We start from the raw sequence: 55,860 nt of genomic DNA, 5'->3' as shown, positions 1-55,860 counted from the left end.
CGAGCCGTTCAGCGTCGGGAGCGGCGCAGTCGGCGAGCCAGCCGCTCGTCGGCGACGTCGTTCTCCGCGGTCTTCTCCAGGCGAGTGGTGTCGCGCAGCGACACCTGCAGCTCGCGCTCGGCGGGCACCCCGCGGCGCAGCTCGCGAACGCGCTCGAGCTCGGCGTCGAACAGGGCGCCGACGAGCAGCGCGATGTTGCCGATCCACAGCCAGAGCAGGAAGATCACGATCCCCGCGAACGATCCGTAGATCCGGTCGTAGTCGGCGAGGTGGCTCACGTAGAACCCGAAGCCGACCGACGCCAGGGCGAAGGCGGCGATCGCGACCAGCGCCCCCACGCTCATCAGCCGGAACCTCGGGTGCTCGACGTTCGGCGCGAAGTAGTACAGGATCGCCACGATCAGGCACACGACGACAGCGACGGCGGGCCAGCGGGCGATGCGCCAGATCGTCAGGGCGACATCGCCGGCACCCAGGAACCGACCGAGCGTCTGCGCGAGAGGCCAGCTGAGAGCCGCGAGGGCGCAGGCGATCGTGACGAGCACGAACACCGCCAGCGTGACGATCAGATGCGTCGGCTTCGCCTTCCAGAACATCCGCCCCTCGGGCACGCCGTAGATCCTGTTCATCGCACGACCGAGCGCGGTGACGTACCTGGCGACCGACCACAGCGCGAACACGAGCGCCAGGACGATCAGCCAGCCCGCGCCCGCCGTCGATGCGACCTGCTCCAGGGGTCGCCGCAGCGCCTGCTCGATGTCGTTCGGGGCGACCTCGCGCAGCACGTCGAGCACGGCTTCAGCCGCACCGCGCTTCTCGCCGAACACCCCGATGACCGAGAACGCCGCGATCAGGGCGGGGAACATCGCGAGGACCGCGTAGAACGTCAGGCCCGCCGCGGCATCCGGACAGTAGGTGCGGAAGAAGCCGCGTGCCACCCGCCGTACGATGAGCACCGTCGCCTCCCGTCGCTCACCGTCGCGGTGGGCATCGGTCGGGGAAGCATCTGTGGCCATGAGTTCAGGATGCCGCATCCGCGGGTGCGGGGCACCCGCCTTGCATCCGGTCGGAGCGCGATGCTACCCGTCGGCGTCCGCCGGTCAACCCCGTTGTCCTGGCATCCCGCCCGCGCCACGGTGGAAGCGGAAAGGAGCAGACATGTCGAACATCCACGAGCAGCCCGACGAGGAGCCCTCCACGGAGGAGCTCGACGAGCCGAGCACGGAGAAGGAGCCCGGCGAGGAGCCCAAGGTCGAGCACCCTGCGGACCCCGAGCCCGACCACGCCGCGGTGGGCATCGGCGTCATCGGCGGGCCGCAGAGCGACACCGCCGATGACGGGTCCGCACCGGCGTCCGAGGACGCTCAGGCAGACTGACGCTCGTCTCGCAGAGAGCTGCGGCCCGCCTCCCACGCGTGCAGGATGTGCTCGCTCGCCCATCCGTCGACGGTGAGGCAGGCCGCAGCGCCGAACAGGATGTCGTCGAGAAGCTCGGGCGCATCCTCGGCCTGCGACCCCGCCAGGTCACGCGCCGCGATCTGCTCGTGCACCGCATCGGCCTCGACGTGCTCGTCGTAGTACGCCGCGACGTCATCGCCGAACCCGAGCCGTCTGAGCCCTTCGGCGATCGCTCGACTCGGCAGCGAGGAGGTCATCTCGAACGCTGCCAGGTGCCCCACCACCGCTCCCTGCAGTCGGCGGTTCAGCGCGAACATCGTCATCAGGTTGAACGAGGCGAACGTGATCGCCGGGACGACGTCGACATACGCGCCGTAGGTGTTGTCGAGTCCGGCACCGCGCATCGCGTCGGCGAACATCACCTGGTGCATCCGCTCGACCCGTCCACCGCCGTACTCGTCGGCCTGGATCTCGATCAGCGCGGCCTTCGCACGGCCGGTCAGGCGCGGGATGGCCCACGAATGCGCATCGGCCTCGCGCAGCGTGTAGATGCTGCGCTGCATGAGCAGCTCGCGCGCCTGATCGACGTCGGCCTTCCGGCTCACGAAATGCGACAGGCTCGGTCCCGGCTGCGGGGCGGCGAGGGCGAACAGCGCCGCGGCGACGTCCTCCCGCGTGGGCTGCGGCGCCTCCGGCAGCGGCACCGCTGCGCGCACGGCATCCTCGAAGGCGCGCTCGAGGACAGCACGAGTGGCGAGCAGAGACACATCCCACTCCCAGTGCGCCCCGAACTGCGGCAGGGAGCCGTAGGCGACGGAGTACAGCAGGAAGAGCGAGAGCTGCACGTCGTCGTCGGTGATCGGGTCCTCGACCAGGACGGCGTCGCGGGCCAGCTGCGGCAGGTTCTCCGCCCTCTCGGGTCTGCGATCGGCGAGCACGTCGAGCAGTTCGGCGCTGAGCGGACCGCGCGGGGCGATGGCGACGGCCGCCGCTTCGGTGGAGAGGCTGAGCGTCATGGGGCTCCTTCGTTTGGCGGCGACCGGGTCGGATCATCCGCGTGCGACAACCCTAGGGCGCGCCCCGGGCGTGCTCACAGGCCTTGACACGGGGCGCGACCGTCCGTCAAGTCCCTGCCGTGCGCAGCGGACGGACGCGAGACTCGGATCCCACCGCGACGAGGAGTTCAGATGACCGACAGAGCCGAGGCACCGACCATCACCGCGTGCACCGACGGGCCGTTGCTGGTGCGCGGAGACGTCGATCTGCAGTCCGCCGCAGGGAGGCCCATCGAACGCCACCGACGCACGATCGCGCTGTGCCGATGCGGGCTGTCGTCGATCAAGCCGTTCTGCGACGGCGCCCACAAGACGTCCGGATTCCGCAGCGACGACTGAGCGGGTGAGCTCGAAGGAGTAGGGCGGGTCGGACTTGAACCGACGATCGTTGGGTTATGAGCCCACTGCCTTAACCAGCTTGGCCACCGCCCCGTAGAGCACCAGCCTACCGTCCGCGCAGCGCCCTACCGCGTCTGCGCGGCCGCGTGCGTGCGGGTGTGGTCGAGGTAGATCTCGGCGTTCGCGACGAGTCCGCGGCGCTCCTCGGCGGTGAGCGCGCGGCGCACCTTCGCGGGCACGCCCGCCATCAGGCATCCGTCCGGCACCTCCGTGCCGCCCAGCACCACCGCGCCGCCGGCGATCAGGCATCCGGATCCGATGACCGCGCCGCTGAGCACGACGGCTCCCATCCCGACGAGCGAGCCGTCGCCGATCGTGCAGCCGTGCACGACCGCGTTGTGGCCGATCGAGACGTCCTCCCCGATGACGACGGGATGCTCACGGTCGACGTGCACCGAGACGTTGTCCTGCACGTTGCTGCGCGCGCCGATCGTGATGGATGCCGAATCCGCGCGCAGCACCGCGTTGTACCAGACGCTCGCGGAATCGCCCAGCGCGACCTCGCCGACGATGCGTGCGCCGTCGGCGACGAAGGCGTCGGCGGCGATGCGGGGCACCCGCGTTCCCAGGGCGATGACGGAGGCGTTCCCGGCGATGGTCATGAAGGTGAGACTACCCTCACTCCCGCGTGATTCCGCCGAAGAACGGGCCGGTAAGCGTTGCCTACGCTTGCTTGCGGAATGGGTCGTGCCGAGTAGCGTTGTACTCACCAGACGCGCAAGCAGACATCCCGGAGGTTCACATGAGCAAGGCCCAGACCGTCCCCAGCATCGCCGTCGACCCGACCGTCGCCGCTGCCGCCGCGCAGTTCCTCTCCCCCGTCGTGCACGGCCTGCAGGCTCTCACCGTCAACGGCAAGCAGGCGCACTGGCACGTGCGCGGCGCGAACTTCGTCGGTGTCCACGAGCTGCTCGACACGATCGTCGCGCACGCCGGCGACTTCGCCGACACCGCCGCGGAGCGCATCGTCGCTCTCGGCCTGCCGATCGACGCGCGCGTGCAGACCGTGGCCGAGAAGGCCGGCCGCACCGCCGTTCCCGCCGGCTTCGAGCAGTCCGACGAGCTCATCCGCGCCGTGATCGGCGACATCGACGCGATCCTCGTCGACGTGAAGGCCGCCGTCGACGGTCTCGACGAGGTCGACCTGACCAGCCAGGACGTGGCGATCGAGATCCAGCGCGGGCTCGAGAAGGACCGCTGGTTCCTCATCTCCCACATCGCGGCCTGACGTCCTGCCACGCAGAAGGGCGCCGCAGCATAGCTGCGGCGCCCTTCTCGTCTGCTCGTCGAGCCGGCCTCAGGCCAGGTGGGTGAGCGTTCCGCCGAGCAGGGTGGCCGAGACGGGCATCCGGTGCAGCTCGGTGCGATCAGCGGTGAGCGGGTCACTGCCGCACAGCACGAGATCCGCGAGCCCGCCGATCTCGATATCCGTCTCGCCGTGGCGGCTGCTCGCCCGCAGCGCGGACGTGACGCCGACCCGCTCGTTCGGCTGCCACGGCTCGCGATCGTCTGCGGTGCGGTGCACCGCGGCGGCGATCGTCAGCCACGGATCGAGCGGCGCGACCGGGGCATCCGATCCGAAACGCACCGGGATGCCCGCCTCGAGCAGCGACGCCAGCGGGTGACTCAGCGCCCGCTGATGCTGCCACAGCATGCCGACCATGTCGCGGTCGTCGACCGCGTGCTCGGGCTGCACGCTGGCCACCACACCCAGGCGTGCGAACCGGGCGAGGTCGGTGTGGCGCACCAGCTGCGCGTGCTCGATCGTGCCCCGCGCCTGGGTGTACGTGAATGCGTCGAGAGCGGATGCCACGGCGCGGTCGCCGATGGCGTGCACCGCCACCTCGATCCCCGACGCGGTGGCCTCGGTGAGCAGGTCACGCAGGCGATCGGGTTCGATCGTGAGCACGCCGAAGTTGGCCGGGTCGTCGTCGTAGGCGTGCGAGCACGCGGCGGTGCGGGTGCCGAGCGAGCCGTCGGTGATGAGCTTGAGCGGGCCGACGTGCACGAGCCCGCCGGTGCCGGGGAGGGCATCCCCGGTGCGCAGTCCGTGGGAGATCGCGCGCGACAGGTCCGCGGCGTAGAAGGCGAACTCCACGCGGTGCGCAGCGAACCCGGCATCCGCCCGGCGCAGCCAGGCCTCCGCGTTCCACGCCATGTCGAAGTCGACCGCGCCGGTGATACCGCGGGCAGCGGCCCGGTCGGCGGCGCGTCGCACCGCGGCGTCCGCCGTGAGGTCGTCAGCGGCGTTCAGCCGCCGGGAGATCTCGAAGGCGTCCTCCTCCCTGAGCATCCCGTCGTCGGTGGGGAGGAAGCCCTCACGCCGGAACGCGGCGCTGTTCAGCCACACGCTGTGCACGTCGGCGTTGATGAGGTAGGTCGGCTCGGTGCCCGTCCGCTCGTCGAGCAGGGCGAGGGACGGGGTGTCCGGCCACAGGGCATCCCGCATCCCGGCACCGACCCGTCGCCCGTCGGCGAGGGCCTCGGCATCGCCCATCACCCTGGCCGCCTCGGCGGCGCTGCGCACGTCGCCGAGCGGTACGCGCTCGGCGTTCAGCGCCCACTGCACGGTGTGCACATGGTGATCCCAGAGCCCCGCCACCACCCGGTGCCCCTCCCCGTCGAGGACGAGTCCCCTGGCCGGCAGCGCCCCGGTCGGTGCGACGTCGGCGATGCGTCCGTTCCGGAGGATCAGATCGACGGGCTCGTCTCCGAAGGTGAGCGCCAGCGGCCCGCTGAGCCGGACCGCACGCAGGACATCGATGCGATCACCGCGCGAGATCACGAGCGGCTCCCCCGTCGCTCGTCGCGGGCGCGGCGCATCTCGGCCGCGAGGGCGGGGTCGGCGTGGGCTGCATCGCCCTCGAGCGCGGCGATCACCTCGTCGACGATCTCGGCGGGCTTGTTCTGGCTGAGCTTGCGCTTGGCGACGATCCGCGCGGGTGTCAGGCGGAAGCCGACGGTCCCTGCCGCGAGGCGGTGCACGAACGCCTCATCGTTGGGCAGCTGCCACATGCCGCGCGGGCTCGGCATGCGATTCTCGAAGACGTCGACCATCCGCTCGAGCACCCGCAGGTTCTCGGCGTCGGAGAGGATCTCCGGCACCCCGCTGAGGTGGACCGACACGTGGTTCCAGGTGGGCACGGCCTGCACGTCGCCGTACCACCCCGGCGAGATGTACCCGTGCGGGCCCTGGAAGGCGATCAGGATCTCGCGCTCGCCCAGCCCGTGGATGAGGTCGTCCGGTCGGCCGACGTGGCCGACCACGGTGAGGTCGTCGCGCCCGTCATCGAGCAGCACGACGTAGTGCGACGCGACGAGCCCGTCCTCCGCGTCGCTGACGAGGGTAGCCCACGGGTTGAGCTCGATGATCCGGCGCAGTTCGGCCGGGTCGGTCATGGCGAAGCTGGGGTTCTGACGCACCCTGCAAGCCTAGGACCGACCCGGCCCGAGAGTCGCTCACCGCCTGGTCTTGACCACCGGGATCGCCTGGGTCTTCCAGTCCTCGAACGCCTGATCGCCCGCCATGAACGCGTTCACCTCTTCCGGGGTCGCCGTCAGCTTGGGGTCGTTGTCGAGGTACTTCTTCGTCTCGCGTGCGACGAGGCCGGAGAGGATGAGCAGACCGATGAGGTTCGGCAGCGCCATGAGGCCGTTCATCACGTCCGAGAACGCCCACACGACGCCGAGCTGCACCGTGCAGCCGATGAAGACGACGAGCGAGAACACGATGCGGAACGGCATGACCGCCTTGCGGCCGATGAGACGCTCGATGCTGCGCTCGCCGTAGTACGACCAGCCGAGGATGGTGGAACCGGCGAACAGCACGAGGCCGATCGTCACGATGTAGTGCCCCCATTCGCCCGGCAGGCCGTGCGAGAACGCCTCGCCCGTCATCACGGCGGGGTCGATCTGCTCCCCGGTCGCGGGGTCTGTCATGTTCCACACGCCGGTGGTGATGATCACCAGGCCGGTGCAGGTGACGACGATGATCGTGTCGATGAACGTCTGCGTCATCGACACGAGCCCCTGGCGCACGGGGTGACTGGTCTTCGCGGCGGCGGCGGCGATGGCGGCCGAGCCCATGCCCGACTCGTTCGAGAAGATGCCGCGCGCGACGCCGTACTGCACGGCGATGATGATCGCAGAACCCGCGAACCCGCCGACCGCGCTCGTGCCGGTGAACGCGTCGGTGAAGATCTGCGCGAAGGCCGCCGGCACGCCGCCGATGTTTGCGATGAGGATGTAGACGGCGCCCAGCACGTAGAAGATGATCATCACCGGCACGAGACCGGCGGTGACGCGCCCGATCGACTTGATCCCGCCGACGAGGACCAGCAGGGCGAACACGGTGAGCACGATGCCGGTGACCCATGTTGGCACGTCGAAGCTGTTCTCGAGGTTCGCCGAGATCGAATTGCCCTGGGTCATGTTGCCGATGCCGAAGCAGGCGATGACCGCGGCGACGGCGAAGAAGATCGCGAGGAACTTGCCGAACCTGTTCGGGATGCCGCGCTCGAGGTAGTACTGCGGTCCGCCGTTCTTCTCGCCGGCGGAGTCGGTGGTGCGAAAGCGCACGCCGAGGAACGCCTCGGAGTACTTCGACGCCATGCCGAGCAGACCGGTCACCCACATCCAGAACAGCGCGCCGGGGCCGCCGATGCCGATGGCGGTCGCGACGCCGACGATGTTTCCGGTGCCCACCGTGGCGGCGAGAGCGGTGGTCAGGGCCTGGAACTGCGAGATGTCACCGTCGGAGCCGGGGTCCTTGCGGGTGAACAGGCCCAGGCGCAGCGCTGCGCCGAGCCGGATGAACTGCAGCCCGCCCAGGCGGATGGTGAGGTAGAGGCCGGTGCCGAGCAGCAGCGGGATGAGGAGCCACGGCCCCCAGATCCATGAGCTGATGTTCTCGAGCACGCTCTGCAGCGCGGAAAGGTCCATGAGGTCTCCTGTCGTGCGACGTTGCGAACGGACTCAGCCATCCTATTCACAGCGCGCACTCAGGTTCGATCATCGCCCGCGGGTCGTGATCAGCGCTGGCAGGACGGGCACCAGTACAGCTTGCGAGCGCCGATCTCCTCGAGGGCGATCTCGGTGCCGCACACCCGGCACGGGAGCCCGGCACGGTGGTACACCCAGTGCCGGTCGTCGCGGCTGGCCATCGCCGCGCGGTACGCCGCGCCGGTGAGGCCGTCCATGGTCATCATCTGGCCTGTCTCGACCCCGATCGAGAGCAGCTCCACCCAGTCGCGCCACAGCGCGCGCACGACCTCCTCCGGCACGTCGCGTCCCGGCGTGTGCGGCTCGAGTCGGGCGCGGAACAGCATCTCGGCCCGGTACACGTTGCCGATGCCGCTGACCACGGACTGGTCCATCAGCAGCAGCGCGATCGGGGTCGGCTTGCGCCGCACGGTACGCACGAAGCGCTCCTCGCCCTCGTCGAGATCGCCGACCAGCGGGTCGGGTCCGAGCTTGGCGACCGTGGCGAGCATCTCGTCCGGCGTCTGCAGCGCGCACGCGGTCGGTCCACGCAGATCCGCGCAGGTGGTCTCGTTCAGCAGCCGCAGCCGCACCTGGCCGACCACCCGCGGTGGCCACTCGTCGCCCTCGTCGGCGAGTCCGCTGGTCTGCTCCGACATCCGCACGTGCACCCGCGACCTGCGAGGCGCGCCGATCGACGTCAGGGAGTTCTCACCCGCGTCGTCGTAGATCGCGTCCTCGAGGTCGGTGCCGCGCTGGTTGGTCTGCCCCATGCGTCCGTTGGCGGAGGCGATGGTCGCGTCCGCGACGATCTCGCCCGCGAAGTCCCATGCGCCGTACAGGCCGAGGTGCACGCGCAGCCAGACGGCATCCTCGAACTCGAGGAACATCTGCTTGCCGACCGCCATCGCCTGCAGCATCTCGCGCCCGTCGAGCACCGCCGCACCCTCGGCGAAGCGCCCCTGCGGGCTGGACGCCTGCACGGGCCGACCGGTGAAATTGCGCGCGAACTGCCGGGCGATGCGGTGGACGGAATGACCCTCGGGCATGTCAGGCCCGCGGGTCGGGCAGCAGGGTCCCGTCCTTCTCGAAGTCGGCGATCTGGCCGATGCGCCGCACATGGCGCTCGTCACCGGAGAACGGCGTCGCGATGAAGCGGTCGATGAACGAGATCACCTCGTCGACGTCGTGCTGACGGGCGCCGATCGAGATCACGTTCGCGTCGTTGTGCTCTCTCGCCAGCTCCGCCGTGGAGAGGTTCCACACGAGAGCCGCACGGATGCCGTCGACCTTGTTCGCGGCGATCTGCTCACCGTTGCCCGATCCGCCGAAGACCACACCGAGTGCCTCGACGCCGGCGCGCTGGTCGGCGACCACGGCCTGCGCCGCACGGATGCAGAACGCGGGATAGTCATCGAGCGCGTCGTACTCGACGGGGCCGTGATCGACGACCTCGTGGCCGGCCTCGCGCAGATGCTGCTGCAGGCGGGTCGAGAAGTCGAGTCCAGCGTGGTCGGTGGCGATGTGGATGCGCATAGACGACATCCTATTTGGGAGAGGTCAGGGGGCGATGCCCGCGGCCGCCGGCTTGAAACCGGCGCGGATGTTCTCGCAGCATCCGGGACGGCACACGTCGAACCACGGCCCGAGGTCGGTGGTGTGCGCGCGATCGGCGGCAGGACGACCCTCGAGGCGCTCCTGGATGAGGTCGACGATGCCGGCCACGAAGGCCGGTGACACACCGGGGGTCGGTGTGCGGGTGAACGCGAGCCCCGCCTCCTCTGCGGCCTCCTTCGCCTCGGTGTCGAGATCCCAGAGCACCTCCATGTGATCGCTCATGAAGCCGACCGGCACGACGATCACCGCGCGGCGGCCCCGTGCGGGCAGCTCGGCGATCACATCGCAGACATCGGGCTCGAGCCACGGCTGCGACGCGGGGCCGGAGCGCGACTGGTAGACGAGCTCCCACGGCACGTCGGCCGCCGCGGGGGCGAGCTCGGCCACGCGGTGCATCACCCACGCTGCGACCGCCTCATGCTGAGCGGCGTACGCGCCGCCCTCGCCGAGGTCCATGTCGCGCGGGCCGGAGCGCTTGGCGTCGTCCATCGGAATGCTGTGGGTCGAGAAGAGCACCTGCACGGCGTCCGGAGCCAGGCCCTCGTCCAGTCGAGCACGCACCGCGTCGTGCACGCCCTCGACGAACGCCTGCACGAAGCCGGGGTGGTCGAAGAACGGACGGATCTTGTCGATGGTGACGACGCCGTCGTACTCCGTGCCGTCGAGCACCCTCGCGAAGTCCTCGCGGTACTGCCTACAGCTCGAGAACGAGCTGTAGGCGCTCGTCGCGAACGCCAGCAGCGTGGTGTGCTCATCCGCGACCGCCTCGGCCACCGCGTCCTCGAGGTACGGCGCCCAGTTGCGGTTGCCCCAGTACACGGGCAGCTGGATCGACCGGGCCGCGAGCTCGGCCTCGAGCGCCGCCTTCAGCGCACGATTCTGCGCGTTGATCGGGCTGACCCCGCCGAAGTGACGGTAGTGGTGCGAGACGTCCTCGAGGCGCTCATCGGGGATCCCGCGGCCGCGGGTGACGTTGCGCAGGAACGGGATCACGTCGTCCTGGCCCTCCGGGCCGCCGAATCCGGCGAGCAGGATGCCGTCGTAGGCGACGGGGACCTCGACGTGTGCGGAGCCGGTCGATGCGGCCGGCGAGGCGTGCGGTACGACGATCTTCTCTGATGAGCTCACGGGTACATCCTGACACCGACTCTCTATGAGCCAGCATCGAGATCTGCACCCGCATGCGGGGCTGGCGTAGGCTGTCATGGTTGCCGTCGGCGCCAGCAGCGTCGATGCACCTCGACATCCCCTCCACCAATGGGAGAAATCAGCTGTGCCTGGAGAAAACCTCACACGTATCGAAGCGCAGGAGCGCCGCGCCGTCATCGACACGCAGTCGTACGAGATCTCACTCGATCTGACCAAGGGCGCGGAGGTGTTCGGATCGCGCAGCGTGGTCCGCTTCACGGCGACGCCCGGCGCGTCGACCTTCATCGACCTCATCGCACGGGATGTCCGGGAGATCACGCTCAACGGCGAGCAGATCGATCCGAGCGCCGCCTTCGGCGACTCGCGCATCTCACTCGACGACCTGCAGGCCGAGAACGTCCTCATCGTCGACGCCGACTGCCTGTACACCAACACCGGCGAGGGCCTGCACCGCTTCGTCGACCCCGTCGACGGCGAGGTGTACCTGTACTCGCAGTTCGAGGTGCCCGACTCCCGCCGCGTGTTCGCGGTGTTCGAGCAGCCCGATCTCAAGGCGACGTTCCAGTTCACCGTGACCGCGCCCTCGGCGTGGAAGGTCGTCTCCAACTCCCCCACCCCCGAGCCGATCGTGCACGACGCGTCCTCGGGCTCCGAGGGCGTGGCGACCTGGGGATTCGCCCCGACCCCGCGCATCTCGTCGTACATCACCGCGCTCGTCGCGGGTCCCTACGAGGCCACCTTCTCCGAGCTCACCAGCGCGTCCGGTCGGGTCGTGCCGCTCGGCGTCTACGGCCGCAAGAGCCTCTGGCAGCACCTCGACGCCGACTACATCTTCGACAAGACCCGCCAGGGCTTCGAGTACTTCGAGGCGAAGTTCGGCGTGCCCTACCCGTTCGAGAAGTACGACCAGCTGTTCGTGCCCGAGTTCAACGCGGGCGCCATGGAGAACGCCGGTGCGGTGACGTTCACCGAGTCGTACGTGTTCCGCAGCAAGGTGACCGACGCCGTCAAGGAGCGTCGCGTCGTCACGATCCTGCACGAGCTGGCGCACATGTGGTTCGGCGACCTCGTCACCATGAAGTGGTGGAACGACCTGTGGTTGAACGAGTCGTTCGCCGAGTGGGCGTCGACCATCGCCACGGCGGAGGCCACCGAGTGGAAGGCCGCCTGGACGACCTTCAACGCGATGGAGAAGACCTGGGCGTACCGCCAGGACCAGCTGCCCTCGACCCACCCGATCGTCGCCGAGATCAACGACCTCGAAGACGTGATGGTCAACTTCGACGGCATCACCTACGCCAAGGGCGGCTCGGTGCTCAAGCAGCTGACCGCATGGGTCGGCATCGACGCGTTCTTCGCCGGCGTCGGCCAGTACTTCCAGAAGCACGCGTGGGGCAACACCGAGCTGGGCGACCTGCTCGCCGAGCTCGAGGCCACCAGCGGGCGCGACCTGACCACCTGGGCGAAGAAGTGGCTCGAGACGGCGGGCGTCAACACGCTCGCGCCGGTCATCGTCGATGACGCCGCGGGTGTCATCACCCGCTTCGCGGTGACCCAGACGGCTCCCGCCGACTACCCGACCATCCGTCCGCACCGCCTCGGCATCGGGTTCTACACCCTCGATGACGCCGCGGGGCGGTCGGAGCTGGTGCGCACCCACTACGTGGAGGTCGACGTCGACGGCGATCGCACCGAGATCCCCGAGCTGCAGGGCCTCGAGCGTCCCGACATGGTGCTGCTCAACGACAACGACCTCGCCTACGCGAAGATCCGCCTCGACGAGCGCTCGCTCGCGACCGCCATCGAGCACCTGTCCGACATCTCCGACCCCCTCGCGCGCTCGCTCGTGTGGGGTGCGGCGTGGGACCAGACCCGGGATGCCGAGACCGCCGCCTCCGATTACATCGACCTGGTACTCGGCAACATCGGTCGCGAGACCGAGTCGACGACGGTGCGCACGACGCTCTCGCAGCTGCAGCTCGCGGCGAACATCTACGTCGCGCCCGAGACCCGCGCGGCCGCCCGGGAGAAGGTCGCCGACGGACTGTGGGCGCTCGCCCACCAGGCCGAGCCAGGCAGCGACAGCCAGCTGCAGCTCGTGACCGCGTTCGCCAACTCGATCGCGACCCCCGAACAGGCCGGCATCGTCGGCCGGCTGCGCGCGGGCGAGGAGACCCTGCCGGGGCTGGAGATCGACGCCGACCTGTCGTGGCTGCTGCTCACCGGCCTCGCCGCGGCAGGCGCCACCGACGCCGCAGCCATCGACGCCGCGCTCGCGGCCGACAACACCTCCAAGGGCGCCGAGTTCGCGGCCCAGGCGCGCGCCGCGCTGCCGACGGCCGAGGCGAAGCACGCCGCGTGGTCGTCGCTGATCGACAACAGCGACCTGCCGAACACCATCGTGCGCGCCGCCGCCCTCGGCTTCGTGCACCCGGCGGGCGTCGAGGTGCTCGGCGCCTTCATCCCGAAGTACTTCGAGATGCTGCTGCCGATCTGGGAGGAGCGCACCTACCAGATCGCCGACTACCTCATCGTCGGCCTCTACCCGCGGTCGCTCGCGAGCGTCGAGCTGCGTGACGCGACACGCGCGTGGCTCGCCGAGAACCAGGACGCGGCCCCGGCGCTGCGCCGTCTCGTCCACGAGAACCTCGCCGACGTCGAGCGCGCGCTCGCCGCGCAGTCCCGCGACGCCGAGGACTGATCCGCACGGCACCGTCAGCCGATCAGGCCTCAGCGCACGCAGAATGCGCTGAGGCCCGATCGCTAACATCGACGTGATGGACATCCGCTTCGCCGCCGAGACTCCCGCCCCCGACCCCACCGATCCGGGGTGGTGGGGCGGCGTGCTGGAGATCCTGCTGAAGATCGGCGGCAGAGCGCTCACCGTCGCCGTGATCATCGCGAGCTGCGTGGCCATCGCGTTCATCCTGCGCCTGGTCATCCGCCGCGTCGTGCAGCGCATCGTCAACAGCGCGAAGACGAAGGCGCGGGTCGACGACACGCAGGCTCTCGAGCGCTCCCCGCTCGCCGACATGCGTCTCGTCCAGCGCACCCGCACGCTCGGCTCGATCCTGCAGAACATCGTCAACGTGATGCTCGTGGTCATCGCGCTCGTCCTCACCGTGAACGCAGTCGATTCCAGCCTGCTCGGCTCGCTCACGCTGCTGACCGCCGCGGTCGGCGCCGGTCTCGGCTTCGGCGCGCAGAACATCGTGAAGGATGTGCTCAACGGCATCTTCCTCGTCGCCGAGGATCAGATCGGCATCGGCGACGTCGTCGATCTCGGCCTGGCATCCGGTGTCGTCGAGTACGTCAGCGTGCGGATCACGCAGGTGCGCGACGTGAACGGCACCCTCTGGTACGTCCGCAACGGCGAGGTCACCCGCATCGGCAACATGTCGCAGGGCTGGGCACGCGCCATCGTCGACCTCGGCGTCGCGCCTGACGCCGACCTGGAGCTGGTCGAGAAGTCGATGATGGACACCGCGCAGAGCCTGGCGAAGGACCCGAAGTGGCGCACGCGCATCATCGCGAAGCCGGAGATCTGGGGACTGGAGAGCGTCGACGGCGATGCCCTCGTGGTGCGCGTGGTCATGAAGACCCGCGCCAACGCGATGGAGGACGTCTCGCAGGAGCTGCGTCGTCGGCTGCGGGCCGCGCTGGCCGAGCAGGGCATCGGCGTGCCGCGCCTGGCCGCGGTGACGCTGACCGGCCTGGAGGGCGCCCGCCGGGTGCGCGGAGCCAACCCGCCGGTCACGAAGCCGAACCCGGTCACCGGCGTGCCGCGCATCGTGGATCGCGGCATCTGGCGACGCAAGAAGACGACTGACGAGGAAGGCGGCGCACAGTGACGTTCTACGACGAGGTCGGCGGCCGGCCCACCTTCGAGCGCCTCGTGGCGGTGTTCTACCGCGAGGTCGCGCTCGACCCCGTTCTGAAGCCGATGTACCCCGAGGAGGATCTCGGGCCCGCCGCCGAGCGCCTGACCTGGTTCCTCGTCCAGTACTGGGGCGGGCCGACGACGTACGGCGAGCAGCGCGGTCATCCGCGGCTGCGGATGCGGCATGTGCCGTTCCACATCGATCCGGATGCCAGGGACCGCTGGCTGCGTCACATGCGCACCGCGCTCGACGAGGTGCAGCTCTCGCCGTTGCACGAGGCGACGCTGTGGGACTACCTGGAGCGGGCGGCGTATGCGATGGTGAACACATTCGAGCCCTCGGGCATCGGTGCCCGCCCCCAGGGCCGCCCGACGCTCGAGCACCGCGCCGCCCCGGAGTCGACGGAGACCACATGACCACCCCGCCCCGCATGCCCGCCACCGACGTCCTCGTGATCGGCTGGGGGCTGGCGGGGCTGGTGGCCGCCACCGAGGCGCTCGCCGCCGGTCGACGGGTCACGATCATCGACCAGGAGCCCCGCCAGAACCTCGGCGGGCAGGCGTGGTGGTCGTTCGGGGGCCTGTTCCTGATCGACTCCCCCGAGCAGCGTCGGATGGGCATCCGGGACTCGCTCGATCTCGCGCGGCAGGACTGGTTCGGCGGCGCCGGCTTCGACCGACCCGAGGACGCCTGGCCGCGGCTGTGGGCGCAGGAGTACCTGCAGTTCGCCGCCGGAGAGAAGCGCGCCTGGCTGCGCGAGCGCGGGGTCGGGTTCTTCCCGGTGGTCGGCTGGGCCGAGCGAGGAGGCGGGAGCGCGATCGGACCGGGCAACTCGGTGCCTCGCTTCCACATCACGTGGGGCACGGGTCCGGGCATCGTCGCCCCGTTCGCCGCCGCCGTCGAGCAGGCGGAGGCCGAGGGACGGGCCCGGGTGCTGCCCCGCCACCGGGTATCGGATCTCCTCGTCGACTCCGGCAGCGTCGTCGGGGCACGCGGCACGGTGCTCGCCGATGCCTTCGCCCCGAGGGGCGTGCCGACGTCGCGCGAGCCGGTGGCCGACTTCGAGATCAGGGCGGATGCCGTGATCGTCGCCTCCGGCGGCATCGGCGGGGATCACGATCTCGTCCGAGCGGTCTGGCCCGAGCGTCTCGGCACGGCGCCCGAGCACATGCTCACGGGAGTCCCCGCGTACGTCGACGGCTCCATGCAGGCGGTGGCGCGGGCGGCGGGCGCCGACCTGATCAACGCCGACCGCATGTGGCACTACGTGGAGGGGATCGAGAACGTGGATCCGGTGTGGCCGGGGCACGGCATCCGGATCCTCCCCGGCCCGTCGTCGCTGTGGCTGGACGCGACCGGCAGCCGCCTTCCGGCGCCGCTGTATCCCGGCTTCGACACGCTCGGCACGCTGGCGCACCTGCGCGGCACCGGTCACGACCACTCGTGGTTCGTGACCACGCGGAGGATCGTCGAGAAGGAGTTCGCGCTGTCGGGCAGCGAGCAGAACCCCGATCTCACCGGGCGGGACGTCGGGCTCCTGCTGCGCTCACGCCTCGCGAAGGGGCCGACGGAGCCTGTGCGCGCGTTCCTGGAGGGAGGCGCGGACTTCATCGTGGAGGACGATCTGGAAGCGCTCCTCGCCGGCATGCGCGCCCTGCCCGGCGGCGAGGTCCTCGACGTCGACCGCGCACGCGAAGAGGTGCTCGCGCGTGATCGCGAGATCGACAACGACTTCACGAAGGATGCGCAGATCGCCATGCTGCGCTCGATGCGGGGCTATCGCGGTGACCGGCTGATCCGCACCGCGGCGCCGCATCGTCTGCAGGATCCCCCAGCCGGCCCCCTGATCGCCGTGAAGCTGCACGTGCTCACCCGCAAGTCGCTCGGCGGCATCCACACCGACCTCGACGCTCGCGCGCTGGACGCCGCGGGCGATGCCATCCCCGGGCTGTTCGCCGCCGGTGAGGCGAGCGGCTTCGGCGGTGGCGGGATGCACGGCTACCGAGCGCTGGAGGGGACCTTCCTCGGCGGGTGTCTGTTCTCCGGTCGCAGGGCGGGACGAGCCGCGGCGCGCTGAGCGCGGGTCCGGCGCGCCGGCTACGGGGTCTCCGAGCCTGCCGAGGAGGCCGTGCTGCGCACGGCGGTGAGGCCGGTCACGGCCGGGCCGCGACTGAGCACGTGCCCACGGGCGAACGCGAGTCGCGTCCAGCGGCCCGACCGGGTGATGCGCACCTGCTCGGCGCCGTTGATGAAGCCGAACGCGTGAGCGGCGAACGCCACACCGCGCGGCAGTCCTGACAGGGCGTCGTCCGGTTCGCCCCAGATGCGGGCGCGCAGCGCACGCACGGCCTCCTCGCCGGATCCGGGTGCGGTGCCGTGCGCGACGGCCGAGATGCCCCACTGGGCGCGCTCGGCGACCGTCTGCGCGGTCAGATGGCCCACGTGCTCCCACTGCGCGCGCGGCGGCGCGACGCCCGCCCACGCAGGCGCGCGACCGGTGTCGGGAAGGGTGAGCTCGTGCGGGTTCTCGCCCTCGGCGAGCTCGTCGACGACGATGTCGCAGTGCAGTTCGGGATCGGCGCGCACGATCCGCATCGCGAGCACCGTGGGCGTCTGATCGAACAGGCTCTGCGGCGCCAGCGCCGCCGAGGTCAGAGCGAGCACGCCGTCGGCCGCCTGCAGCCGCACCCCGTCCGCTCCGGCCTGGGCCGCTCGCCCGGCGAAGGTCAACACGTCACGGGCGGTCTGGGCGTCGGCGAGCACGAGCGGTCTGGTCACCCCTCTAAGTTAGCCGGATGACCGCCGGCCCGGAGGCCGGTGATCCGTCGACCTAGACTGGTCGGATGACCGCTGAGCAGGATGCCCGCCGATCCGTCGACGCCCTTCTCGACGTCCTCGATCTGGCGGAGTCGGAGGCGAGGACCACCGAGGACATCTTCACCGGCCGCTCGCATTTCATGCCCACCGGGCGGGTGTACGGCGGTCAGGTGCTGGCTCAGTCCCTCGTCGCCGCGGAGCGCACGCTGCCCGAGGACCGTGTGGTGCACTCGATGCACGGCTACTTCCTGCGACCGGGAGACACGACGAGCAGGATCACCTTCTCCGTCGACCGCATCCACGATGGGCGCTCGTTCTCCACGCGCCGCTGCCAGGCGTTCCAGGGCGGCGTGCCGATCTTCTCGATGATCGCGTCGTTCCAGGACGAGGATCCGGGTGTCGAGCACGCCGAGCCGATGCCGGTCGGCATTCCCGACCCCGAGCAGCTGCGTCCCGACGAGGAGCTCGTCGGCGAGGTGCACCCGCTGACGCGGAAGATGCTCGCCGAGCGCCCCGCCGATGTGCGCCACGTCGAAGGTCCGCTCTTCGTCGACGTCGCCGGGGAGACGGTCGCCCATCAGGCGGTGTGGATGCGGATGCGCGCGGCGATGCCCGACGATCCGCGCCTGCACCGGGCGGCGCTCGCGTATCTGAGCGACATGACCATCCAGGAGCCGATCCTGCGCCGCCACGGGGTGACCTGGAGCACCCGGGGGCTGAAGGTCGCGAGCCTCGATCACGCCATGTGGTGGCACCGCTTCGGCCGCGCCGACGAATGGGTGCTGTACGTGCAGGAGTCGCCCAACGCACGCGGTGGACGCGGGCTCTCCACGGGTCGGATCTACGACCGTGAGGGGACTCTGCTGGCCAGCGTGGCGCAGGAGGTCATGGTGCGGGTACCTGAGGCCGGCGCGTGAGCGTCAACGACGCGCGTAGCTGATCGGCTCCCCGACGTACGGCTGCCACGCCTCACGCATCTCCGGGCTGATCCGCACCGGGCGGCCGGTGACGGCATCGACGAGCACGATGACGGCGGTCGAGCGCGCGTACAGCACGCGTGCGGAGCTCGCCGGATCGTTGTGGACCTCGTAGCAGACCTCGAGACTCGAGCCGCCCAGCTTGCCGAACCACATCTGCACCTCGAGCGGACGGCGCTGATACGGCACGGGCGCCAGATACTCGATCTCCTGACGGGCGATCAGGGTCAGCACTCCCTGATCGATTCCGGAGGCGAGGATCGCCGTCTCCGGAGCCTGCTCCCCCGGCTCCGGCTTCCAGAAGGCGCGCACCCGCGCCTCCTCGAGCAGCTTGAGCATCGAGGTGTTGTTGACGTGGTTGAACGCGTCGAGGTCGCCCCATCGCAGGTGGATGGGGATGTGCAGACGCCGGAATGTCACGGTCACAGCTCCCGTCAGGTTCGATCGGCGTGGGAACCCCGCGCCCCGGCTGCTCCGGACAGCGCCGGGCGCCGTCCGGAGTGGGGCCCTGGGATCAGTCGCGGGTCAGCTTGCGGTGGGTCGTGCGGTGCGGGCGCGCCGCCTCCGGGCCCATGCGCTCGATCTTGTTCTTCTCGTACGCCTCGAAGTTGCCCTCGAACCAGTGCCACTGCGCCGGGTTCTCGTCCGTGCCCTCGTAGGCGAGGATGTGCGTGGCGATGCGGTCGAGGAACCACCGGTCGTGCGTGATGACCACCGCGCAGCCGGGGAACTCGAGCAGCGCGTTCTCGAGCGAGCTCAGGGTCTCGACGTCGAGGTCGTTCGTCGGCTCATCGAGAAGCAGCAGGTTGCCGCCCTCCTTGAGCGTCAGTGCGAGGTTGAGGCGGTTGCGCTCACCACCGGAGAGCACGCCGGCCTTCTTCTGCTGGTCAGGGCCCTTGAAGCCGAACTTCGAGACGTATGCGCGCGAGGGGATCTCCGTCTTGCCGACCGTGATGAAGTCGAGCCCGTCCGAGACGACCTCCCACAGCGTCTTGTTCGGATCGATGTTCGCGCGGGACTGGTCGACGTAGCTGATCTTCACGGTCTCGCCGATCTTCAGCTCGCCGCCGTCGAGGGGCTCGAGCCCGACGATGGTCTTGAACAGCGTGGTCTTTCCGACACCGTTCGGACCGATGACGCCGACGATGCCGTTCGGCGGCAGGCTGAAGCTCAGACCGTCGATCAGCACCCGATCCCCGAACGCCTTGCGCAGCTTCTTCGCCTCGATGACGACGCTGCCGAGGCGCGGACCGGCGGGGATCTGGATCTCCTCGAAGTCGAGCTTGCGGGTGCGCTCAGCCTCGGCGGCCATCTCCTCGTAACGGGCCAGACGCGCCTTCGACTTGGTCTGCCGACCCTTGGCGCTGGAGCGCACCCAGTCGAGCTCATCCTTCAGCCGCTTGGCGAGCTTGGCGTCCTTCTTGCCCTGGATGTCGAGGCGCTCGGCCTTCTTCTCGAGGTAGGTCGAGTAGTTGCCCTCGTAGCCGATCAGGCGACCGCGGTCGACCTCGGCGATCCATTCCGCGACGTTGTCGAGGAAGTACCGGTCGTGCGTGATCGCGATGACCGCGCCCTTGTAGTCCTTGAGGTGCTGCTCGAGCCAGAGCACGCTCTCCGCGTCGAGGTGGTTGGTGGGCTCGTCCAGCAGCAGCAGGTCGGGCTTCTGCAGCAGCAGCTTCGCCAGTGCCACGCGACGCTTCTCACCGCCCGAGAGCGGGCCGATCTCCGCGTCGGCCGGCGGCGTGCGCAGGGCGTCCATCGCCTGCTCGAGCTGGGAGTCGAGGTCCCAGCCGTCGGCTGCGTCGATCTCCTCCTGCAGCACGCCCATCTCGGCGAGCAGCGAGTCGAAGTCGGCGTCGGGGTCGGCCATCAGCGCCGAGATCTCGTTGAACCGATCCAGCTTCGGCTTGATCGCCACACCGTCCTGGATGTTCTCCAGCACGGTCTTGGTCTCGTCGAGCTCGGGCTCCTGCATGAGGATGCCGACGCTGAAGCCGGGGGTGAGCTTCGCCTCGCCGTTGGACGGAGTGTCGAGGCCGGCCATGATCTTCAGGATCGTCGACTTTCCGGCACCGTTCGGGCCGACCATGCCGATCTTGGCGCCGGGCAGGAATGCCATCGTCACGTCGTCGAGGATGAGCTTGTCACCGACCGCCTTGCGCGCTCGCACCATGGAATAGATGTACTCAGCCATACCTTCACCGCTCCTCTGGAGGATCTGTCTCAGCGCCCGTGATCGGCGCAGCGCATGCCGGGTCCGGATGCGCGAAGTGTGTGCGGCCGAACACGGGGGCTGCCCCTCTGGTCGGCTCGGCTTCCCAGCCTACCGGTCGACGCGCGCGGCAGCGCTCAGGCGCCGTGCGGTCGACTCCGACGACGGGTCACCAGTCGATGGGCCTGGTGCCGCCCACGAGACAGACTCCGTCAGCCAGTCGAGGAAGCACCGCCGTGACGGGCTCGCCGGTCGACGGGCCGACCTGACCGACGAGGCACTGCGTGTCGCTCCACGCGACCGAGAACTGCAGGCTCTCCGCGGGGTTGCCGACCGTGCTCCGATCGGCGGTCACCTGCATCGCGTCCTTCGCGAAGCCGGCCTGCTCGAGGGCGTCGACGTAGGCACGGCCCTGCAGCCGCGAGTCCGATGCCCACACGCGGGCGGTGACCTCCGTGAAGGCGGCGAGAGCGGCATCCGCACCCGTCGGCGAGGCAGACGGTGCGGGGGCGCTCTCGGCGGCCGCAGGCGCAGGCGACGGTGAGACGGGGGGCGTGACAGGAGCAGCCGTCGGAGCACAAGCCGTCAGCGCGAGCGCGAGCGCCCCCGCGCTGACCAGCAGAGAGCATGATCGCGCCGACCGCCGGGCGGGGACGGAGGACCTGTGGCGCACGCCTCGAGTCTAGGCGCTCGGTTCTGCGTCCCCGCCGCGTCGGGCATCACGCGAAGGTCAGAGCGTCATCGCGGGACTCCCCCGCGGGGTCGTCGGAATCCGACCCACCGGCCGGACGCAGCCCGGCGTCTGCCCACGCCTCATGATCCGCCGCGGTGGGCTCGTCGAACGCCGGTGCGTCGTCGCCGGCGGGCGGCACGCTGGCCTGCTCCGGACGCGGGCGGCGCACGAACGCGCTCGTACCGCGCCGCAGGTCGTGGCCGATCGCGTCGGCGGTGAGCTCGATGTCGATGCCCTTCTTGCCGTTCGCCTCCCACTCCTTCTGGCGCAGACGCCCGACGACGATGACGGGGTCGCCGCGGTGCAGCGACGCCTTCGCGTGCTCGGCGAGCTTGCCGAACGCCGAAACCGCATACCAGTTGGTGACCCCGTCGACCCAGGCGCCGGTGCGCTGATCGAAGTACCCGGACGAGGTGGCGACGCGGAAGTTGATCACCGCCTTGCCGCTTCGGGTCTCGTTGCCGGTCGGGTCGTTGCCGATGTTCCCGGCGATGGTCAGGACGTCGTTGGTGATGCTCATAGCGTGCTCCTTCGTTGCCGGGACCAGCCCGGGTTCGACCACAGTGCATGCCGCCGCGGGTCGCACGGAGCCGGTATCGCGGCGACGGTGGACAACCGGCCGCCGACGCGATCGGTGCAGGAATACCGCGCGAGCAGGTGGGTCGTCAGTGCAGGAACAGCAGCAGGGCGGCGACGGCGATGAAAAGGGCGCCGAAGACCGAGTTCAGGACGCGCTGACCGCGGGCGTGGGTCGTGAACCGCCGGAACGATTTGGCGGCGGCGGCGAAGAAGAACCACATCACCAGGATGTCCACGACGATCACGGTGCCGACGAGCACCAGGTACTGCGGCAGCGGGTCGCGGTCCAACCGGACGAACTGCGGCACGAAGGCGAGGAAGAACACGATCGCCTTCGGGTTGAGCAGGTTCACCCAGAATCCCCGCCGGAAGATCGACCATGCGCCTTCGCGCGCCGAGATGGTCGTGTCGACGCCCTGCGGCTGCGGCGGCGTCAGGAGGAGGCGGATGCCGAGATAGATCAGGTAGGCGGCGCCGGCGTACCTGATGATCTCGAAGAGCAGCGGCGATCGCGAGACGACCAGGCCCACCCCCGCCGCGACGATGACCACGTGCACGATGAGAGCGGCCTGCTGGCCGAGCACGCCCCACAGCGAACGGCGCCAGCCCTGCACGAGGGCGTTGCTCATCGTGTTGATCGCCCCGGCCCCGGGTGTGAAGCTGATCACCACGCATGCGGCCAACAGGGAGAGCCATACCGTCCAGGTCACCAGCACAGCGTAGTGATCCCGGGCCGTCGGTGCGGAATCGGGCCGTGTCGGCGCCCCCTCCTATGGTGTCGGCATGACCTTCCCGCTCGATGCTCCGGCCTGGCTCACCCGCGTGGGCGTGTTCGATCTCGAGACGACCGGCGTCGATGTGGCGCAGGATCGCATCGTCACCGCGCACGTCGGGGTGCTCGATCGGCACGGCAGGGAGCTCGCCGCCCGTGACTGGCTGGCCGATCCGGGAGTGCCCATCCCCGACGGCGCGGCGGCCGTCCACGGGATCAGCACCGAGCAGGCCAGGGCCGACGGTCGACCGGCGCGTGAGGTGGTGGCCGAGATCGTGCATGCCCTTCGCGCACTGTTCGCGCAGGGTCTGCCGATCGTCGCGTACAACGCCTCGTACGACTTCTCGCTCCTCGCGCACGAGGCGCGCCGCCACGGGATCCCCGAGCTGATCAGTCCGTCGCCGGTCATCGACCCGCTGGTCCTCGACAAGGCGTTCGACCGATACCGTCGCGGCAAGCGCACGCTCACCGTCGTCGCCGATCACTACGCGGTGCCTCTGGATGACGCGCATGAGGCGTCGGCGGATGCCGTGGCCGCGGGGCGGGTGGCGCTCGCCCTCGCCCGCCGGTTCTCGCTGCCCCGCTCGGCAGCCGACCTGCACACCAGGCAGATCGGGTGGGCACGGGACCAGGCGGCGAGCCTCACGGAGTACTTCATCGGGATCGGGCGGATCGACCCCGAGCAGCGTCTCGACGGCTCGTGGCCGGTTCGAGGCTGAGGGCGCCGCACGCCGGATGCGAGGGGCCGGATGCGATGAGGCCAGGTGCCCGATCGCGGAGCCCGGGCACGACGAAGGCCCCGCCGGGGCGGGGCCTTCGCTGCGGCTGCTTACTTGGCGGAGCCGCCGAAGTTCTTGAAGCGCTGGTTGAACCGCTCGACACGACCGGCCGAGTCCATGATGCGCTGCTTGCCCGTGTAGAACGGGTGCGAAGCCGACGAGATCTCGACATCGATGACGGGGTACTCCACACCGTCCAGCTCGATGGTCTTGTCGCTCGTGACGGTGGAGCGGGTGAGGAAGGTCTCTCCCGAGCCGAGGTCACGGAAAACGACCGCGCGGTAGTCGGGGTGGATGTCAGTCTTCATGGGGTTCCTTACGTGGTGCCCTGGATTCTGCCAGAGTCGAGGGAAGTCTGTGGTGCTATCGCACCAAGGATCTACTTTAGCACCACTCAGGCGGCGCGTGCGGCGTAGCGGCCGCCGTCCTGCGTGAGCACGATCGGCATGCCGAACGCCTCGGTGAGCGCTTCCGCCGTCAGCGTCTCGGCGATCGGCCCACCGGCGACGACAGCGCCGTCACGCAGCAGCAGCACGTGTGTGAAGCCCACCGGGATCTCCTCGACGTGGTGGGTCACCATGACCATCGCCGGGGTGGTCGGCGATGCGGCGTACCCGCCGAGCAGCTGCAGCAGCTCCTCGCGGGCGCCGAGGTCGAGGCTCGCCGTGGGCTCGTCGAGCAGCAGCAGCTCCGGATCGGTCATCACCGCGCGGGCGATCTGCACGCGCTTCTGCTCGCCGTCGCTGAGCGTTCCGAACAGGCGCTCCGCGAGGTGCTCCAGGCGCCAGTCGGCGAGCACACGCCGCGCGCGCCGCTCATCGATGGCCTCGTAGTCCTCGTTCCAGCGACCCATCACGCTGAACGCGGCGGTCATGACCGCGTTGAGCACGGTCTCGTCGCGCGGAATGCGGCGGGCCATGGCGGACGAGGCGAAGCCGATCCGCGGCCGCAGCTCGAACACGTCGGTGCGTCCGAGGGTCTCGCCGAGCACGGTCACCGTGCCCGACGTCGGGTGCATGAGGGTGTCGGCGAGCTGCAGCAGCGTCGTCTTGCCGGCGCCGTTGGGCCCGAGCACCACCCAGCGCTGATCCTCGGATACCGACCAGGTCACCCGATCGACGATGTTGCGGCCTTCGCGACGCACGACGACATCGGTGAGATCCAGAGCGCTCGACATGAGGTCAGCCTATCGGCTCAGGCGGTCAGCTCCTCGTAGAGCGCGCGCGTGGTGTCGGCGATCGCGCCCCAGCTGAACTGGCTGCGGGCTCGCTCCCTTCCGGCCTCGCCGTACTGTCGCGCCCGTGCGGGGTCGCCCGTGACCTCGGTGAGCGCGGCGGCGAGATCCGAGACGTAGCGCTCGGGATCCACGGGAGTCCCGGTGCCGTCCTGCAGCTGCTCGATCGGCACCAGCCGCCCCGTCACCCCGTCGTCGACGACCTCGGGGATACCACCCGTTGCGGTGCCGACCACCGCGGCGCCGCACGCCATCGCCTCGAGGTTGACGATGCCCAGCGGCTCGTACACCGAGGGGCACACGAACGTGGTGGCGGCGGCGAGGATCGCCGACAGCTCGTCGCGCGGCAGCATCCGCTCAATCCAGATGACCCCCTCGCGCGTCTGCTGCAGCAGGCGGACGCCCTCCTGCACCTCCGCCATGATCTCGGGGGTGTCGGGAGCGCCGGCGCACAGCACGAGCTGCACGTCCGGCGGCAGCAGCCGGGCGGCGCGCAGCAGATACGGCAGCCCCTTCTGCCTGGTGATGCGTCCGACGAAGACCACCGACGGGCGAGACGAATCCATCCCGATGCTCGCCAGGAACTCGGGGTTCTCGACCGGGCGCCAGCGCTCGACGTCGATGCCGTTGTGGATCACGCGCACACGCTGCGGGTCGACCTGCGGGTAGCTGCGCAGGATGTCCTGGCGCATGCCGTCGCTGACGGCAACGATCGCGGCGGCGTTCTCGTACGCGAGCCGCTCGATTCCACTCGAGACCGCGTAGCCGCCGCCGAGCTGCTCGGCCTTCCACGGCCGCAGCGGCTCGAGGCTGTGCGCGGTGAGCACGTGCGGGATGCCGTGCAGCTGAGACGCGAGATGGCCGGCGAAGTTCGCGTACCAGGTGTGACTGTGCACGAGGTCGGCTCCGGCGACGTCGCCGACCATGACCAGATCCGTGCCGAGGGTCTGCAGCGCGGGATTCGCCGCGGCCAGCTCCGCCGGGACCCGATACGCGTGCGTGCCCGGCTCGGCGCGCTCGGCCCCGAAGGCGCGCACCTGCACCTCGATGCTGCTGCGCAGCGCCGCCACGAGCTCGGCGACATGCACGCCGGCGCCGCCGTAGATCTCCGGCGGATATTCCTTGGTGATGATGTCGACTCGCATGTCTGCACGGTAGTACATCGGTCGTCGGGCGCTCTATGGTGGACGCATGTCGGCTCCAAAGAAGGTTTTCGGGATCATCCTCGCCGGCGGTGAGGGCAAGCGCCTCATGCCCCTCACCGCGGACAGAGCCAAGCCTGCGGTGCCCTTCGGCGGCCAGTACCGCCTGATCGACTTCGCGATATCCAACCTCATCAACTCGGGCCTGCGGCAGGTCGTCGTGCTGACGCAGTACAAGTCGCACAGCCTCGACCGGCACGTCTCGCAGAACTGGCGGATGTCGGCGCTGCTCGACTCGTACGTCACCTCCGTTCCTGCCCAGCAGCGTCTCGGGAAGCGCTGGTTCTCCGGCTCCGCCGACGCGATCCTGCAGAGCCTCAACCTCATCAACGACGAGAAGCCGGACATCGTCGTCGTGATCGGCGCGGATCACGTCTACCGCATGGACTTCCAGCAGATGATCGACGCGCACATCGCGTCCGGCGCGCCCGCCACCGTGGCCGGCATCCGTCAGCCGATCGCGCTGGCCTCGCAGTTCGGGGTGATCGACGCGGATCCCGACACCGGACGCATCCGCGACTTCCTCGAGAAGCCGGCCGACCCGGTCGGGCTTTCCGACTCCCCCGACGAGGTGCTCGTCTCCATGGGCAACTACGTCTTCAACGCCGACGCGCTCGTCGCCGCGGTGGAGGCGGACGGCGAATCCGCCTCATCCGGGCACGACATGGGCGGCGACATCATCCCCTACTTCGTGCAGCGCGGCGAGGCGGGCTACTACGACATGAAGCAGAACGATGTGCCCGGCTCGTCGCCGCGGGATCGCTCGTACTGGCGGGATGTCGGGACCATCGACTCGTACTTCGACGCCCACATGGACCTGATCTCGACGCTGCCGATCTTCAACCTGTACAACACCGACTGGCCGATCCGCACGCAGAACGTCAACATGCCGCCGGCCAAGTTCGTGCGGGATGCGGTCGGCAGGATCGGCAACGCGATCGACTCGATCGTCGCCGCGGGCTCGGTGCTCTCGGGCACGCACATCGAGCGGAGCGTGATCGGGCTGCGCGGCGTCGCGCTGGGCGGCTCGACGATCACCGACTCGGTGCTCCTCGACAACGTGCACATGGGGCTCGGGTCCCGCGTGCGTCGCGCGGTCCTCGACAAGAACGTCATCCTCGAGGACGGCGCGACGGTCGGGGTGGACCGCGAACGCGACCTGGAACGCGGCTTCACGGTGACCGACTCGGGCATCACGGTCGTCGGCAAGGGCGTGCGCGTCACCCGCTGAGCGCTACGCTCGACGGGTGACCGCTGCGCGATTCCTCGTCGTCCTCGATGCCGATTCCACCCTCATCCGCAATGAGGTGATCGAACTCCTCGCCGACGAGGCGGGTCGCCGCGCCGAGGTGCAGGCGGCCACCGAGGCGGCGATGCGCGGTGAGGTGGACTTCGCGACGAGCCTGCGTTCACGTGTCGACGCGCTGCGCGGCGTGCCCACCGCCGCCTTCGAGCGCGTGCGCGCCCGGATCGAGCCCACGCCGGGCGTGCGCGAGCTGACCGCGGCGGTGCATGAGCGCGGCGGTGTCGTCGGCGTGGTCTCCGGCGGGTTCCACGAGATCCTCGACCACATCGCACCGGGTCTGGGCGTCGATCGCTGGCGGGCGAACCGGCTTCTGCTCGAGGGCGACGTGCTCGCCGGCGCCGTCGACGGGGAGATCGTCGACGCCGACGCGAAGGCGGCGTCGCTGCAGAGCTGGGCCGCTGAACTGGGCGTCGCACCGCACGCGACGATCGCGATCGGGGACGGCGCGAACGATCTCACGATGATGGCCGTGGCAGGGCTCGGGATCGCGTTCAACGCCAAGCCCGCCGTGCGCGCGGCGGCGTCGCTCGTCGTCGGGCCGCAGGATCTGTCCGAGATCATCCCGCTGCTGCCCTGAGGGGGCCGCTAGTCCCGGTCCGCGCCGGCCGGGCTCAGTGCCCCATGCCGAGCCCGCCGTCGACCGGGATGACGGCTCCCGAGATGTAGGCCGCGTCGTCGCCCGCGAGCCACACGACCGCACCGGCCACCTCGTCCGGCGTCGCGAAACGGCCTGCAGGGATGCTCGCCTTGTACTGCTTCTGCGTGTCCTCGGGCAGCTGCGCCGTCATGTCGGTCTCGATGAACCCCGGTGCGACCACGTTCGCGGTGATGCCGCGACCGCCCAGCTCCCGGGTGAGCGAGCGGGCGAAGCCGACCAGCGCGCTCTTGGAGGCCGAGTAGTTGACCTGCCCTGCCGAGCCGTACAGGCCGACGACACTGGAGATCAGGATGACGCGTCCGAAGCGCGCGCGCAGCATGCCCTTCGAGGCGCGCTTGACGACCCGGAAGGTGCCGCCGAGGTTGGTCGCCACGACGCTGTCGAAGTCGTCCTCGCTCATGCGCATCAGAAGGGTGTCCTTGGTGATCCCGGCGTTGGCGACGACGATCTCGACCGGTCCGAGCTGCTGCTCGACCTCGGTGAACGCCGCGTCGATGGCGGCGGCGTCGGTGACGTCGGCACGCACGGTCAGAGTGCCCTCGGGGCCCTCGCCGCTGCGTGCCGTGACCGCGACGCGGTATCCGTCGCGGACGAAGCGTTCGGCGATGGCACGGCCGATGCCGCGGTTTCCGCCGGTGACGAGGACGACGCGCTCAGCGCTCATGTAGGGCTCCTGACTGGGGATCGGATCGCACGCCATCCTACCGACCACGTCCTGCCGCGCGCGGCCCGCCGAGCGGCGTCCGGCATGCCGCGCGCGGCGTAGGCTGGAAGCACCGTGAAAGAGAAGCGCCGCGCCCCCGCTGTCACCTCCCTGCCGCAGTCGCCGCAGGCCGAGGCGGACCACCGCGTGCGCCGGTACGCGCTGACGATGATCATCCGCACGGTCTGCTTCCTGCTCATGGTGCTCGTGCAGCCGCTCGGGTGGTGGACGTGGGCGTTCGCCGTCGCCGCGATCTTCCTCCCGTACATCGCCGTCGTCTACGCGAACGCGGGCAGCGACAGCACCTCCAGCACCGTCGAGTCGCCGGTCACGCAGCTCGAAGCGCCACGCGCCTCCGCCCCCGCACCCACCGGCGCGGATCCGGACGTCATCACCATCATCGAGAGACCGGGCGACCGCGAGGCCGGCGAGCGATGACAGCCGAGCTCGAGTGCGCGCGGGCGGAATGCCGAGAACGCGCCACCCACCACATCGTCTGGCGCAACCCGCGCATCCACGCCGAGGACCGACGCAAGATCTGGCTCGCCTGCGACGCGCACGTGGGGTTCCTGAGCGACTATCTCCGGGCGAGGGACTTCCCCGTCACCGTGCACGAGGGGATGCCCGCGTGAGCCGTCTGATGCGCTGGGGCATATACCTGCTCGTCGCGATCGGCTTCGCGATCGCATGCGCCTTCCTGTCGCAGTGGCAGTTCGACCGCAACGAGGCGCGTGCGGAGCAGATCGCGCTGGTCGAGCGCAACTACGACGCGGAGCCGGTGCCCGTCGCCGAGCTGCTCGGTGACGACGCAGCGCTCGCGCCGGCCGACGAGTGGCATCCGGTGCTGCTGCGCGGGGAGTACCTCGCCGACCAGCAGCTTCTCGTGCGCAACCGTCCGCACGGCGGCACGAGCGCGTTCGAGGTGCTGGTGCCCTTCCGGGATGAGAGCGGCCTGGTCCTGCTGGTCGACCGCGGCTGGATCTCGTCGGGCGAGGACGCCGTTCCGAAGACGGTTCCCGCGCCCCCCGCGGGCGAGAGCACCGTGGTGGTGCGGCTGCGTCCGGGCGAGCGCCTGCCCTCGTCGGGTCGCAGTGCGCCGGCGGGACAGGTGCCCACGATCCATCTCCCCACGATCGCCGAGCGGGTGAATCCGGCGCTCGTGACGAGCGCCTACGGACAGCTCGTCTCCGAGGATCCGGCCGCGGCATCCGCTCTGGGCGGGTTCACCTCCCCCACCGACGACCCCGGCCCGCATCTGTCGTACGCGATCCAGTGGATCCTGTTCGCGGTGATGGGCTTCGCCTTCATCGGCTACGTCATCCGCATCGAGATCGTGAAGGCGAAGGAGGATGCCGGAGAGCTGCCGACCCGCCAGCCGCGTCGCCGCGACCGGGACGCCGACGACGAGGACGCGCTGCTCGACTCCGCGACACGCTGACCCGCAGCGGTCAGCGCCGCAGGCGAGCGCCTCAGGCGAGCTCGATGAGGTCCTGGTACTCCTTGCTCCAGATGTCCTCGACGCCGTCGGGCAGGATCAGCACGCGCTCGGGATTGAGCGACGCCACCGCACCGGGGTCGTGCGAGACGAGCACGACCGCTCCCTCGTAGTGCGCGAGCGCGCCCAGGATCTCCTCGCGGGAGGCGGGGTCGAGGTTGTTCGTCGGCTCGTCGAGCAGCAGCATGTTCGCCGCCGACACGACCAGCGTCGCCAGCGACAGACGAGTCTTCTCGCCGCCCGAGAGCACGCCGGCGGGCTTGTGCACGTCGTCACCGGTGAAGAGGAAGGATCCGAGCACCTTGCGCGCCTCGGTCTCGTTCAGATCGGGGGCCGCGGAGATCATGTTCTCCAGCACCGACCGCTTCACGTCGAGGTTCTCGTGCTCCTGCGCGTAGTAGCCGATCTTCAAGCCGTGGCCTGGCTCGAGCTGACCCGTGTCGGGCTGGTCGACGCCGGCGAGCAGACGCAGCAGCGTGGTCTTGCCCGCACCGTTCAGCCCCAGCACGACGACCTTCGAGCCGCGGTCGATAGCGAGATCGACGTCGGTGAAGATCTCGAGCGAGCCGTACGACTTCGACAGCCCGGATGCCATCAGCGGCGTCTTCCCGCACGGCGCGGGCTTGGGGAAGCGCAGCTTCGCGACCCGGTCGACCTGACGCACCTCGTCGAGGCCCGACAGCAGCTTCTCGGCGCGCGCGACCATCTGGTGCGCCGCGGCGGCCTTCGACGCCTTGGCGCCGAACCGCGCGGCCTGCAGCTGCAGCTGGGTGGCCTTCTTCTCGGCGTTGGCGCGCTCCTTCTTGCGGCGCTCCTCATCCGCCACCCGCTGGCGCAGGTAGTTCTTCCAGTTCATGTTGTACATGTCGATGACCTGGCGGTTCGCGTCGAGGTAGAACACGCGGTTGACCGTCTCGCCGACGAGCTCGACATCGTGGCTGATCACGATGAGCCCGCCCTTGTAGTTCTTCAGGAACTCGCGCAGCCACACCACGCTGTCGGCGTCGAGGTGGTTGGTGGGCTCGTCGAGGATCATCGTGTCGGCGTCGGAGAACAGGATGCGGGCGAGCTCGATCCTTCGACGCTGGCCGCCGGAGAGCGTGCTCAGCGGCTGATCGAGGATGCGATCGGGCAGCGAGAGGTTGTTGGCGATGGACGCCGCCTCGGCCTCGGCCGCATAGCCTCCGAGCGCCTCGAACCGCTCGGTGAGGTTGGCGAACTTGCGCATGGCGCGCTCGGCGATCTTCGTATCATCGGATGCCATGTCGTGCGAGGCCGTGGCGATGCCGAGCTGGATCGTGCCCAGACCGCGCGCATCGAGGATGCGGGTCCTGGCGAGCATCTCAGGGTCGCCGATGCGCGGATCCTGCGGGAGGTACCCGATCTCGCCCGATCGTGTGACCTTGCCCTCGGAGGCCAGCACGTCGCCGGCGAGCACCTTCGTCAGGGTGGTCTTGCCGGCGCCGTTGCGGCCGACGAGGCCGATCTTGTCGCCGGCGGCGACCCGGAACGAGACGTCCGACATGAGCACACGTGCTCCGACGCGGATCTCGAGGTCATGCACGGCGAGCACAGCGGTATCCGTTCGTAGAGGGGAGAGCGGCCGAGGGGCCAGCCTCCCAGTATAGTTCGCGGGCGATGCGGGGCCTTTCAGGATGGGAGGACGCCCGCGCCCCCGCCCCACGGCCGGCCCGTGAGGTCAGCGGGCGAGCCCTCGGGCGGTGAGCGCATCGCCCACGTCGTCGGCGTGCTTCATCGCGAGCACGAGCAGGGGCACGGCGGCCCGCACACCGAGCCGCACTCCCCTCGCGCGCTGCGCGTCGCGCACCTGCTCGAGGAGGCCGGCGAGCACGGGCACCATCGTGATCGTCAGCGAGACGGCGAGAGCCGGGGTCTCAGGATCCACGCCGAACACGCGCAGCGGCCGGAACAGCCGGCGCAGCACGTCGAGCAGGTCGCCCGTCCTGGTGGTCCTCGTCACCGCCTCCGCCAGCAGGAGCATGGCCACCACCCGGCCGGTGCTCTGCACCGCGGCGGTGACGTCGACGAAGACGACCAGCGCGCCGCCCAGCACGACGATCAGCCAGCGCAGCCGCCACCAGGCCAGAGCTGTCCCCCGCAGGCCCGCGCCGGTCGAGAGCAGCACGGTCGTGGCCGCACCGAGCAGCACGATGGTCCCGGTCGTGGGCAGACGCGTGATCGAGATGGCCAGCGCGCAGATCGCCAGCGCGAGAAGCTTCCACCCGGCGGGGATCCGGTGCAGGATGCTGTCGCCGGCCCGATACAGGGAGATCACGCGCTGATCCGCCGATACGTCTCGATCACGGCTGGCGGCTCCCCCGTCTCGACCAGGCGCCCGCCGTCGAAGAGCACCGCCGCGTCGCAGCGCGCCGCCAGCTCCAGATCGTGTGTGACGATCACGACCGGCACCGGCAGCGTGAGCAGCAGGTCGGCGATCCGGCGGGCGTTGCGCAGATCGAGCAGCGTGGTCGGCTCATCCGCGACGACCAGCCGGGGATCGGTGCACAGCACCGCAGCTAGCGCCAGCAGCTGTCGCTGGCCGCCCGAGAGCTCGGAGACGGGCTGATCGCCCCGCCCGGCCAGCCCGTACTGCTCGAGGATCTGCTCGACGCGCAGCGTGCGCATCGCTCGCGACAGGGAGCCGAGAGAGAGCGCGAGATCCTCGGCTGGTGTCGGCATGAGGATCTGAGCCTCGGGGTTGGTGAACACGAAGCCCACCCGCGAGCGCACCCTCGCGGCATCGGCCGCCGGGTCGAGTCCCAGCACGCGGACGGAGCCGGAGGTCGGCTGACGCAGCCCGTTGATCATGCGGGCGAACGTCGACTTCCCCGAGCCGTTGGCGCCGATCACCGCCGTGCGTGACGCGGTCAACCGGGTCGTGACGCCACGCAGGATCGGAGCATCGTCGACGACGTAGGACACGTCGTCGAAGGCGATGTGAGCGGTTGTCACCGCGCGGGGACGGGAGTGGCGCCGACAGCTCGCGCAGGCGCGCCGACTCCCGCCGGGAAGGCCCGGGGGTACGCCCGGCGGAGCGCGACCGCGAGCACGGTCGCCAGCGTCGCCTTGATCAGGTCGCCGGGAAGGAAGGCGACGGTCGACAGCGCCGTCAGGTCGAGCGGCACGCCGGTGACAGCGGCCTGCACCGGGATCCCGAAGAGGTAGACGACGATGATGCCGCCGACGAGGGATCCGGTGGCCGCACGCCACCAGGTGAAGCGCCCACTGTGCGCGATCAGGCCGATCACGACCGCCCCGACGACCCAGCCCGCCATGTATCCGGCGGTCGGCCCGACAAAGGCTCCGAGCCCACCGCGTCCCCCGGCCAGCACCGGGAGTCCGATCGCCGCGAGTGCGAGCATGAGCAGCACCGACAGCGGCGCACGGCGCGCGCCGAGCACGAGTCCAGCGAGCATGACGCCGAGCGTCTGACCGGTGATCGGAACACCGCTCGGCAGCGGCACCATCACCGTGCCGAGCACGATCACCAGTGCGGCGAAGACGGCGATGCGCGCCAGATCAGCGCTGAGCGGACGGCGGTCGGGAGCCATGGATCCTCCGAGGTCGTGGGTTACGTGCACCGAAGCGGCTGTCACGTTGTCGATTCCCACAGTATTGAGAAGATCCCAGGCGGCGCACGCCGACACCTACAGCGTGGGTCGGCAGATCTTGTCGACCTCGACCCAGTCGCCGACGCCCGTCAGCTCAGATCGCGAACCCGAGGGCGCGCATCATGTCGCGCCCGTCGTCCGTGATCCGCTCCGGGCCCCACGGCGGCATCCACACCCAGTTGATCCGGAACTGCTCGACGACCGAGTCCAGCGCCTGGGCGGTCTGCTCCTCGAGGACGTCGGTGAGCGGGCATCCGGCGCTGGTCAGCGTCATGTGGATCACGAGTGCGTCGTTCTCGTCGTCCCACGAGAGATCGTAGATGAGGCCGAGATCGACGACGTTGATCCCGAGCTCGGGATCCATCACGTCCTTGAGAGCCTCGGTGACCTCGTCGAACTTCTCGGAGCTGAGCGTCGCGGTCATGCTCCCAGCCTACGCTTCGATCGGCTCGGCGGGGTCGAGGAAGCGATCGTAGCCCTCCGCCTCGAGCCGGTCGGCGAGCTCGGGTCCGCCCTCCTCCACGATCCGTCCCTTGACGACGACGTGCACGTAGTCGGGGCGGATGTAGCGCAGGATGCGGGTGTAGTGGGTGATCAGCAGCACACCGAGGTTCGTGGCGTCCTTGGCGCGGTTGACGCCCTCGGAGACGATCTTCAGCGCGTCGACGTCGAGACCGGAGTCGGTCTCGTCGAGAACGGCGAGCTTCGGCTTGAGCACCTCGAGCTGCATGATCTCGTGACGCTTCTTCTCGCCACCCGAGAAGCCCTCGTTGACGTTTCGCTGAGCGAACTTGGGGTCCATGCGCAGGTTCGACATGGCCGCCTTGACGTCCTTCGTCCACTGCCGGATCGAGGGCGCCTCGCCGTCGATCGCGGTCTTGGCGGTGCGCAGGAAGTTCGTGACCGTGACACCGGGGATCTCGACCGGGTACTGCATCGCGAGGAAGAGGCCGGCGCGGGCGCGCTCGTCGACGCTCATCTCGAGCACGTCCGCACCGTCGAAGGTGATGGTGCCCTGCGTGACGGTGTACTTGGGGTGGCCGGCGATCGTGTAGGCGAGCGTCGACTTGCCCGAGCCGTTGGGGCCCATGATGGCGTGCGTCTCACCGGTCTTGATGGTGAGGTCGATCCCGTTGAGGATCGGCGTCTCGCCCTGGTCGGTCTCGACCGTTACGTGCAGGTCGCGGATCTCGAGAACAGACATTCAGACTTCCTTAGTGACAGTGGGGTCGATGAGCACGTCGTCACCGTCGATCTCGACGACGAACACCGGGACGGGCTCGTAAGCGGGGAGGTTGAGGGGGTGGCCGGTCTCGAGCGAGAACGCCGAGCCGTGGGCCCAGCATTCCAGCGTCTTGCCTTCCACGAACCCCTCGGAGAGCGAGATGTCGCCGTGCGTGCAGCGGTCGCCGATCGCGTGGATCTCGTCGTCGCTGTCCTTCACGATCGAGATCGCGATGCCGTCGAGCTCGACGCGCAGCGGCGTGTCCTGCTCCAGCTCGCTGACACTGCAGGCGCGCTGTGCGCTCATCGGGTCACCGCCTCGAGCTCGGCCTCGAGCGCGGCGGTCAGCTCGTCCTGCAGCGTCGGGATGCCGATGCGCTGCACGACCTCGGTGAGGAAGCCGAACACGACCAGGCGGCGCGCCTCCTCCTCGGAGATGCCTCGCGCCTGCAGGTAGAACAGCTGCTCGTCGTCGAAGCGACCCGTCGCACTCGCGTGTCCCGCCCCGGCGATGTCGCCGGTCTGGATCTCGAGGTTCGGGATCGAGTCGGCGCGGGCGCCCTCGGTGAGCACGAGGTTGCGGTTCGCCTCGTACGAGTCGGTGCCGGTCGCGTCCGGTCCGATCAGCACGTCGCCGATCCAGACGCTGTGCGCGCTCTGACCGTGCAGCGCGCCCTTATACAGCACATCGCCCGTGGTGTGCGCACCCTTGTGGTGCAGGTAGACCTGGCTCTCCAGGTGCTGGCCGGAGTCGGCGAACGACAGCCCGTACAGGTAGCCGTGCGACCCGGTGCCCGCGAGCTCGACGTTCGGGTTCACCCGCACGACGCCGCCGCCGAGGCTGACCACGATGTGCGTGAGCTCGGCGTCGCGGTCGACGCGCGCCTGGTGGGCGGCCGCGTGCACCGCGTCGTCCTCCCAGCGCTGCACGGTCACGACCTTGAGCTTCGCGCCGTCGCGCACGATGATCTCGACGTTCTGCGCGTACTCCGCCGTACCGNNCGGTGGCGACGCTGTGGCGTCCGGCCTCGATCACGAGGTGCGCGTCAGCGCGGCCGCCGCTGCCGTCGATCGTCACGACGATCGGCTCTGCGACCTCCTCATCGGCCGGGATGCTGAGGTGCAGCGCCTCGGCCGCACCCTGCCATGCCACGGCCGAGACGACGTCCTCCGGGACGAAGAACTCGCCCCGCGGCGAGGCGCCGTGCGCGAGCGGCGCGCTGACGTACTGCTCGTGACTGAAGGTGTAGGTGACCGCGTCGCTCGCGGCTGCGGTGTCGAACAGCGTCTTCATCTGCGCGACGGGGGTGTGCTTCCAGTTGACCTCACGGCCGGTCGGAACGCCGAAGTCGTCCGGGTCGAACGACCTCGGACGCTCGGAGCGGGTCTGCACCGGCACGAAGCCGGCGCTCGCGACCTGCGCGGCAGGGTCGATGTGCGCGTTCGTCTGCGGCGCCAGCTCGGGCGCCTGGGTGGGGGCCGTCATCAGCCGACCGATCCTTCCATGCCCATCTCGATGAGCTTGTTCAGTTCCATCGCGTACTCCATGGGCAGCTCGCGTGCGATGGGCTCGATGAACCCGCGCACGATCATCGCCATCGCCTCGGTCTCCTCGATGCCGCGGGACTGCAGGTAGAAGAGCTGCTCCTCGCTGACCTTCGAGACCGTGGCCTCATGACCGAGCTGGACATCGTCGACGCGGATGTCGATCGCCGGGTACGTGTCGGAGCGCGACTGCGTGTCGACGAGAAGCGCGTCGCAGACCACCGAGTTGGCGGAGTGGTGCGCAGCGGCGTCCACGCGGACCTCGCCGCGGTACCCGGCGCGGCCGCCGCCGCGGGCGATCGACTTCGACACGATCGACGACTGCGTGTACGGCGCCATGTGCACCATCTTCGCGCCCGCGTCCTGGTGCTGACCGGGACCGGCGAAGGCGACCGACAGGGTCTCGCCCTTGGCGTGCTCGCCCATCAGGTAGATGGAGGGGTACTTCATCGTCACCTTGGAGCCGATGTTGCCGTCGACCCACTCCATCGTCGCGCCCTCGTGGGCGACCGCGCGCTTGGTGACGAGGTTGTAGACGTTGTTCGACCAGTTCTGGATCGTCGTGTAGCGCACGCGGGCGTTCTTCTTCACGATGATCTCGACGACGGCCGAGTGCAGCGAGTCCGACTTGTAGATCGGGGCGGTGCAGCCCTCGATGTAGTGGACGTAGCTGTCCTCGTCGGCGATGATCAGGGTCCGCTCGAACTGACCCATGTTCTCGGTGTTGATGCGGAAGTACGCCTGCAGCGGGATCTCGACGTGAACGCCCTTGGGCACGTACACGAACGAGCCGCCCGACCACACCGCCGTGTTGAGCGCGGCGAACTTGTTGTCGCCGGTCGGGATCACGGTGCCGAAGTACTCCTCGAAGAACTCGGGGTGCTCGCGCAGCGCCGTGTCGGTGTCCATGAAGATGACGCCCTGGGCCTCGAGGTCCTCACGGATCTGGTGGTAGACGACCTCGGACTCGTACTGCGCGGCGACGCCGGCGACGAGACGCTGACGCTCGGCCTCGGGGATGCCGAGACGCTCGTAGGTGTTCTTGATGTCGTCGGGAAGGTCTTCCCAGCTCTGCGCCTGCTTCTCGGTGGAGCGGACGAAGTACTTGATGTTGTCGAAGTCGATGTCGCTGAGATCCGCACCCCAGGTGGGCATCGGCTTGCGGTCGAACAGCGACAGCCCCTTGAGGCGGGTCTTCAGCATCCACTCCGGCTCGTTCTTGAGAGCGGAGATGTCGCGCACGACGTCCTCGGAGAGACCGCGGCGCGCGCTGGCTCCGGCGGCATCGGCGTCGTGCCAGCCGAACTCGTACACCCCCAGCCCATCCAGTTCCGGGCGGTCGATCAGGACATCCGACATGACACACTCTCCTCAACACGGCCCAGACGGTGTCATCCGCCCCGGCACACCGGTTCCCCGTCGAGTCTTCGGGAAAAGGATGCCGCTCATGGGCCCTCATCTTCGGCGCGAGACTCGCGCCTAAACTGTCGGTGAGGGAATCCGCGCTGTGTGCGCCCCTCATCACAATCCCGATTCTACAGGTTCCGCCTCGCGAGCGGGCCGCGCCCGCCTGTCGATTCCGCGAACCGGAGGCACCATGAACCACAACGCCGCTACGGATACCCTCCCGCGCAGGCGCACGCCGGGCGACACCCTGACCTGGCTGCCGACGACGATCGGCCGACGGCTGCGCGTCTTCGCGTGGCTGTCGTTCGCCGCCGAGGTGCTGATCATCGGCACCGGCGGCGCCGTGCGGCTGACCGGCTCCGGCCTGGGCTGCACGGAGTGGCCGCTGTGCACGCCGGAGTCGCTCGTGCCGATCCTCGAGGTGCAGGGCGTGCACGGGGCGATCGAGTTCGGCAATCGGGTGATGACCGGCGTCGTGGGTCTGCTCGCGCTCGCCGTGCTCATGCTCACGCTGCACGTCATCAGCGGACGCCGACTGGTGCTGCGCGCCGTCTGGTTCGCGCTCGGCGGCATCGCCGCAGGGGTCGCGGTGTACATCGCGGCGTCCGCGCTGGGTCTTCCGGATGCGGCGCTCATGTCCGCCGTGCTGCTCCTCGCGGTGCTGGTGGGAGCCGTCGACTCGCTCCGGCAGACGACCGAGCGGCGCGACCTCGCCGTCCTGGCCTGGGTGGTGCTGGTGGGCGTGATGGCGCAGGCGGTCGTCGGCGGCTTCGCGGTGATCAGCAGCCTCAACCCGTTCCTCGTCGGCTTCCACTACACGGTGTCCCTGCTTCTCGTGTGCGTCACGGCCCTGTTCCTCGTGCGCCTGCGCGCGCAGCCGGGCAGGCGCATCCCGGCCGTTCCGGCCTGGTTCTCGATCACGGCGCATCTCACCGGTGTCGCGCTGGCTCTCACGATCGTCTTCGGCGTGCTGACCACGGGCTCAGGCCCCCACTCCGGCGACATCGACATCCAGCGGCAGGGCTTCGACGCCAGCATCCTCGCCCACGTGCACGCCTGGCCGGGCTACGTGCTGGCAGTCCTCGTGCTGATCCTGGCCGTGTCGGCGTGGGTGCTGAAGCTGCCGCCGCGCCGGTGGATGCTCGTGCTCGTCGTCGCGATCCTCGTGCAGGTCGGCGTCGGCGTGCTGCAGGCGCGCACCGGTCTGCCCCCGGTGCTGGTCGGCATCCACATGGTGCTCGCCGCGCTGTCTGCCGCGACGTACACCGTGGTCATCACCAGACTGAAGAAGCCCGCGGCCTGACCAGACTCGCCGCCACGAACAGGCCCCCGCCGGANNTCCGGCGGGGGCCTGTTCGTGATGTCGATCGGAGGATCAGAACGGCAGCAGCGGGTCGACCGCGACGGCGACGAAGATCAGGGTGAGGTAGGTGATCGACGCGTGGAACACCCGCATCGGCCGCGCCTCGTCGCCGTGCACGGCCCGGTTGTACAGGCGGTGCGACTCGTAGATGAACCAGCCGCCGAAGACGAGGGCCGAGACGGTGTAGACGAGTCCCATGTGCGCGACGGGCACGAGCAGCAGCGAGCACGCGACGGTCGCCCACGCGTACAGGATGACCTGCAGACCCACCTGCGAGGCCGACCGGGTGACGCCGAGCATCGGCACGTCGACGTCGTCGTAGTCGTCCTTGTACTTCATCGACAGCGGCCAGTAGTGCGGCGGCGTCCAGAGGAAGACGAGCACGAAGAGAACCAGCGGCGGCCAGTCGAGCGACCCGGTGACGGCGCTCCAGCCGATCAGCACGGGGAAGCATCCCGCGATGCCGCCCCAGACGATGTTCTGCTCGGTGCGGCGCTTGAGGATCATCGTGTAGATCACGACGTAGAAGAAGATGGCGATCACCGAGAGCGTCGCGGCGAGCCAGTTGGTCGTGAGCAGCAGCCAGACGGTGGATGCCACGGCCAGCACCCACGAGAAGACCAGGGCACCGCGCGGAGAGACCTCGCCGGTCACGAGCGGCCGGTTCTCGGTGCGCTTCATGTGCACGTCGATGTCGCGATCGAGGTACATGTTGAACGAGGCCGCCGAGGATGCGCTCATCGCACCGCCGATGACGGTCGCGATGACGAGCCAAAGATCGGGCATCCCGCCCTCGGCCAGGAACATCACCGGAACGGTGGAGACGAGCAGAAGCTCGAGTACGCGAGGCTTGGTGAGGGCGATGTAACCGCGGATCCTCTGACCGAGCGAGTGATGAATCGCGGCGGTCTGCGATGTCGTCGAGATCGCGATCCCCTCCTTATACATGGCGGATGTGCCCCCATTCTATGCCACCAGGCGTGTCGAGCCCGGCCTTCGGCGGGTGACTCGGCACGCCGCTCAGAACCCGCGCCGAAGGGGGTCTGCCGCGGCCGTGCCGTCGCGTGCAACACACGCCGACCCGTCGTGTGCGCACCGCTATGCTGAAACCCACTCGCGCACCCGCTGCTGTGCACATCCACTCCGTGAAGACGAGGAAGGCGCAGGAATGCGGGAGCGTCCCCGAGCGTCTAAAGGAGTATGGCTGTGGCAGAACTGCACTGGGATGAGATCGACCGACGAGCGGTGGACACCGCCCGGGTGCTCGCGGCGGATGCTGTCGAGAAGGTGGGCAACGGCCACCCCGGCACGGCGATGAGCCTCGCTCCCGCGGCGTACCTCCTCTACCAGCGCGTGATGCGTCACGACCCCACCGACACCGACTGGCTCGGCCGTGACCGCTTCATCCTGTCGGTCGGCCACTCCTCGCTCACGCAGTACGTGCAGCTGTACCTCGGCGGCTTCGGACTCGAGCTCGAAGACCTCGAGTCGCTGCGCACCTGGGGTTCGAAGACCCCTGGGCACCCTGAGTACGGGCACACCAAGGGCGTCGAGATCACCACCGGTCCCCTCGGTCAGGGCCTCGCGTCAGCTGTCGGCTTCGCGTACGCCGCCCGGTACGAGCGCGGGCTGTTCGACCCGGATGCCGCCGCCGGCACGAGCCCGTTCGACCACTTCGTCTACGTGATCGCCGGTGACGGCGACCTGCAGGAGGGCGTGACCAGCGAGGCGTCCTCGCTGGCCGGCCACCAGCAGCTGGGCAACCTCATCGCGATCTACGACTCCAACCAGATCTCGATCGAGGACGACACCGATGTCGCCTTCACCGAGGACGTGGCCGCTCGCTACGAGGCGTACGGCTGGCACGTGCAGACCGTCGACTGGAAGAAGACCGGCGAGTACGTCGAGGACGTCGCCGAGCTGCACGCCGCGATCGCCGCGGCGCAGGGCGAGCAGTCCAAGCCCTCGCTGATCATCCTGAAGACGATCATCGGCTGGCCCTCCCCCGGCAAGCAGAACACCGGCAAGATCCACGGCTCCGCGCTGGGCGCCGACGAGCTGGCCGCGACGAAGAAGGTGCTCGGGTTCGACCCGGAGCAGCACTTCGCCGTCGCCGACGACGTCATCGCGCACACCCGGGAACTCGCGCAGCGGGCGGCCGAGGCGCGTGCCGAGTGGCAGAAGTCGTTCGACGCCTGGGCCGAGGCGAACCCCGAGCGCAAGGCGCTGCTCGACCGTCTCGAGGCGCACGAGCTGCCCGAGGGCATCGCCGACGCCCTGCCGGTCTTCGAAGCCGGCAAGGACGTCTCGACCCGAGCGGCATCCGGACAGGTCATCAACGCTCTCGCCGCCCAGCTCCCCGAGCTGTGGGGTGGTTCGGCCGACCTGGCCGAGTCGAACCTGACGACCATCAAGGGCGCCCCGTCGTTCATCCCGACGGAGTGGTCGACGCACGAGTGGAAGGGCGCCCCCTACGGACGGGTGCTGCACTTCGGCATCCGCGAGCACGCGATGGGCGCGATCATCAACGGCATCGTGCTGCACGGGCCCACCCGCGCGTTCGGCGGCACGTTCCTCATCTTCAGCGACTACATGCGCCCGGCCGTGCGTCTGGCCGCCCTGATGAACGTGCCGAGCATCTTCGTCTGGACCCACGACTCGGTGGCCCTCGGCGAGGACGGCCCGACCCACCAGCCGATCGAGCAGCTCGCGTCGCTGCGACTGATCCCGAACTTCACCGTGGTGCGCCCCGCCGACGCCAACGAGACCGCCGCCGCGTGGCTCGAGCTGCTCTGCCGTCACGGCGGCCCGGCCGGCATCGCCCTGACGCGGCAGAACATCGCCGTCTTCGAGCGCGGCGACGGCGAGGCCTCGGGCGACACGTTCGCCTCGGCGGCGCACACCGCCAAGGGCGCCTACGTGCTCGCCGAGGCGCCGAACGGCACGCCGGACGTGATCCTGATCGCCACCGGCTCCGAGGTGCAGCTCGCGGTCGCCGCGCGCGAGACGCTCGCCGCGGAGGGCGTGGGCGCGCGCGTCGTCTCGGCCCCCTCGCTGGAGTGGTTCGCCGAGCAGGACGAGGCGTACCGCGAGTCGGTGCTGCCGGCGTCGATCACCGCGCGCGTCTCGGTGGAGGCGGGCTCCGTCGCCAGCTGGCGCGGAATCGTGGGCGACCGCGGTCGCTCGATCGGCATCGACCACTTCGGCGCGTCGGCCGACTACAAGACCCTGTTCGAGAAGTTCGGCGTCACCGCCGAGGCGGTCGTCTCGGCCGCACGCGAGACCATCGCCGACGCAGCGCGCTGAGCGCTGCAGAAGGAGAACGAGAGACATGAGCACCCCCACCGAGAACCTCGCGCAGGCCGGCGTCAGCATCTGGCTCGATGATCTGTCGCGCACGCGCATCAGCTCCGGCAACCTCGCGCAGCTGATCGACAGCCGCAACGTCGTCGGCGTCACCACGAACCCGACCATCTTCGCCACCGCGCTGATGGACAAGAACGACACCTCCTACGACGAGCAGACCCGCGAGCTCGCCGCGGCGGGGGCATCCGCCGAAGAGGCGATCTTCGCCGCCACCACCCAGGATGTGGCCGACGCGCTGGACGTCTTCCGCCCGGTGTGGGAGGCGACGAACCACGTCGACGGACGCGTCTCGATCGAGGTCTCCCCCGACCTCGCGCACGACACCGAGGGCACGGTCGCGTCGGCCAAGGAGCTGTGGCAGAAGATCGACCGCCCCAACCTGCTGGTGAAGATCCCCGCCACCAAGGCCGGTCTTCCCGCGATCACCGAGGCGATCGCCACCGGCATCAGTGTGAACGTCACCCTGATCTTCAGCCTGGAGCGGTACGAAGAGGTCATCGACGCGTACCTGACGGGCCTCGAGCGCGCGCACTCCGCCGACTTCGACCTGTCGAGCATCCACTCGGTCGCCTCGTTCTTCGTGTCTCGCGTCGACACCGAGACCGACAAGCGTCTGGAGGAGATCGGCACCGAGGAGGCGCTGGCCCTGAAGAGCAAGGCGGGGCTCGCCAACGCCCGCCTCGCCTACGAGCTGTTCGAGAAGAAGTTCGCCGAGAAGCGCGCTCAGGATCTCATCGCCCTGGGTGCCAACCTGCAGCGGCCGCTGTGGGCGTCGACCGGCGTCAAGGACCCGAACCTGCCCGACACGCTCTACGTGACCCAGCTCGTCGCTCCCGGCGTCGTGAACACGATGCCCGAGAAGACGCTCGAGGCGACCTTCGACCACGGCGAGGTCACCGGCGACACGATCACCTCGACCTACGCCGAATCGCACGAGGTGATGGCGAACCTGAAGGCCGTCGGCGTCGACTTCGACGACGTCACCCGCGTGCTCGAGGAGGAGGGCGTGGCCAAGTTCATCGACTCGTGGCACGGCCTGCTCGAGAGCGTCGCAGGGGTCCTGGACGCCGCACGATGACCGTCTCGGTGCACGTGTCGCAGGCGGCTCAGGCCGCCGTCGAGCAGCTCGTGCCGGGGCTGGTCGACGACCTCGTCGCCTCACGTGTCACCGCAGCCGACAACGACCTGTGGGGTCCGGATGCCTCAGCCGAGGCGTCCGTTCGCCTCGGCTGGGTCGACGCCGTCTCGAACTCGCGTCCGCTCGTCGCGGAGATCGTCGCACTGCGCGACGATCTCCGCGCGCGCGGGATCGACCGCATCGTGCTGGCCGGCATGGGCGGGTCGTCGCTCGCCCCCGAGGTCATCGCGAACACCGCGGGCGTGCCGCTGACCATCCTCGACAGCACGGCACCCGCGCAGGTGCTGCGCGGGATCGACGAGGGCCTCGCCCGCACGGCACTCGTCGTGTCGTCGAAGTCCGGGTCCACCATCGAGACGGACTCGCAGCGCCGCGCCTTCGAGGCCGCCTTCAGCGACCTCGGCATCGACCCGGCCGAGCGCATCGTGGTCGTCACCGATCCCGGATCCCCGCTGGAGGAATCGGCGCGGGAGGCCGGATACCGCGTCTTCACCGCCGACCCGAACGTCGGGGGCCGGTACTCCGCGCTCACCGCATTCGGCCTGGTGCCGGCCGGTCTCGCCGGCGCCGACATCGCCGAGCTGCTCGATGAGGCGGAGGCATCGATGCTGCAGTTCGCCGTCGACTCGACCGAGAACCCGGCGCTGCGACTTGCCGCCGCCATCGTGGGCACGGAGCCCCGCCGCGACAAGCTCGCGCTCATCAGCGACGGCACCCACATCGAGGGGCTTCCCGACTGGATCGAGCAGCTCATCGCCGAATCCACCGGGAAGGCCGGCACCGGCATCCTCCCCGTCGTGCTGCTGCCCGTCTCCCCCGAGGTGGAGACTGCGCCCGCCGATCTGCAGATCGTGCGACTCGTCGACGACGCCGACGAGTTCCACCTGCGCCACCACGGCGAGATCCTCGTCAGCGGCACGCTCGGCGCGCAGTTCCTGCTCTGGGAGTACGCCACGGCGATCGCCGGCCGTCTGCTCGGCATCAATCCGTTCGACCAGCCCGATGTCGAGGCCGCGAAGACGGCCGCACGCGGTCTCCTCGACGCGCGACCGGAGGCGACCACGGCGGCATTCGTCGAGAGCGGCATCGAGGTGCGGGCGTCGGATCCGGGGCTGCTGCGCTCGGGTACGCTCGCCGGTGTGCTCGACGCCCTGTGGGAGCGGCTCGGCGCCGACGGATACGTGGCGATCCACGCGTACGTCGACCGCAACGACATGCCCCAGCTCTCGGGGCTGCGCGAGATGGTGGCCGCCGACTCCGGACGTCCGACCACGTTCGGCTGGGGGCCCCGCTTCCTGCATTCGACGGGCCAGTACCACAAGGGCGGCCCGGCCCAGGGCGTGTTCCTGCAGATCACCGAGCGCACCGACGTGGATCTGGAGATCCCCGGGCGCCCGTTCACGTTCGGGCAGCTGATCGAGGCACAGGCTGCGGGCGACGCGGCCGTGCTCTCCGGTCTCGGTCGCCCGGTCGTCACCCTGACCATCACAGACGCCGTGGATGACGTGCTGGCGCTCTTCGAAGCCGCTCAGTGAGCTCATCCTCACGACTTGGAGATATCCCCCACCGATGACTGCCACCGTCTCCCGCGGACACAACCCCCTCCGCGACCCTGATGATCGCCGCCTGAATCGCATCGCCGGCCCGAGCGCCCTGGTGATCTTCGGCGTGACCGGCGATCTGTCGCGCAAGAAGCTCATGCCCGCCGTGTACGACCTCGCCAACCGCGGCCTGCTGCCGCCCGGTTTCGCCCTCGTCGGCTTCGCCCGGCGCGACTGGGAGGACCAGGACTTCGCGAAGGTCGTGTACGACGCCGTGAAGCAGCACTCGCGCACCGAGTTCCGCGAGGAGACCTGGCAGCAGCTGCTGCAGGGCATCCGGTTCGTGCAGGGCACGTTCGACGACCCGCAGTCGTTCGCACGGCTGCGCGAGACCGTCGAGACGCTCGACGTCGAGCGCGGCACCATGGGCAACCACGCCTTCTACCTGTCGATCCCCCCGAAGGACTTCCCGACGGTGGCGCGCCAGCTGAAGGAATCCGGCCTGGTCGGCGAGGACAGCGACGACGACACCTGCTGGCGCCGCGTCGTGATCGAGAAGCCGTTCGGCGACGACCTGGAGTCGGCTCGGGCCCTCAACAGCGCGCTCGAGGTCGCCTTCCCCGCCGACTCGATCTTCCGCATCGACCACTACCTCGGCAAGGAGACGGTGCAGAACATCCTCGCGCTGCGCTTCGCGAACGAGCTGTACGAGCCGATCTGGAATCGCAACCACATCGATCACGTGCAGATCACCATGGCCGAGGACATCGGCGTGGGCGGCCGCGCGGGCTACTACGACGGCATCGGCGCGGCACGCGACGTGATCCAGAACCACCTGCTGCAGCTTCTCGCCCTGACGGCGATGGAGGAGCCGATCAGCCTGTCGGCCGAGCATCTTCGCGCCGAGAAGGAGAAGGTCCTCGAGGCGGTCCAGCTCCCGGAGGATCTGTCGCTGGCGGCCGCACGCGGCCAGTACGCCGGCGGGTGGCAGGGCGGCGAGAAGGTGAACGGCTTCCTCGAAGAGGAGGGGATGAACCCCCAGTCGACCACCGAGACGTACGCGGCCCTCAAGCTCGAGATCGCCAACCGCCGCTGGGCAGGTGTGCCGTTCTACCTCCGCACCGGCAAGCGCCTGGGACGCCGGGTCACCGAGATCGCGATCGTCTTCAAGCGCGCGCCGCACCATCTGATGGGCCGCGCGTCGGAGATCGGCCAGAACGCCCTGGTCATCCGCGTGCAGCCGAACGAGGGCGTCACGATCCGCTTCGGCTCGAAGGTCCCCGGCGCCGGAACCCAGGTGCGCGACGTGACCATGGACTTCGGGTACGGCCACGCCTTCACCGAGGCGAGCCCCGAGGCGTACGAGCGCCTCATCCTCGACGTGCTCCTCGGCGATCCCCCGCTCTTCCCCCGGCACGAGGAGGTCGAGCTGTCGTGGAAGATCCTCGACCCGATCGAGCAGTACTGGGCATCTCTGGACGAGCAGCCCGAACAGTACGCCCCCGGCTCCTGGGGCCCTGCCTCGGCCGATGACCTCCTTGCCCGCGACGGACGAGTCTGGAGACGCCCGTGATCATCGACATTCCCGACACGACGATCAGTCAGGTCGCCAAGCAGCTCGTCAAGGTGCGCGAAGAGGGCGGCGCCGTCGCCCTCGGTCGTGTGCTGACCCTGATCATCGCCGCCCGCAACGGGGTCGCCGAAGAGGCGATCGAGGCGGCCAACGACGCATCCCGCGAGCACCCGATGCGCGTGATCGTCCTCACCCTCGGCGACGGCGAGGCCCGACTGGACGCGCAGATCCGCGTCGGCGGCGATGCCGGAGCGAGCGAGGTGGTGGTGCTGCGAGCCTTCGGCGACGCGGCGAGCAACGCCGAGAGCCTGGTCACCGGACTCCTGCTGCCGGATGCCCCCGTTGTCGCGTGGTGGCCGGACGAAGCGCCGCTGGATGCCGCGGATTCCCCTCTCGGGCGGATCGCGCAGCGCCGCATCACCGACGCGGCCACGAGCTCCGATGTGCGCGACCGCCTGACCCTGCTGGGCCGCACCCACGCCCCCGGCGACACGGACCTCGCCTGGACCCGCCTCACGCACTGGCGCGAACAGCTCGCAGCCGTGCTCGACCAGCCGCCCTTCGAGGACGTGGTCGGCGCCGAGGTGCGCGGCGCCGCGGCGTCGCCGTCGACCGCGCTGCTGGCCGCATGGCTGCAGATGGCGCTCGATGTGCCCGTGACGTGGTCGTACGAGGATCCGAGCGAGTGGGAGGAGGGCATCAAGTCGGTGCGCCTCACCCGCGCCAGCGGCGACATCCTGCTCGAGCGGCCCTCACCCGGCGTCGCCGTGCTGACCCAGCCCGGCCAGCCCGACCACGAGCTGCACCTGCCGCGGCGCACGCTGCGCGAGTGCCTCGCCGAGGAGCTGCGCCGCCTCGACGCGGATCTGCTCTATGGTCGTGTCATCACCGAGGGCTGGTCGCACCTCGGCCCGCCCGAGCAGGGAGCGTGATCGGCGTGAAGGTCCAGGGAACGACGAAGACCGTGGTCGTCGAGCCCACTCCCGCCGATCTCGCGGCGCGCGTGGCAGACCGCTTCATCACCCGCCTTCAGGCCCGCACCCGCAACGGCCGCATCGCGCACGTGTGCCTCACGGGTGGTTCGATGGGCGGGGCCGTGCTCGCGGCGACCGCAGAGGACCCCCGTTCGGCGGACATCGACTGGTCGCTGGTGCACTTCTGGTGGGGTGACGAGCGCTTCGTCGAGCGCGACGACCCCGACCGCAATTCGCTGCAGTCGCGGCGTGCGCTGCTCGATCACATCCCCGTACCGGCCGAGAACGTGCACGAGGTCGCCGCCCCCAGCGACGGCGTCACCCTCGACGAGGCGGCCCAGGCGTACGCCGCCGAGCTCGCCCGCTTCGCCAGCGTGCACGACGAGTGGCCGTCGTTCGCGGTCTGCTTCCTCGGCGTCGGACCCGACGGGCACATCGCCTCGCTGTTCCCCGATCGCCCCGAGGTGACCGTGACAGACGCCGCGGCGCTGCCGGTGCGCAACTCGCCCAAGCCGCCGCCGGAACGCGTCACGCTGACCCGTCCGGTGCTGAATTCAGCCAAGCGCGTCTGGCTGGTGCTGACCGGTGCCGACAAGGCATCCGCTCTCGGTCTCGCCCTCGCCGGCGCAAGCTACGCCAGTGTGCCGGCGGCGGGCGCGAAAGGGCGCCGCCGCACGGTGTTCTTCGTCGACGAGGCCGCCGCAGCGGAGGTCTCGCCCGAGCTCATCGACCGGGACTACTGAGCCCGGCCGGTCCGGCCGGCCGTGCCTGCTGCGGGTCAGTTCTGCGCGGACGCTGAACCCGTGCCCGGGTCGCTGCCCCGGCGGATGCCGAGCTCCTGGCTGCCGCTGAGCACCTGCGGGTGGTACCGCGCCAGGCTGAACACGCCCCAGATGGCGATCGCTCCGGCGACGACGAACAGGATCACGACCCACAGCGGAGCGGCCGCGGCCTCCCCGAGCACGAGCGCGCCGATGAGCACGGCCACGATCGGATCGATCACCGTGAGGCCGGCGATGACGAGGTCGGGCGGCCCCGAGCTGTAGGCGGTCTGCACGAAGTACGCGCCGACGGCGGCGGCGGCGATCAGGGCGATCACGCAGACCACGGTGAGCCACTCGAAGTCGCCGGCCTGGATGCGGCTGATGACCGCCTTGGCGAGCGTGGCGACGAAGCCGTACAGGATGCCGGCGCCGGTGACGTAGAACAGGGCGCGCATGCGGCGACGCAGGATCAGCCAGCACGCGCCGAGGGCGATGATCACGACCAGCAGGATCGTGAGGATCATGAAGAGGTCGTCGTTGCTGATCGGTCGTTCGGTCGCGTAGAGCGCGGCGAACACGACGAACAGGAAGATGCCGCCGAGACACGCGCCGATCGCGATCAGCGACTGCCGGGTCGGGGTGTGACCGGAGATCCGCGCGTTCAGAAGAGTGGTCACCACGAGCGCGATCGCACCGAGCGGCTGCACGACGATCAGCGGGGCGATGGCGATGGCGCTGAGCTGGCACACGATCGCCAGGGCCAGCATCAGGGTCCCGATGATCCACGACGGGCGTGTGAGCAGCCCCTTCAGCTGTGCGCCGCTGAGACCGGTCGCGCCCTGCGTGCCGCTGAGCCGCTCCACCTTCTCGACGCCGCGATGCTGGTACTGCGCACCGAGCGACATGAAGACCGCTCCGGCCAGAGCCAGCGGGATGCCGAACAGCAGAGCGGGGTTCTGGAACACCCCGACAAGCTGATCGCTCACGTTCCCTGCGAAGTCCGCCCCATGCTGCACCGTCTCACCCTACCTGCCGCTTCCCGCCCGTTAGGGTTGTGGCGTGGCTGTTCTTCCGATTCGCATCATGGGCGATCCTGTTCTGCACGCACCCGCGAGCGAGGTGGGCGAGGTGACCGACGAGATCCGCACGCTCGTCGCCGACATGTACGAGACGATGGAGGCCGCTCCCGGCGTCGGGCTGGCGGCGCCACAGGTGGGCGTGGGCCTGCGCATCTACGTCTACTCCTACGTCGACGATGACGAGAACCCCTGGCGCGGGGAGATCATCAACCCCGTGCTGTGGATGACCCCTCTCGAGCCCGGTTCCCCCGACCCCGAAGAGGAATCCGAGGGCTGCCTGTCGTTCCCCGGTGAGCGCTTCGCGCTGCGCCGCTCGGACCGCGTGCTCGTCACGGGCACGGATCTCGAGGGCCGCGACGTGCGCATCGAGGTCGACGGCTGGCGGGCGCGCATCATGCAGCACGAGTTCGACCACCTCGACGGCGTGCTCTACGTCGATCGCCTCGGCGACTCGGACGCGAAGACGGTGCAGAAGATCGCGCGCAAGCGCGGCTGGCACCGCGGCTCGCACAGCTGGATGCCCGGGGTCGACGACCTCGAGGGCTGAGACTCCCCCACGGACAGACCGCGCTCGCGCGCTACAGAAGAGAGCACCATGAACGCACAGCTGCGCATCGGCATCGTCGGCTACGGCAATCTCGGGCGCGGGGTCGAGCGATCCATCGCCCTGAATCCCGACATGCGCCTCGTCGGGGTGTTCACCAGGCGCGACCCCGATTCGGTCCGCACGGTCGACCCGGCCGTCCCGGTGCGAGGCGTCGACGAGCTCGACGCCATGCAGGACGAGATCGACGTGCTGGTCCTCTGCGGCGGCTCGAAGAGCGACCTGCCCGAGCAGACGCCGCAGCTCGCATCCCGCTTCTCGGTCGTGGACAGCTTCGACACCCACGCGCGCATCCCCGAGCATTTCGCCGCTGTCGACGCCGCGGCGCGGGCAGCGGGGACCACCGCGGTGATCTCGACCGGATGGGATCCAGGGCTGTTCTCGTTGCAGCGGCTCTACGGCGAGGCGATCCTGCCGCAGGGCGAGACGTACACCTTCTGGGGGCGCGGACTCAGTCAGGGGCACTCCGACGCCATCCGCCGCGTGCCCGGAGTCGCGGCCGGCGTGCAGTACACGATCCCGTCCGACGATGCTGTGGCCAGGGTGCGCGCGGGCGAGCGTCCCGAGCTCGGCACGCGGGACAAGCACACCAGGGAGTGCGTGGTGGTGCTGGCGGACGGCGCCGATCCGGATGCCGTGCGCGAGGCGATCGTGAGCATGCCCGACTACTTCGAGCCCTACGACACGACGGTGCGGTTCGTGTCGGCGGAGGAGCTCACCCGCGATCACGCCGGCGCGCCGCACGGCGGCTTCGTGATCCGCAGCGGGACGACCTCCGACGCCTCGTCTCAGACGATGGAGTTCCGACTCGCCCTCGAGTCGAACCCCGAGTTCACCGCCAGCGTCCTCGTGGCGTACGCGCGCGCCGCCGCGCGCCTGCACGCGTCGGGCGACCACGGCGCGAAGACGCCGTTCGACATCGCGCCGGGGCTGCTCTCCCCGAAGACCGCTGAGCAGCTGCGCGCCGAGCTGCTCTGACTCCACACCGATCGCCGCAGCCGCTCATGGGACTTTCGTCCCGGCGCAGCGGGAGGCGGGCGGGCAGGGTGACGTCATGGACACCAACGCCCCAGCGCGCAGCACCGACGCGGCCGACGGCCGACACACCGAGGACGACCGCATCGTCGTCGGCGTCGACGGATCCGCCGCCTCCATCGCGGCGCTGCGATACGGAGCCCGGATCGCCGACGCGCTCGACGCTCCCCTCGAGGCGGTGACCACCTGGACCTATCCGCCGATCATGGACTCGTACACGATCGCCGGCTGGTCGCCGGAAGACGATGCCGAGAAGCTGCTCGATGCCGCGATCGCCGACGCGTTCGCATCCGATCCGCCGGCAGACCTCGTGCGCAGCGTGCTCGCAGGCCCGGCCGCGCCGACGCTCATCGACGTCAGCCGCCGAGCGGGGATGCTCGTGCTCGGGAACCGCGGGCACGGGGGCTTCGTGGGCCTGCTCCTCGGGTCGGTGAGCACGGCATGCGCGGCACATGCGAAGTGCCCCGTGCTGATCGTGCACGCGCACGCGGACGTGCCCGCAGCATCGCGACAGAGCGAGCCGGTCCCGCACCGGTGAGCAGCGGTCTGCGACCGCATCGGGGTCACGGATGCGGCACGGACCGCCCGGCGATCTGCGCATCCATCTGCGCATGCTTGCGATCGTTCTCGAAGAGCGCGGCCTGCGTGCGGTGCTCCAGCCCGAGCTTGGCGAGCATGGTCGAGACGTAGTTCTTCACCGTCTTCTCGGCCAGGCCGAGCCGGTCCGCGATCAGGCGGTTGGTGAGCCCGTCGGCGATCAGAGCGAGGATCTGCCGTTCGCGCAGCCCCAGCGAGCCGAACCGCGGATCGTCTGCGGCCATGGCGCGCATCTGCTGAGCCGCTCGCTGCGCAGCCACCGGGTTGATCAGCCGATGGCCTGCGGCGATGCGCTGGATGGCGTGCACCAGATCCACACCGTGCGCGCTCTTGAGCAGGTACCCTGAGGCGTCCGCGAGGATCGACGCGAAGACGGCATCGTCGTCGTCGAATGCGGTGAACATCAGACAGCGCACCCGCGGATGCCGCTGCCGGATCTCGCGGCACAGCTCCGCGCCGTTGCCGTCCGGCAGCTGCACGTCCAGCACAGCGACGTCGGGCAGAGTGGCCGCGACCCGGCCGAGCGCCTCCCGGCAGGTCGCCGCCTCACCGACCAGCTCCATGTCCGGCTGCGAGGCCAGCAGCTCGGCGACGCCGCGCCGGACGACCTCGTGATCGTCCACCAGGAACACCCGCAGCATGGCGTGGCCCCTCTCGAAGTCGTTCCGACCGCACGCGGCAACGAGGCGGAGCCGCTGTGCACGACAGTACGCGGACGGCGATGAGACCGCATGGGACTTTCGGCCCGACGCGACGGCGCGGGCGCCGGTGGATCCCGCTGTCGGGCGCGCCGCCTCGGACGCTACACTCGGGCTACCAGCCACCGGGAGGTGCTGCAGCGTGGACGCGAACCTTCAGTTTCCCGATCAGCCCAGAGCCGAGCTCGACAAGACGATCGGCGAGCTCATCTCGCACGCTGAGCATGTGCTGGCCGTGCAGGGGCGGCTGCGCGAGCTGCTGACGGCCACACGGTCGGTCATCGACGCCCTCGACATCGACAGGGTGCTGGGCCAGATCGTGCAGTCCGCGATGACTCTCGTCGGCGCCCGGTACGGAGCGCTCGGAGTGATCGACGAGAACCGGACGCTGGAGCGCTTCGTGCACTGCGGGATCCCCGCCGAACAGGTCGAGAGGATCGGCCCGCTTCCGCACGGATACGGGCTGCTGGGGGCCGTCATCGACTCGGCGGAGACGATCCGGCTCGCGCAGATCACCGACGACGCCCGCTCGGTCGGCTTCCCGGAGCACCACCCCCCGATGGACGCCTTCCTCGGTGTGCCGATCCTGCTGCGTGACGAGGTGTACGGGAATCTGTACCTCACCGACCCCGCCGCCGGGTTCTTCACCGAGGAGGACGAGCAGCTGATCCAGGCTCTCGCGAGCACGGCCGCGGTCGCCATCCAGAACGCCCGACTCTACGACGAGGCGCGACGCCAAGAACGGCTGAGCAAGGCGTTCTCCGAGATCGCGACGGCCCTGCTCTCCTCCCGCACCGCCGACGTGCTGAGCGTCGTGGCCGAGCACGTCGCGCTCGTCATCCCCAGTCGGCTGGTCACCATCGCCGTACCCGCCGACAGCGAGAACATCCGCATCGCGGTCGCGCACGGCGAAGGCTCCGCTGACCTCGCCGGCACCACCATCCCCGCCATCACCTCCCTGGCAGCGCGCGCGATCGAGAGCGGGCAGCCGATCATCGACGAGTCACACGAGCGGACGTTCCTCGACGGCCGGATCCTCGTCGGACCCGGCGCCGCGGTCCCGCTGACGGCCTCGGGCCGTGCGATCGGCGCGCTCTGCGTGTTCCGCGAGCGCGCGGAGAGCGGCTTCACCCGCGGCGAACTCGCCACGATCGCGGAGTTCTCCGCCCACGCCGGCATCGCCGTGTCCCTCGCGTGGGCCCGAGCGGATCGTCAGCGCCTGGACATCATCGAGGACCGCGCACGGATCGCGCGGGATCTGCACGATCACGTGATCCAGCGGCTCTTCGCGACCAGCCTCGGCCTGCAGGCCCTGAGCGCAGCGATCCCCGCGCAGTCCGAGCGCATCGACGAGCACGTCAGCGAGCTCGATGCCGCGATCGCAGACATCCGCACGGCGATCTTCACCCTCCGCGGACGGCAGCCGGGGGCGCAGCAGACGCGCGACCGCATCCTCGCTGTCGTCGCCGAACTCGCCCCCGCGCTCTTCCGGCCACCGCGGGTGACCTTCTCGGGACCGGTCGATCTCGCCGTCACGGGCACCCTCGCCGACGATGTGATCGCCGTCGTGCGGGAATCGCTCGCGAACATCGCACGCCACGCGAACGCACAGAACTGCTCGGTCGCTGTGGAGGTCGACGATGCCGGTGTCACCGTCACCGTCGACGACGACGGCGACGGCCTCGGAGAGCGTGCCGGCGTGCCCAGCGGAACCGTGAATCTCGCGCACCGCGCGGCCGATCACGGCGGCGACTTCAGCATCGCCGACGGCACGGACCGGGGCACCAGAGCGCAGTGGCGGGTTCCAGTCACCTCCTGACCCCGGGTCCACGCGGGGCGCTGTGACCAAAGTCCCGGTGCAGCGCCGGCGGTTCCGAGAACATGATGTCAGCGCGGAGCACCACGACGTTCCGCGCGGAGAGTCGGGAGTCAGCATGCGCGCACTCGTCGTCTACGAGACCATGTTCGGCAACACGCGGAAGATCGCGGAGGCGATCGCCGACGGCATGCGCGACAGCGCGCACGTCGATCTCGTCGAGGTGACGGACGCCCCGGACGACATCTCCGACGCGGTCGACCTCCTCGTGGTCGGCGGCCCCACTCACGCGTTCTCGATGTCGCGGTACTCCACCCGGCAGGAGGCCGCGCACCGCGGGGGCCGAGTCGCCGATCTCCCGCGCGGCATACGCGATTGGCTGTCCGATCTGCCGTCCGGTGAGAACAAGCCGATCTTCGTCGCGTTCGACACGCGCGTCGACATGCCGCTGATGCCGGGCGCGGCCTCGCGCTCGGCGACCCGGGCAGCGCGACGGAAGGGATTCACGCACACGGCCGAGCCGGAGAGCTTCCTCGTCGAGGGCTATGAGGGACCGCTCGTGGACGGGGAGCTCGATCGGGCCAGGCAGTGGGGACATTCGCTCACCGCCGGACCTGCGGACTGACGCCTGGAGGGGTCTGCGCACGTGCGCTTCGTCGACAACCGGATCCTGGTGCGCTCGTACTGATCGCGCGACGATCCGAGCGGAGAGACGACGAAACCCCGCCACTCGGGCGGGGTCTCGCAGGGATTGGCTCCCCGGCTTGGACTCGAACCAAGAACCTGCCGGTTAACAGCCGGCTGCTCTGCCAATTGAGCTACCGAGGATCATTCGGTCGTTCCCCGCTGCGCGGGCAACTCCCCCAGCTTAGCAAACTCCACCGGCGCTGCTGAACACACGGCGCCGCCCGGGCGTGGCGGGGTCAGGGCGTGACGTCGCCTTCGGCGTTCGGCGCCCAGATGAGGTTCGATCCGGTGCCTCGAGCCACGACATGACCCGCCCGCAGCAGCAGCGCCTCGGCGTCGAGCTCGCGGATGAACGCGGCGTCGTTCGTCACCAGCAGCGCGGCCATGGCACGCTCGGTGCGGCGGCGGGTGATCGCATCGAAGACGACCGGTCGTACCTCGAGGTCGAGGTTCGCGAGCGGTTCGTCGGCGATGAGCACGTGCGGTTCGAGCATGAGCGCTCGGGCGATCGCGACGCGTTGGCGCATGCCGGCGCTGAGCTCGTAGGGGAACTTCGAGGCGAGCCCCAGCGGCAGGTGCAGCTCGTCGAGCAGCGACGCGACACGGATCGCCAGCGCCCTGCCGTTGACCTTCTTCTCGCGCGACGTGATCGGCTCCGAGATCGCCTCGGCGACGGTGAGCCGGGGTGGCAGCGCCGCGCCTGCCGCCTGCGCGAGGTGACCGGTGAGCGCGGTGAGGGTGCGACGAGCGCGCCCCGGTCTGCGGATGTTCACACCGCACACCGTCGCTCGACCCCCGGCGACTTTCAGCGACGCGTCACCCATCCCGGCCAGCGCGGTCCCGAGGGTCGACTTCCCCGCGCCGGTCGCCC

57 protein-coding genes, 2 tRNA genes and 2 pseudogenes are annotated in these 55,860 nt (G+C 69.8%); 26 read left to right on the top strand and 35 right to left on the bottom strand.

Features of this window, described 5'->3' with window-relative positions:
• Positions 1–8: 8 nt before the first annotated feature.
• Positions 9–1,016 (bottom strand): YihY/virulence factor BrkB family protein, encoded by a 1,008-nt coding sequence (locus BFN01_RS08205; RefSeq protein WP_071643479.1) that lies wholly within the window; start codon positions 1,014–1,016, stop codon positions 9–11.
• 142 nt (positions 1,017–1,158) lie between these two features.
• Here BFN01_RS08205 and BFN01_RS08200 point away from each other — a divergent pair, with 142 nt between their 5' ends.
• A complete protein-coding gene (locus BFN01_RS08200) occupies positions 1,159–1,377 on the top strand; it encodes a hypothetical protein (protein ID WP_071643478.1) in 219 nt (72 codons plus the stop codon).
• Here BFN01_RS08200 and BFN01_RS08195 read toward each other — a convergent pair.
• The gene (locus tag BFN01_RS08195; RefSeq protein WP_083428723.1) at positions 1,365–2,414 is read right to left on the bottom strand and encodes an iron-containing redox enzyme family protein; all 1,050 of its coding nucleotides are present in this window, start codon (positions 2,412–2,414) and stop codon (positions 1,365–1,367) included. The genes BFN01_RS08200 and BFN01_RS08195 overlap by 13 nt on opposite strands.
• A 171-nt stretch (positions 2,415–2,585) precedes the next feature.
• Here BFN01_RS08195 and BFN01_RS08190 point away from each other — a divergent pair, with 171 nt between their 5' ends.
• On the top strand, positions 2,586–2,792 hold the full coding sequence (locus BFN01_RS08190) for a CDGSH iron-sulfur domain-containing protein (RefSeq protein WP_071643477.1): 207 nt from the start codon (positions 2,586–2,588) through the stop codon (positions 2,790–2,792).
• A gap of 19 nt (positions 2,793–2,811) precedes the next feature.
• Here the strand turns inward: BFN01_RS08190 and BFN01_RS08185 are convergent.
• Positions 2,812–2,885 (bottom strand) — tRNA-Ile (locus BFN01_RS08185).
• A 32-nt stretch (positions 2,886–2,917) separates the two neighbouring features.
• Positions 2,918–3,454 carry a gamma carbonic anhydrase family protein gene (locus BFN01_RS08180; protein ID WP_071643475.1) on the bottom strand — a complete coding sequence of 179 codons (537 nt, stop codon included), beginning with the start codon at positions 3,452–3,454 and terminating at the stop codon, positions 2,918–2,920.
• A gap of 140 nt (positions 3,455–3,594) precedes the next feature.
• Between BFN01_RS08180 and BFN01_RS08175 the strand changes: the two genes are divergently transcribed.
• Positions 3,595–4,080, top strand: a complete 486-nt coding sequence (locus BFN01_RS08175) for a Dps family protein (RefSeq protein ID WP_071643473.1) — start codon at positions 3,595–3,597, stop codon at positions 4,078–4,080.
• 69 nt (positions 4,081–4,149) lie between these two features.
• On the opposite strand, the gene BFN01_RS08170 is transcribed toward BFN01_RS08175, so the two are convergent.
• From BFN01_RS08170 to BFN01_RS08145, 6 genes are all read right to left on the bottom strand, one after another.
• Positions 4,150–5,637 (bottom strand): amidohydrolase, encoded by a 1,488-nt coding sequence (locus BFN01_RS08170; RefSeq protein WP_071643471.1) that lies wholly within the window; start codon positions 5,635–5,637, stop codon positions 4,150–4,152.
• Positions 5,634–6,275: an FMN-binding negative transcriptional regulator gene (locus tag BFN01_RS08165; protein WP_177243834.1), complete on the bottom strand. Its 642-nt coding sequence runs from the start codon at positions 6,273–6,275 to the stop codon at positions 5,634–5,636. The genes BFN01_RS08170 and BFN01_RS08165 overlap by 4 nt, the downstream gene beginning before the upstream one ends.
• Positions 6,276–6,311: 36 nt before the next feature.
• On the bottom strand, positions 6,312–7,793 hold the full coding sequence (locus BFN01_RS08160) for a sodium:alanine symporter family protein (protein ID WP_071643469.1): 1,482 nt from the start codon (positions 7,791–7,793) through the stop codon (positions 6,312–6,314).
• 89 nt (positions 7,794–7,882) lie between these two features.
• Complete coding sequence (locus tag BFN01_RS08155; RefSeq protein ID WP_071643467.1) at positions 7,883–8,881, bottom strand: Fpg/Nei family DNA glycosylase; 999 nt, start codon at positions 8,879–8,881, stop codon at positions 7,883–7,885.
• A gap of 1 nt (position 8,882) precedes the next feature.
• On the bottom strand, positions 8,883–9,368 hold the full coding sequence (locus tag BFN01_RS08150; protein ID WP_071643465.1) for a ribose-5-phosphate isomerase: 486 nt from the start codon (positions 9,366–9,368) through the stop codon (positions 8,883–8,885).
• A 24-nt stretch (positions 9,369–9,392) separates the two neighbouring features.
• Positions 9,393–10,577 carry a ferrochelatase gene (locus BFN01_RS08145; protein WP_071643464.1) on the bottom strand — a complete coding sequence of 395 codons (1,185 nt, stop codon included), beginning with the start codon at positions 10,575–10,577 and terminating at the stop codon, positions 9,393–9,395.
• A gap of 145 nt (positions 10,578–10,722) precedes the next feature.
• Between BFN01_RS08145 and pepN the strand changes: the two genes are divergently transcribed.
• From pepN to BFN01_RS08125, 4 genes are all read left to right on the top strand, one after another.
• Positions 10,723–13,299: an aminopeptidase N gene (gene pepN / locus BFN01_RS08140; protein WP_071643463.1), complete on the top strand. Its 2,577-nt coding sequence runs from the start codon at positions 10,723–10,725 to the stop codon at positions 13,297–13,299.
• Between the two features lie 76 nt (positions 13,300–13,375).
• The gene (locus BFN01_RS08135) at positions 13,376–14,449 is read left to right on the top strand and encodes a mechanosensitive ion channel family protein (RefSeq protein ID WP_071643461.1); all 1,074 of its coding nucleotides are present in this window, start codon (positions 13,376–13,378) and stop codon (positions 14,447–14,449) included.
• The gene (locus BFN01_RS08130; RefSeq protein WP_071643459.1) at positions 14,446–14,895 is read left to right on the top strand and encodes a globin; all 450 of its coding nucleotides are present in this window, start codon (positions 14,446–14,448) and stop codon (positions 14,893–14,895) included. Before BFN01_RS08135 ends, BFN01_RS08130 begins: the two co-directional genes overlap by 4 nt.
• Positions 14,892–16,556 (top strand): FAD-binding dehydrogenase, encoded by a 1,665-nt coding sequence (locus BFN01_RS08125; RefSeq protein WP_071643457.1) that lies wholly within the window; start codon positions 14,892–14,894, stop codon positions 16,554–16,556. The genes BFN01_RS08130 and BFN01_RS08125 overlap by 4 nt, the downstream gene beginning before the upstream one ends.
• Positions 16,557–16,576: 20 nt before the next feature.
• Here the strand turns inward: BFN01_RS08125 and BFN01_RS08120 are convergent, their stop codons facing one another.
• A complete protein-coding gene (locus BFN01_RS08120) occupies positions 16,577–17,257 on the bottom strand; it encodes a hypothetical protein (protein ID WP_071643455.1) in 681 nt (226 codons plus the stop codon).
• Positions 17,258–17,322: 65 nt separating this feature from the next.
• On the opposite strand from BFN01_RS08120, the gene BFN01_RS08115 reads away from it, so the two are divergent.
• Positions 17,323–18,213 carry an acyl-CoA thioesterase II gene (locus BFN01_RS08115; RefSeq protein WP_071643453.1) on the top strand — a complete coding sequence of 297 codons (891 nt, stop codon included), beginning with the start codon at positions 17,323–17,325 and terminating at the stop codon, positions 18,211–18,213.
• A gap of 3 nt (positions 18,214–18,216) precedes the next feature.
• On the opposite strand, the gene BFN01_RS08110 is transcribed toward BFN01_RS08115, so the two are convergent.
• The 5 genes from BFN01_RS08110 to BFN01_RS08090 form a co-directional block, all read right to left on the bottom strand.
• Positions 18,217–18,693, bottom strand: coding sequence for a thioesterase family protein (locus tag BFN01_RS08110; protein WP_071643493.1), 477 nt, complete (start codon positions 18,691–18,693; stop codon positions 18,217–18,219).
• A gap of 94 nt (positions 18,694–18,787) precedes the next feature.
• The gene (ettA, locus tag BFN01_RS08105; RefSeq protein WP_071643451.1) at positions 18,788–20,467 is read right to left on the bottom strand and encodes an energy-dependent translational throttle protein EttA; all 1,680 of its coding nucleotides are present in this window, start codon (positions 20,465–20,467) and stop codon (positions 18,788–18,790) included.
• A gap of 187 nt (positions 20,468–20,654) precedes the next feature.
• Positions 20,655–21,158, bottom strand: a complete 504-nt coding sequence (locus tag BFN01_RS15820; protein ID WP_071643449.1) for a hypothetical protein — start codon at positions 21,156–21,158, stop codon at positions 20,655–20,657.
• A gap of 46 nt (positions 21,159–21,204) precedes the next feature.
• Entirely contained in the window at positions 21,205–21,738 is a 534-nt protein-coding gene (locus BFN01_RS08095; protein WP_071643448.1) for a single-stranded DNA-binding protein, read from the bottom strand.
• A 145-nt stretch (positions 21,739–21,883) separates the two neighbouring features.
• Positions 21,884–22,507, bottom strand: a complete 624-nt coding sequence (locus BFN01_RS08090; RefSeq protein WP_071643492.1) for a LysE family translocator — start codon at positions 22,505–22,507, stop codon at positions 21,884–21,886.
• Positions 22,508–22,580: 73 nt separating this feature from the next.
• Between BFN01_RS08090 and BFN01_RS08085 the strand changes: the two genes are divergently transcribed.
• Positions 22,581–23,288: a 3'-5' exonuclease gene (locus BFN01_RS08085; protein WP_071643446.1), complete on the top strand. Its 708-nt coding sequence runs from the start codon at positions 22,581–22,583 to the stop codon at positions 23,286–23,288.
• Positions 23,289–23,398: 110 nt separating this feature from the next.
• Here BFN01_RS08085 and BFN01_RS08080 read toward each other — a convergent pair whose 3' ends face one another.
• From BFN01_RS08080 to glgA, 3 genes are all read right to left on the bottom strand, one after another.
• Positions 23,399–23,656 carry a type B 50S ribosomal protein L31 gene (locus tag BFN01_RS08080; protein WP_071643444.1) on the bottom strand — a complete coding sequence of 86 codons (258 nt, stop codon included), beginning with the start codon at positions 23,654–23,656 and terminating at the stop codon, positions 23,399–23,401.
• A gap of 86 nt (positions 23,657–23,742) precedes the next feature.
• Positions 23,743–24,525: an ABC transporter ATP-binding protein gene (locus tag BFN01_RS08075; RefSeq protein ID WP_071643442.1), complete on the bottom strand. Its 783-nt coding sequence runs from the start codon at positions 24,523–24,525 to the stop codon at positions 23,743–23,745.
• A 17-nt stretch (positions 24,526–24,542) separates the two neighbouring features.
• Complete coding sequence (gene glgA, locus BFN01_RS08070) at positions 24,543–25,727, bottom strand: glycogen synthase (RefSeq protein WP_071643491.1); 1,185 nt, start codon at positions 25,725–25,727, stop codon at positions 24,543–24,545.
• Positions 25,728–25,773: 46 nt separating this feature from the next.
• Between glgA and glgC the strand changes: the two genes are divergently transcribed.
• Positions 25,774–27,015, top strand: coding sequence for a glucose-1-phosphate adenylyltransferase (glgC, locus tag BFN01_RS08065; protein WP_071643438.1), 1,242 nt, complete (start codon positions 25,774–25,776; stop codon positions 27,013–27,015).
• A gap of 16 nt (positions 27,016–27,031) precedes the next feature.
• Entirely contained in the window at positions 27,032–27,667 is a 636-nt protein-coding gene (gene serB / locus BFN01_RS08060; RefSeq protein ID WP_071643436.1) for a phosphoserine phosphatase SerB, read from the top strand.
• Positions 27,668–27,701: 34 nt separating this feature from the next.
• On the opposite strand, the gene BFN01_RS08055 is transcribed toward serB, so the two are convergent.
• Positions 27,702–28,412 carry a beta-ketoacyl-ACP reductase gene (locus BFN01_RS08055; RefSeq protein ID WP_071643433.1) on the bottom strand — a complete coding sequence of 237 codons (711 nt, stop codon included), beginning with the start codon at positions 28,410–28,412 and terminating at the stop codon, positions 27,702–27,704.
• Positions 28,413–28,526: 114 nt separating this feature from the next.
• Between BFN01_RS08055 and BFN01_RS08050 the strand changes: the two genes are divergently transcribed.
• Genes BFN01_RS08050 through BFN01_RS08040 form a run of 3 tightly spaced genes read left to right on the top strand, consistent with a single transcriptional unit; the run spans position 28,527 to position 29,889 of the window.
• Positions 28,527–28,889, top strand: a complete 363-nt coding sequence (locus BFN01_RS08050) for a DUF3099 domain-containing protein (protein WP_071643432.1) — start codon at positions 28,527–28,529, stop codon at positions 28,887–28,889.
• Complete coding sequence (locus BFN01_RS08045; RefSeq protein WP_071643429.1) at positions 28,886–29,083, top strand: hypothetical protein; 198 nt, start codon at positions 28,886–28,888, stop codon at positions 29,081–29,083. The genes BFN01_RS08050 and BFN01_RS08045 overlap by 4 nt, the downstream gene beginning before the upstream one ends.
• A gap of 8 nt (positions 29,084–29,091) precedes the next feature.
• A complete protein-coding gene (locus BFN01_RS08040) occupies positions 29,092–29,889 on the top strand; it encodes an SURF1 family protein (RefSeq protein WP_071643490.1) in 798 nt (265 codons plus the stop codon).
• 31 nt (positions 29,890–29,920) lie between these two features.
• Here the strand turns inward: BFN01_RS08040 and BFN01_RS08035 are convergent, their stop codons facing one another.
• The 10 genes and pseudogenes from BFN01_RS08035 to sufB all read right to left on the bottom strand — a co-directional run bounded on the left by BFN01_RS08035 (position 29,921) and on the right by sufB (position 37,706).
• Positions 29,921–31,519, bottom strand: coding sequence for an ABC-F family ATP-binding cassette domain-containing protein (locus BFN01_RS08035; protein ID WP_071643424.1), 1,599 nt, complete (start codon positions 31,517–31,519; stop codon positions 29,921–29,923).
• A 126-nt stretch (positions 31,520–31,645) separates the two neighbouring features.
• Entirely contained in the window at positions 31,646–32,242 is a 597-nt protein-coding gene (locus BFN01_RS08030; protein ID WP_071643417.1) for an energy-coupling factor transporter transmembrane protein EcfT, read from the bottom strand.
• Positions 32,239–32,919, bottom strand: coding sequence for an energy-coupling factor ABC transporter ATP-binding protein (locus BFN01_RS08025; RefSeq protein WP_083428720.1), 681 nt, complete (start codon positions 32,917–32,919; stop codon positions 32,239–32,241). Before BFN01_RS08025 ends, BFN01_RS08030 begins: the two co-directional genes overlap by 4 nt.
• The gene (locus BFN01_RS08020; RefSeq protein ID WP_071643415.1) at positions 32,916–33,518 is read right to left on the bottom strand and encodes a biotin transporter BioY; all 603 of its coding nucleotides are present in this window, start codon (positions 33,516–33,518) and stop codon (positions 32,916–32,918) included. The genes BFN01_RS08025 and BFN01_RS08020 overlap by 4 nt, the downstream gene beginning before the upstream one ends.
• Before the next feature lie 154 nt (positions 33,519–33,672).
• Entirely contained in the window at positions 33,673–34,002 is a 330-nt protein-coding gene (locus BFN01_RS08015; protein WP_071643408.1) for a metal-sulfur cluster assembly factor, read from the bottom strand.
• A 9-nt stretch (positions 34,003–34,011) separates the two neighbouring features.
• The gene (sufC, locus tag BFN01_RS08010) at positions 34,012–34,782 is read right to left on the bottom strand and encodes a Fe-S cluster assembly ATPase SufC (protein ID WP_071643404.1); all 771 of its coding nucleotides are present in this window, start codon (positions 34,780–34,782) and stop codon (positions 34,012–34,014) included.
• Entirely contained in the window at positions 34,783–35,109 is a 327-nt protein-coding gene (locus tag BFN01_RS08005; RefSeq protein WP_071643402.1) for a non-heme iron oxygenase ferredoxin subunit, read from the bottom strand.
• Positions 35,106–35,802 (bottom strand): annotated as a pseudogene (locus BFN01_RS15815) (SufD family Fe-S cluster assembly protein); the annotation flags it as partial. The gene BFN01_RS08005 and the pseudogene BFN01_RS15815, both read right to left, overlap by 4 nt.
• Before the next feature lie 2 nt (positions 35,803–35,804).
• Positions 35,805–36,237 (bottom strand): annotated as a pseudogene (locus BFN01_RS15810) (Fe-S cluster assembly protein SufD); the annotation flags it as partial.
• Positions 36,238–36,287: 50 nt separating this feature from the next.
• Positions 36,288–37,706 (bottom strand): Fe-S cluster assembly protein SufB, encoded by a 1,419-nt coding sequence (sufB, locus tag BFN01_RS07995; RefSeq protein WP_071643400.1) that lies wholly within the window; start codon positions 37,704–37,706, stop codon positions 36,288–36,290.
• A 238-nt stretch (positions 37,707–37,944) separates the two neighbouring features.
• Between sufB and BFN01_RS07990 the strand changes: the two genes are divergently transcribed.
• Positions 37,945–39,057 (top strand): heme A synthase, encoded by a 1,113-nt coding sequence (locus BFN01_RS07990; protein WP_071643398.1) that lies wholly within the window; start codon positions 37,945–37,947, stop codon positions 39,055–39,057.
• Positions 39,058–39,129: 72 nt separating this feature from the next.
• Here BFN01_RS07990 and BFN01_RS07985 read toward each other — a convergent pair whose 3' ends face one another.
• Positions 39,130–40,065: a heme o synthase gene (locus BFN01_RS07985; RefSeq protein ID WP_071643396.1), complete on the bottom strand. Its 936-nt coding sequence runs from the start codon at positions 40,063–40,065 to the stop codon at positions 39,130–39,132.
• A gap of 258 nt (positions 40,066–40,323) precedes the next feature.
• Here BFN01_RS07985 and tkt point away from each other — a divergent pair, with 258 nt between their 5' ends.
• Genes tkt through pgl form a run of 6 tightly spaced genes read left to right on the top strand, consistent with a single transcriptional unit; the run spans position 40,324 to position 48,452 of the window.
• Entirely contained in the window at positions 40,324–42,423 is a 2,100-nt protein-coding gene (gene tkt / locus BFN01_RS07980; protein WP_071643394.1) for a transketolase, read from the top strand.
• A gap of 25 nt (positions 42,424–42,448) precedes the next feature.
• Positions 42,449–43,561, top strand: a complete 1,113-nt coding sequence (gene tal, locus BFN01_RS07975) for a transaldolase (RefSeq protein WP_071643392.1) — start codon at positions 42,449–42,451, stop codon at positions 43,559–43,561.
• Complete coding sequence (locus tag BFN01_RS07970; RefSeq protein WP_071643390.1) at positions 43,558–45,156, top strand: glucose-6-phosphate isomerase; 1,599 nt, start codon at positions 43,558–43,560, stop codon at positions 45,154–45,156. Before tal ends, BFN01_RS07970 begins: the two co-directional genes overlap by 4 nt.
• A gap of 34 nt (positions 45,157–45,190) precedes the next feature.
• Positions 45,191–46,735 carry a glucose-6-phosphate dehydrogenase gene (gene zwf, locus BFN01_RS07965; RefSeq protein WP_071643388.1) on the top strand — a complete coding sequence of 515 codons (1,545 nt, stop codon included), beginning with the start codon at positions 45,191–45,193 and terminating at the stop codon, positions 46,733–46,735.
• A complete protein-coding gene (locus BFN01_RS07960; protein ID WP_071643386.1) occupies positions 46,732–47,667 on the top strand; it encodes a glucose-6-phosphate dehydrogenase assembly protein OpcA in 936 nt (311 codons plus the stop codon). Before zwf ends, BFN01_RS07960 begins: the two co-directional genes overlap by 4 nt.
• Positions 47,668–47,672: 5 nt before the next feature.
• The gene (gene pgl / locus BFN01_RS07955; protein ID WP_071643488.1) at positions 47,673–48,452 is read left to right on the top strand and encodes a 6-phosphogluconolactonase; all 780 of its coding nucleotides are present in this window, start codon (positions 47,673–47,675) and stop codon (positions 48,450–48,452) included.
• Between the two features lie 35 nt (positions 48,453–48,487).
• Here pgl and BFN01_RS07950 read toward each other — a convergent pair whose 3' ends face one another.
• Positions 48,488–49,459 (bottom strand): DMT family transporter, encoded by a 972-nt coding sequence (locus tag BFN01_RS07950; RefSeq protein WP_256221083.1) that lies wholly within the window; start codon positions 49,457–49,459, stop codon positions 48,488–48,490.
• Positions 49,460–49,532: 73 nt separating this feature from the next.
• Between BFN01_RS07950 and def the strand changes: the two genes are divergently transcribed.
• From def to BFN01_RS07935, 3 genes are all read left to right on the top strand, one after another.
• Positions 49,533–50,099, top strand: a complete 567-nt coding sequence (def, locus tag BFN01_RS07945; protein ID WP_083428718.1) for a peptide deformylase — start codon at positions 49,533–49,535, stop codon at positions 50,097–50,099.
• A gap of 48 nt (positions 50,100–50,147) precedes the next feature.
• Positions 50,148–51,134 carry a diaminopimelate dehydrogenase gene (locus tag BFN01_RS07940; protein ID WP_071643382.1) on the top strand — a complete coding sequence of 329 codons (987 nt, stop codon included), beginning with the start codon at positions 50,148–50,150 and terminating at the stop codon, positions 51,132–51,134.
• A gap of 76 nt (positions 51,135–51,210) precedes the next feature.
• Complete coding sequence (locus tag BFN01_RS07935; RefSeq protein ID WP_083428717.1) at positions 51,211–51,729, top strand: universal stress protein; 519 nt, start codon at positions 51,211–51,213, stop codon at positions 51,727–51,729.
• A 25-nt stretch (positions 51,730–51,754) separates the two neighbouring features.
• On the opposite strand, the gene BFN01_RS07930 is transcribed toward BFN01_RS07935, so the two are convergent.
• Positions 51,755–52,429, bottom strand: a complete 675-nt coding sequence (locus BFN01_RS07930) for a response regulator transcription factor (protein WP_071643380.1) — start codon at positions 52,427–52,429, stop codon at positions 51,755–51,757.
• Between the two features lie 199 nt (positions 52,430–52,628).
• Between BFN01_RS07930 and BFN01_RS07925 the strand changes: the two genes are divergently transcribed.
• Both BFN01_RS07925 and BFN01_RS07920 read left to right on the top strand, forming a co-directional pair.
• The gene (locus tag BFN01_RS07925) at positions 52,629–54,305 is read left to right on the top strand and encodes a GAF domain-containing protein (protein WP_071643378.1); all 1,677 of its coding nucleotides are present in this window, start codon (positions 52,629–52,631) and stop codon (positions 54,303–54,305) included.
• Positions 54,306–54,420: 115 nt separating this feature from the next.
• Positions 54,421–54,927 carry a flavodoxin domain-containing protein gene (locus BFN01_RS07920; protein WP_071643376.1) on the top strand — a complete coding sequence of 169 codons (507 nt, stop codon included), beginning with the start codon at positions 54,421–54,423 and terminating at the stop codon, positions 54,925–54,927.
• A gap of 127 nt (positions 54,928–55,054) precedes the next feature.
• Here the strand turns inward: BFN01_RS07920 and BFN01_RS07915 are convergent.
• Both BFN01_RS07915 and BFN01_RS07910 read right to left on the bottom strand, forming a co-directional pair.
• Positions 55,055–55,130, bottom strand: a tRNA-Asn gene (locus tag BFN01_RS07915).
• Positions 55,131–55,225: 95 nt separating this feature from the next.
• Positions 55,226–55,860: ATP-binding cassette domain-containing protein (locus tag BFN01_RS07910; RefSeq protein WP_071643374.1), on the bottom strand; the 635-nt coding region annotated here is incomplete at its 5' end.

The sequence above is a fragment of the Microbacterium sp. AR7-10 genome (genome assembly GCF_001878835.1).
In the GTDB taxonomy this organism is placed as follows: Bacteria; Actinomycetota; Actinomycetes; order Actinomycetales; family Microbacteriaceae; genus Microbacterium; species Microbacterium commune.
Note: the sequence above shows the minus strand (reverse complement) of the source record. Positions and strands in the feature narration are given on the sequence as shown.

What these genes read in the sequence shown, in the direction of transcription:
- BFN01_RS08205 (WP_071643479.1), bottom strand. Translation starts at nt 1,016, where the DNA reads ATGGCCACAGATGCTTCCCCGACCGATGCCCACCGCGACGGTGAGCGA.
- BFN01_RS08200 (WP_071643478.1), top strand. Translation starts at nt 1,159, where the DNA reads ATGTCGAACATCCACGAGCAGCCCGACGAGGAGCCCTCCACGGAGGAG.
- BFN01_RS08195 (WP_083428723.1), bottom strand. Translation starts at nt 2,414, where the DNA reads ATGACGCTCAGCCTCTCCACCGAAGCGGCGGCCGTCGCCATCGCCCCG.
- BFN01_RS08190 (WP_071643477.1), top strand. Translation starts at nt 2,586, where the DNA reads ATGACCGACAGAGCCGAGGCACCGACCATCACCGCGTGCACCGACGGG.
- BFN01_RS08180 (WP_071643475.1), bottom strand. Translation starts at nt 3,454, where the DNA reads ATGACCATCGCCGGGAACGCCTCCGTCATCGCCCTGGGAACGCGGGTG.
- BFN01_RS08175 (WP_071643473.1), top strand. Translation starts at nt 3,595, where the DNA reads ATGAGCAAGGCCCAGACCGTCCCCAGCATCGCCGTCGACCCGACCGTC.
- BFN01_RS08160 (WP_071643469.1), bottom strand. Translation starts at nt 7,793, where the DNA reads ATGGACCTTTCCGCGCTGCAGAGCGTGCTCGAGAACATCAGCTCATGG.
- BFN01_RS08155 (WP_071643467.1), bottom strand. Translation starts at nt 8,881, where the DNA reads ATGCCCGAGGGTCATTCCGTCCACCGCATCGCCCGGCAGTTCGCGCGC.
- BFN01_RS08150 (WP_071643465.1), bottom strand. Translation starts at nt 9,368, where the DNA reads ATGCGCATCCACATCGCCACCGACCACGCTGGACTCGACTTCTCGACC.
- BFN01_RS08135 (WP_071643461.1), top strand. Translation starts at nt 13,376, where the DNA reads ATGGACATCCGCTTCGCCGCCGAGACTCCCGCCCCCGACCCCACCGAT.
- BFN01_RS08125 (WP_071643457.1), top strand. Translation starts at nt 14,892, where the DNA reads ATGACCACCCCGCCCCGCATGCCCGCCACCGACGTCCTCGTGATCGGC.
- BFN01_RS08115 (WP_071643453.1), top strand. Translation starts at nt 17,323, where the DNA reads ATGACCGCTGAGCAGGATGCCCGCCGATCCGTCGACGCCCTTCTCGAC.
- ettA (WP_071643451.1), bottom strand. Translation starts at nt 20,467, where the DNA reads ATGGCTGAGTACATCTATTCCATGGTGCGAGCGCGCAAGGCGGTCGGT.
- BFN01_RS08095 (WP_071643448.1), bottom strand. Translation starts at nt 21,738, where the DNA reads ATGAGCATCACCAACGACGTCCTGACCATCGCCGGGAACATCGGCAAC.
- BFN01_RS08085 (WP_071643446.1), top strand. Translation starts at nt 22,581, where the DNA reads ATGACCTTCCCGCTCGATGCTCCGGCCTGGCTCACCCGCGTGGGCGTG.
- BFN01_RS08080 (WP_071643444.1), bottom strand. Translation starts at nt 23,656, where the DNA reads ATGAAGACTGACATCCACCCCGACTACCGCGCGGTCGTTTTCCGTGAC.
- BFN01_RS08075 (WP_071643442.1), bottom strand. Translation starts at nt 24,525, where the DNA reads ATGTCGAGCGCTCTGGATCTCACCGATGTCGTCGTGCGTCGCGAAGGC.
- glgA (WP_071643491.1), bottom strand. Translation starts at nt 25,727, where the DNA reads ATGCGAGTCGACATCATCACCAAGGAATATCCGCCGGAGATCTACGGC.
- glgC (WP_071643438.1), top strand. Translation starts at nt 25,774, where the DNA reads ATGTCGGCTCCAAAGAAGGTTTTCGGGATCATCCTCGCCGGCGGTGAG.
- BFN01_RS08055 (WP_071643433.1), bottom strand. Translation starts at nt 28,412, where the DNA reads ATGAGCGCTGAGCGCGTCGTCCTCGTCACCGGCGGAAACCGCGGCATC.
- BFN01_RS08045 (WP_071643429.1), top strand. Translation starts at nt 28,886, where the DNA reads ATGACAGCCGAGCTCGAGTGCGCGCGGGCGGAATGCCGAGAACGCGCC.
- BFN01_RS08040 (WP_071643490.1), top strand. Translation starts at nt 29,092, where the DNA reads ATGCGCTGGGGCATATACCTGCTCGTCGCGATCGGCTTCGCGATCGCA.
- BFN01_RS08020 (WP_071643415.1), bottom strand. Translation starts at nt 33,518, where the DNA reads ATGGCTCCCGACCGCCGTCCGCTCAGCGCTGATCTGGCGCGCATCGCC.
- BFN01_RS08015 (WP_071643408.1), bottom strand. Translation starts at nt 34,002, where the DNA reads ATGACCGCGACGCTCAGCTCCGAGAAGTTCGACGAGGTCACCGAGGCT.
- sufC (WP_071643404.1), bottom strand. Translation starts at nt 34,782, where the DNA reads ATGTCTGTTCTCGAGATCCGCGACCTGCACGTAACGGTCGAGACCGAC.
- BFN01_RS08005 (WP_071643402.1), bottom strand. Translation starts at nt 35,109, where the DNA reads ATGAGCGCACAGCGCGCCTGCAGTGTCAGCGAGCTGGAGCAGGACACG.
- sufB (WP_071643400.1), bottom strand. Translation starts at nt 37,706, where the DNA reads ATGTCGGATGTCCTGATCGACCGCCCGGAACTGGATGGGCTGGGGGTG.
- BFN01_RS07990 (WP_071643398.1), top strand. Translation starts at nt 37,945, where the DNA reads ATGAACCACAACGCCGCTACGGATACCCTCCCGCGCAGGCGCACGCCG.
- BFN01_RS07985 (WP_071643396.1), bottom strand. Translation starts at nt 40,065, where the DNA reads ATGTATAAGGAGGGGATCGCGATCTCGACGACATCGCAGACCGCCGCG.
- tal (WP_071643392.1), top strand. Translation starts at nt 42,449, where the DNA reads ATGAGCACCCCCACCGAGAACCTCGCGCAGGCCGGCGTCAGCATCTGG.
- BFN01_RS07970 (WP_071643390.1), top strand. Translation starts at nt 43,558, where the DNA reads ATGACCGTCTCGGTGCACGTGTCGCAGGCGGCTCAGGCCGCCGTCGAG.
- zwf (WP_071643388.1), top strand. Translation starts at nt 45,191, where the DNA reads ATGACTGCCACCGTCTCCCGCGGACACAACCCCCTCCGCGACCCTGAT.
- BFN01_RS07940 (WP_071643382.1), top strand. Translation starts at nt 50,148, where the DNA reads ATGAACGCACAGCTGCGCATCGGCATCGTCGGCTACGGCAATCTCGGG.
- BFN01_RS07935 (WP_083428717.1), top strand. Translation starts at nt 51,211, where the DNA reads ATGGACACCAACGCCCCAGCGCGCAGCACCGACGCGGCCGACGGCCGA.
- BFN01_RS07930 (WP_071643380.1), bottom strand. Translation starts at nt 52,429, where the DNA reads ATGCTGCGGGTGTTCCTGGTGGACGATCACGAGGTCGTCCGGCGCGGC.
- BFN01_RS07920 (WP_071643376.1), top strand. Translation starts at nt 54,421, where the DNA reads ATGCGCGCACTCGTCGTCTACGAGACCATGTTCGGCAACACGCGGAAG.